This is a genomic window from Undibacterium sp. CY21W, assembly GCF_014284265.1.
In the GTDB taxonomy this organism is placed as follows: Bacteria; Pseudomonadota; Gammaproteobacteria; order Burkholderiales; family Burkholderiaceae_D; genus Undibacterium; species Undibacterium aquatile.
In genome coordinates, this window is sequence record NZ_JACOGE010000004.1 from 1 (window position 1) to 57500 (window position 57500).

The window sequence follows — 57500 nt, forward strand, 5'->3', positions numbered from 1 at the left end:
TAGCGAGTTGGTACCACCCCTTCCCATCCCGAACAGGACCGTGAAACGACTCTGCGCCAATGATAGTGCTGCAACCAGTGTGAAAGTAGGTTATCGTCAGGCTTGTATTCTGCGAACCCCCCGTTACCCAGCGTAACGGGGGGTTTTGCTTTTAGTGAGAGTACTAGTTTTTTAAAGGTTTTTTCGCTGAAATTAAGCGAAAAAACGAATTGAGAGACTAGACAAAAAGCAGATGTTAAACTATAATGTTGCTTCTGTTGACGTTGGTGACACAGCGTTAAATGTTTGTCTGACTAAGCAAGAATATGGGTGCTTAGCTCAGTTGGTAGAGCGGCGCCCTTACAAGGCGTAGGTCGGGAGTTCGAGCCTCTCAGCACCCACCACAGATAAACATAGCAGTACAGGTTAAGTAGTTTCGGAGTGGTAGTTCAGTTGGTTAGAATACCGGCCTGTCACGCCGGGGGTCGCGGGTTCGAGCCCCGTCCGCTCCGCCAGTAATTGAGAAAACGAGTTGCGTAAGCAGCTCGTTTTTTTTATTTGTACGTTCTGAATTCAATTTACCGTGCGCTGTGTCACTTATGCTGCATCACTGTATTTTCCCGGACGTGACGCTAAGTATCAGGTATAAAAAAAGACGAGTGAGATACTCGTCTTTTAAATTCTCCCATCAAACTTGCTTACGCCGTTTTAGAACTTTCGAGTTCTCCATCCAGAGCAAACACGATGTCATCCAGCATTTTTGCTAATTCCGCCGTCATCAGCATAAAGTCTGCATCGAAGCGCTCTTCCTCATTGGTTCCTTTGTCTTTATCTTCATCGAGAATATCCAGTGGCTTAATCCGTTTGATCGTCAGTGTATCTGTCAACACAAAGCTGATGCGGTCATCCCAGGTTAATGCCAGCTTAGTGCACTGCTTACCAGCCGCGATATGTTTCTGGACATCGTCAGGGTCAAGCGTGTGGCGCACATAGCGCACCGTCGCTTTATCTTCGGTCGATGATTTCAGCTCAGTATCCTGGTCTATCGTGAAGCCTTTTGGCGCTTCATTGCCAGCCAGCCAGCCTGTCATTGCAGCCTGAGGTGAGGATTTGACCCGCAAACCTTCGAGCGGAAGCTTGTCACAGCACTTCAATAGCAATTTAATGACTTCATCGGCACGAGACGGGCTTGATGCGTCAATCACCAGCCAACGATTCGCCGGGTCGATCCAGACAAAGGTATTTCGCTTAACGCCAAATGCGCGAGGCAATAATTCATCAGTTACGCGTTCTTTTAAGTCTTTCATCGCCTTTCTGCCGGGCGCAAAACCTTGCTGCTCCTCTAACTCTGCCGCGCGCGCTTTCGTGACCTGATTAATAACGCTGGACGGCAGCAGTTTTTTCTCTGTTGCCAGTGCTATCAGAAACTGATGATTGACACTGTGAACCAGCATATCGTTGTTGCGAGGTGATGCCCAACCTTGGCTTTGCATTTCATTCGATGCACATTGCGCGAAAGAGATTCTGGATAATTGCGCATTCAATTCCTCTGCGCTGATGTTCCAGGGAGAGGCAAGACGAAAAACCTGTAAGTTCTTAAACCACATAGCATATCCAAACGATGAAAACTGACATTCTACACGCCGCCCCATCGCAACTCACGTCGTAAAACGCCAGCTTCACGACATTCAGCGTCCACTGGTCGCATAGGATTGGAACGCAGTTCAATTGCCCACCATACTTCGCTCACAAATACATCAATTCATTACTTACCGAAGGGGGCAATCATGTTGCAACAAATCCTGATCAACACACCAATCTGGGTATGGGCGTTACTGGCGTTTCTCATTTATCGCGGAGTCTTGATGAGCCGTGACCGCCAGGTCACTTTACGTGCAACATTTATTTTGCCTTTGCTTATGTTGGGTCTGTCTTTGCAAGGGCTGATACAGCATTTTGGCATTTGCTTTGAATCAGTAGGGCTGTGGCTGCTTGCCGCCGTTTGCGCCAGTATTTTGTATGCCAGGTTTTTTGGCAAAAGCGGTGTCCATGTGGTGTCTGAACGCTTGATTCAGTTGCAGGGCAGCTGGATGCCACTCATCCTTATGATGTTGATTTTCTTCTTGAAATACTGTGAAAACATTGCTGTTGTAGTACAGCCAGAGCTGCGCTCTGACGCTATGTTCATGAGTGTCTGCAGCATCAGCTTCGGCATCATGAACGGTCTGTTTTTCGGTAAGCTACTGAGAGTGCTGAGTTTGCTGACAAAACATAAACAACCTGCTTTGATGAAAACCGCATCAACGCTTACACTTGCAGACGGACATGGCGCGGGGGAGACAGTATAATGACCGCTGTCCTTATTTAGATTTGTTGCGCGAAACGCGATGAACCCTATGTGCCATGTTAGCTGAACAAAAACAAGAAATTCTCAATTCCTTAAAAAACGCGGTTGCCCCCATTTTGGAAGGCAGCGATCTGCAACCCACGATATTGCTTGAACGCCCACGAGATCCTTCGCATGGCGATATCGCTTGCAATATCGCCATGCAGATCGCCAAACCTTTGCGTAAAAATCCACGTGAAATCGCTCAGGCGGTTGTTGCTAATCTTGAGGCACAAAATAATTCTCTGATCAGCGCGGTAGAAATCGCGGGTCCGGGCTTTATTAATATTCGTATCGCAACGGCTGCCAAACAGTCAGTGGTCAAAACTGTGCTGCAACAAGGCGCGACTTACGGTCAGAGTCAACGCGGAGCCGGGCAAAAAGTTGTTGTCGAATTCGTGTCGGCAAACCCTACCGGTCCTTTGCATGTCGGCCACGGCCGTCAGGGCGCGCTCGGTGATGCACTTGCTGCCTTGCTCGATGTACAAGGTTATAACGTCTCACGCGAGTTTTACTACAACGATGCCGGTGTGCAAATCGGGAATCTGGCTTTATCCGTGCAGGCACGCGCCAAAGGTCATGCGCCGGGTGATGCCGCGTGGCCAGAATCAGCGTATAACGGCGATTACATCGCTGATATTGCCCGCGATTTTCTCGACAAAAAAACCGTTTCTGCCAGCAATGGTCAGCCAGTCACAGCCACGGGTGATGTCGACGATATAAATTCCATCCGTGAATTCAGTGTGACTTATCTGCGCCGCGAACAAGATACCGATTTGCTCGCATTCGGTGTCAAGTTCGATAATTATTACCTTGAAACTTCGCTGTACACCGACGGTAAAGTCGAAGCCACTGTCAATGCGCTCAAAGCTGCGGGTAAAACATACGAACAAGATGGCGCATTGTGGCTGCGCACGACCGAGTATGGTGACGACAAAGACCGTGTGATGAAAAAATCGGATGGTACTTATACCTATTTCGTACCGGACGTTGCCTATCACGTCACCAAGTGGGAACGCGGTTATCGTCAGGCTATTAATGTGCAAGGTAGCGACCATCATGGCACGATAGCCCGCGTCCGCGCTGGTTTGCAGGCTTTGGATATCGGTATTCCACAAGGCTACCCTGACTACATCCTGCACAAAATGGTCACCGTTATGAAGGATGGCGCCGAAGTCAAGATTTCCAAACGGGCTGGATCTTATGTGACCGTGCGTGATCTGATCGAATGGTCGGGTGGCGGTGATGAACAGCGTGGCCGGGATGCCGTGCGTTTCTTCCTGATTTCGCGTAAAGCTGATACCGAATTTGTGTTTGATGTTGACGTTGCCCTGGCTCGTTCAGATGAAAATCCAGTGTATTACGTCCAGTATGCGCATGCGCGTATCTGTTCCGTATTGGCACAATATGCGACTGATGAAGCCGCTTTTGCGCCATTGCTGAATGTTGATCTGTCGCCGCTGACAGCGCCGCGCGAAGCCAGTTTGCTGGCAAAAATTGCGGAATATCCTGAAGCATTGGAAAAAGCACTGGATGAACTCGGCCCGCATCAGGTTGCTTTCTATTTACGCGATTTGGCTGGTGAATTGCATAGTTATTACAATGCCGAACGGGTGTTGGTGGATGATGAGCCGACCAAACTGGCGCGTCTGGCACTGATGCTGGCAACCCGTCAGGTGATCCGTAACGGTCTGGCTTTGATCGGTGTATCTGCACCGAATAAAATGTAATAGTCATTTCCTTTCTGTCGTTCTGGTTGCAACTGTTGTCATGATTTTCAACCAGAATGACAGATTGCCTAAGCAGTACCGGTCAGTATTCACAGAGTACAATTTTTTCGTCGGAGACGCATGAAATCACATCACTCAACGCTGCAGCGTCAGCAAGGTAATACCTTAACAGGCATCATTATTGGACTGGTCATTGGACTGGGCATTGCGGTGGCAGTCGCATTGCTGATCACAAAATCATCGACGCCTTTTACAAACAAAGGTGGCAAATCTGACAAACCCGATCAGCCGGTAACGCAGCTGCAGGATCCGAACCGGCCTATGTATGGCAAGCCTGATGCGGTTAAAGAGGCGGCAAAGGAACAGGCAAAAGACGCCGCAGTGGCCAAACCAGCCGACGCTGCACCAGCGCAGGCGGCTGTCCGCCCACCTGAAGTGAAAACCGAAGCAAAGCCAGCGCAGGAAAAGCCGGCGGCTGATAAAGTGAGCGACAAATCGGAAAAAGCTGCAGATGCGGCGGCGGATGATAAATACATCTATTTCCTGCAGGCTGGCGCTTTCAAAGAGCAGGCCGATGCTGATAGTGCCCGTGCCAAGCTGGCTCTGATCGGCTTTGAAGCCAGAGTGACAGAGAAAAATTCAGATACCGGTACGATGTATCGCGTCCGTGTCGGCCCGATAAATAATGCCGAAACAATGAACCGAATGAAGGCCAAATTGTCTGAGAATGGCGTTGATGTGGCAATTGTCAGAACTGCGAAGTAATCAGATTCAGTAATTCAGATTAATAAAGGAAAAGATATGCGTAGATTTACTCAAGCGATATATGCAGTATTTTTGCTGGGCTTAGGCCTGGTGTCAGCAGGTGCGGGAGCCTCTCCGGCGATGCCGCAATCCGGCGTTGAATACCGCGTACTCGGTCGTCCGCAGCCAACAGAAGCGGGTAAAAAAGTTGAAGTCATCGAATTTTTTGGCTATTTTTGCCCGCACTGCAATGCGCTCGAGCCTTTGATCGCCGAATGGGTCAAAAAGCAGGGCGACAATATCGTGTTCAAACGTGTGCACGTGAATTTTCATAATCTGGTGCAACAGCAAAAACTGTATCTGACACTGGAAGCAATGGGTAAAGCCGACGAGTATCAGATCAAAGCGTTCAACGCTTTGCACGTCGAACGTAACCGTTTGCAATCCGATGCAGAAGTCATGAGTTTCGTTGCCAAGTCTGGTCTCGATAAACAGAAATTTACTGATGTTTATAATTCCTTTGCGATTCAAAGCAAACTGAACCGTACCAATCAATTGCTGGAGTCGTATCAGGTTGATAGCGTTCCTATGGTTGCGGTAGATGGCCGTTTCCTTACTTCACCAGTAGAGTCTGTTCGCACCATGGGTCGCGTTTCTGAAGAAACTCAGAACCGTTCATTGTTGCAGGTACTCGATTTCCTGGTCAGTAAAGCGCAAAAAGAAAAAGCGGGCGCAGCACCTGCTGCTGCGGCTGACAGTGGCAAGAAAAAATAAGCTGAAGTACGATGCAATAAGTCCGCTTCTGGCGGACTTTTTTTTTAATTGGACACTATGAAAAACGTTTTCATTACGGGTGCATCTTCCGGCATAGGCGCTGCGCTTGCGCGTGAATATGCGGCGCAAGGCGCAACGCTGGGCTTGCTGGCTCGCCGCAGCGACAATCTAGAACAATTACGCCACAGCCTGCCAAATCCCGAACTACATCATATTTACGCGCTCGACGTCACCGATCATGCGGCCTTAGCTGCCGCCGCTGCCGATTTCATACAAAAGACCGGCAAAGTCCATGTGGTGATTGCGAATGCAGGTATTTCCGTCGGCACCTTGACCGAATACGCTGGCGACCTCGCTGTTTTTGAACGCGTTGTACAAACCAATCTGACCGCCACCGTGGCGACGTTTGCGCCATTCATCCAGACCATGAAGCGCGATGCGCAACAGGATGCATGCCGGCTCGTCGGTATTGCCAGCGTCGCCGGTATCCGTGGTCTGCCGGGGGCGGAAGCCTACAGCGCATCCAAAGCCGCTGTCATCAGCTATTGCGAATCGCTGCGGGTTGAATTGAAAAAAAGCGGCATCCGTGTCGTGACGATCGCGCCTGGCTACATCGATACGCCGATGACGCAGATCAACACCTATCGCATGCCTTTCCTGATGCCGGTACAAAAATTCGCTGCGAAAGCGGTACAGACGATAGACGCAGGTTGCTCGTATCGTGTTATTCCGTGGCAGATGGGCATAGTCGCCAAGTGTTTAAGGCTGTTGCCGAACGCGCTGTACGACGCCGTATTTTCACACGCCCCGCATAAGGCGCGGGCAGACGATCAGCAATAGATCAAATCAGATACTTGCGATGACTATGGTCAAAAAATGACGAACGATATCTCCCTTACCGATGCCATTGGGCAGCAACATCAGCCCGTGGCCGCAGCGCAAGCCAGAATCGTCAGTCTGGTGCCATCAATAACTGAGCTGATCTGCGATCTCGGTCTGGCATCTTCACTGGTCGGGCGTACCGGGTTTTGTATACATCCAGCCGACGTGGTGCAAGCGATTCCCAAAATCGGCGGTACTAAGGATGTGAATATTGAAAAAATCCGCCGGCTCGCACCAACGCATCTGATTGTCAATATCGATGAAAATGAAAAACCGACGGTGGACTTGCTCGCAGAATTTATTCCGCATGTGATCGTCACCCATCCGAATACCCCGCGCGACAATCTGGCTTTATATCGTCTGCTCGGTGGAATTTTTCAGGTCGAGGCTGCGGCCGAACAACTCTGCTCGGCATTTGACAAGGCTTATGCCGATCTGACCGTGCCTGTCAGTACACAACGCGTTTTGTACTGCATCTGGAAAGACCCGTGGATGACCATTGCGGGCGATACCTATATCGCGAATATGCTGAAGCTGGCGGGTTGCCAGATCTGGACTCCGGAAAACAATACCTTGCGCTATCCGGCTTTCAGTTGGAATGACACGATGGCGTCGCAATTTGACAGCGTCTTATTATCGACCGAACCTTATCGCTTCACGGAAGCCCATGTCGATGCACTGGAACGCCAACTCGGCAAGCCTGTGCAACTGGTCGATGGTGAAATGCTGTCGTGGTACGGCAGCCGGGCGATCAAAGGCTTGATGTATTTAAAAACATTGAGATTTTAAATCTGAAAATATTTTTACAAATTTCAGCTATTCCTCATAAATGTCACACTGAGGACACAAACCAGACACACCAGGATTGACATGTTTTTCTTCAGGAGCTGATACTCAAATGCATAGAAATCTGTCTGAAACCAAGGGCTGGCCTGCACTTCGATTGGGCATGGCCTGACGCTATTGCTGTTTTGCCCGGCTGACAGATTTCTCATCAAATTGAATATCTCCCAATCAACATTGCAATTCTAAGGAATCTTGTCATGACCAAAATGCGTAAGGCCATTTTGCTCGCCCTCTATGGTGCCAGCTCTGCCGCAGCGTTTACTCCGGTTTGCGTGTACGCGCAGACCAGCCCGGAAAAAGTCTCTGATGCGCCGATACAAACGATGACCATCGTCGGTTCCCGCCGTATCAATTCTTCGGCCACGGAAACGCCATTACCAATCGACTTTATTTCTGTTTCCAAATCCGCTGAACAAGGTGGGCAGTTCGATCTTGCTCAGACTCTGGCGAATATCTCGCCTTCGTTCAATTCCACCCGCCAGACTGGTGCCGATGGTGCTGATCTGGTGGATTCCGCGGCATTGCGCGGCCTGGGCTCAGACCAGACGCTGGTGCTGGTGAACGGTAAACGTCGCCACACCGTGTCGCTGGTCAATCTGTTCGGCGCGCGTAACCGTGGCAATACCGGTACCGATCTGAATGCGATTCCGGTCATGGCGATCAGCAATGTACAGGTGTTGCGTGATGGCGCAGCGGCGCAATACGGTTCCGATGCGATTGCCGGTGTGATGGATATCAGCCTGAAAAAAAATCTGGGTTGCGAAGCCAGTTTCGGTTACAGCCAGTATTCTGTCGGCGATGGTAAAAACTATCTGCCGTCTGCCTATTGCGGCATACAGATTGGTGAAAAAGGCGTGCTCGGCGTGACGGTGGAATACACCGATCGCGGCCGTTCAAACCGCGCAGATCCGGGTAATCCGCGCACCATCGGTGACACCAAAGTCACAGGACCCACCGTGTATCTGAACGGTGAAGTGCCGAATGGCGGCAGCGATAAATTCTATTTCACGCTGGGAACGCAGCAACGTAAAGCCTCTTCAGCAGCATGGGCGCGTGGCGGTATCGGCTCTGACGACATTCCTTCGCGCAATTCTGCGGCGATGTACCCGAATGGCTTTGTGCCTTACATTAATGGTGATATCAACGACATCTACGGCATCGCCGGTTACCGCTTCAGCGTAGGCGAATGGCGTGCAGATTTGTCGCAGACTTACGGTTTCAACGAACTCAAGTACAACATCAGCAATACTCTGAATGCATCCATCGCGAATAAAGATTTGCTGAGCGGCGGCAAAGGTATCAGCCCGAGCAGTTTTGATGCGGGTGGTTTCTCGTTCTCTCAGGCCACCACCAATCTGGATTTCAGCCGTTTCTTTGACGGTTTCATGAATGGCGTGAACGTCGCGTTTGGTGGTGAATACCGCCGTGAAAATTACAAAATTTTTGCCGGTGAACCAGGCTCTTACAATGATGTCGATGGCGTCGGCTTCGGCGGCAATGCCGGCAGTCAGGGCTTTCCGGGTTTTCAACCGGGGGATCGTACCGATCGCAGCCGCAACAGTCTGGCAGCGTATGTCGATATCGAAACCGACGTGACGAATCGCTTTAAAGTTCAAACCGCAGTGCGTGGCGAACGTTACAGTGATTTCGGCTCCACGCTCACCGGTAAAGTTGCTGCGAGCTACAAAGCGACCGACGACGTGAATCTGCGTGGCTCGTTGAGCACAGGTTTCCGCGCACCGTCGCTGCAGCAAGTGTATTTTTCTTCGACTTTCACCGACTTCATTTCCGGCGTACCGATGGATGTGGTGCTGGCACCGAATGGCGGCACCATTGCGAACGCCGCAGGCATACCGAAACTGCATGAAGAAAAATCGAAAAACTACACGCTGGGTCTGACGTATAAACCAAGCAATACGTTTTCTATGACAGCCGATTTGTACCGCATCGATATTTCTGATCGCATCGTTTTGTCGGGCCGTTTTGATGCGAATAATTATCCGGCGCTGGGTGCAACGCTGTCTGCGCTGGGTGTTGGTCAGGCACAGTTTTTTGTGAATTCCATCAATACTAAAACGCAAGGTATCGATCTGACCGCATCGCATAAAACCAATCTTGGTGCCGGCAAACTCTCGACCTATCTGGGCCTCAATTACAGCAAAACCGAAGTCACGAAAGTGAATGCGCCGACATCGCTGAAAGGCTATGAAGATGTGTTGCTGTCCGAGCGTGAACGCCTGTTCATTGAGCAAGGCGGCCCGCGCGTGAAAGGCACGCTGGCATTTAACTATGAGCAAGGTCCGTGGTCCAGCGAATTCAAAGTTATCCACTATGGTTCGCAAACACTGGGCACTTTCTCCGGTACGGCAGCAGGTGTGCCGAATGCGTATTACGAACCAAAAACCTCTGCCGATCTGGCAGTGACGTATGCATTCAATGACACCACCAAACTGACGGTCGGCGGCACGAATATTTTCAACGTCAAACCAACGCGTCAGAATCCGAATGAAACCGACAACGGTTTCTATTACGACAGCGTGCAGTTCGGCCTGGGCGGTGCGGCGTATTTCGTCAAACTGTGGAAAAAATTCTGATCAACATTCTGATCTGTCCGCTTATTTTTCTGGCGTAAAAAAAGGAGGCAAATGCCTCCTTTTTTATTCGATCATCGATGCAGAACATGCGCTGATATTATTGCCGGTTGGTCAGCGATACGCCCGCAATCACCAGCAAACCGCCAACGATCATCGACAACAAAATTGGTTCGCCCAGCAACAGCGCGGCGAGCGTGATACCGAATACCGGCACCAGATTATTGAATACCGCGGTTCGCGCCGGGCCGATGGCTTTCACGCCTTCGTAATACCAGACAAAACCGATCACCGTACCGAATGCACCCAGATACACAATCGCAGCCAGTACCGGCCAGGTCAGACGGCTGGTATCGAATTGCGGCCATTCCGTGACCGCGCCGCAGACCAATAGCGACAAGCCCCACAGCGATGCATACGTGGTTGCAGCGATCGGCGACAAACCGCGCAGCGCATGTTTGCCGATGATGGTGTAGGCGGCCCAGCCGCAGACCGCGCACAGCATGAATAATTCACCTTTACCGACTGATTGCGAGACATCACGGATCGCGCTGCCCAGATCGCCGCGCGTGATCACCACCGCTGCGCCGGCAAACGCAATCGCGATGCCCAGCCAGCGCCGCGCGCCCAGACGCTCGCCAAACAGTGCCGCCAGTGTCAGCGCTGTGACAATCGGATTCAACGCGACAAACAAGGCCGTGCGTCCGGCGGGCATCAGTGCCAGTGCTGAAAAAAAACAGATGTTATATAAAAAGATGCCCGTCGCACCGAGCGCAAATGTCGCCTGCATTTGCTGCCGCGTCAGTTTCGGCAAGCCGCCTTCGAGCTTCCACGCCAGCAACCACAGCAGGCCGCTGGCCACCGCAAAACGCAGCGCCGCCGCTGTCATGTGCGGAATTTCACTCGCCACAATACGACCGGCAATAAAAGTGCCGCCCCAGAACAAGGCGACCGCAACCAGTTTCAGATACGTGGTGACAGGAACGGGAGTGTGGGCAGATTTCACGATAGCGCGCTTCAACAGAAAGCGTGAAGGGTACACGAAAATGCCGGTTCGCCGCATCAGCGTCACGCTGAGTTGTGCCGTATCGCGTAAAGCCCGGCACGAAAGGAGCTGAAAATTCCCCGAAAAATCCCATAAAAAGCGAAAAAATGGGGAGTATCAGCCATTTTTGCCTTTATCTCCGTATAAACAAAGGGCGTTAAAAAATACTGGGGGGAGTATATTTTTGACTTCTGAAGGCCGGAATCACCGTTGCCGACGACTTGCAAGCCGATTGCCAATCGATCTGCATACGGTTATTGTGCGGTGATCAGTACACAGATCCGGAGTCCATCCATGCATCCCGACAAAGTTGACCGAAACCGTCTGCGCCAGCTGACGGATTTACCGAATATCGGCAAGGCTGGTGCAGCGGATCTGCGTTTGCTGGGCATCAACGCGCCTGCGGATTTGGTGGGGCAGTGTCCGTGGCAAATGTATGAAAAGCTGTGCCAGCTGACTGGCGTGCGGCATGATCCTTGCGTGATTGATGTGTTCATGTCGGTCACCGCATTCATGAATGGCGAACCTGCGAAACCGTGGTGGGAATTTACCGATGCCCGCAAGCTGGTGCAGGCGGAAAAAGCCGCTTCTTGAAAAAATGGGGGAGTATCCGGCTTTTTCGCATTGATCTCGGCGTCAATAAAGGACTTTGAAAAATACTCTCCCCCAGTATATTTAAGGTCAACACCACAGCATGGAGGCTTTGCTGTGTTGTTTATCATGCTCTTCCGCGTTCGTATTCCTGATTTTTTACCATCGTTTTAATTGTCTTGTTACAAACCCCTTGTATAATTTTTGCAATAACTTCTTTGCTACTGATCGTAGTGATTGATTGCTGAGCAAACCGACAAAATAAGCCGACAAAAAAGGAAGATGGATGAATACCTGTGTGAGCTGCGGTACTGACAACCCGGATGGTGCCAAATTTTGTAAATCGTGTGGCACTGCGTTGTTACCGCCAGCGCCACCGACGCCCGAGTGTCATCAATGCCATGCGCCACTGACCCCGGGCGCGCGTTTCTGCAAAAAATGCGGTGCCAGCGCTGGCGCTGATGCGGCCGCTGCTACGGCAACGGATGTTGTGGCGGCAAATGCCAGCGAGGCACCAGTCAGCGCGACAGAAAAACCGACAGAACAGCCAGCAGATCTGCCAACAGCGCAGGCATTTATCGCCAGCATTGCCAGCGAAGCCGCGACAAATCTGCCTGTACAAAGCGTGAGCGCCGCTGTTGACGATGTTGTGCCATCCGCAAACACGGATGTCCCTGTCACTGCAGCGACGCCAGCCGCAAGCACCGCGAGCGTCATTGAGACGCAGGCCGCCGCTAATGCAGCGGCGCAGCCATCGCAGCCAACTGGCGCTAACGCTTCTCCTTCCTACAATGCGCTGCCGGTCAGCAAGACGGCGACGCCGGTGACGGCCATCGTGCTGGTTGCGGCGGTCGTGGCAATTGCCGCTGGCGCTGGTGCTTACGTCTGGTATGCAAAATCCCATTCGCAGACCGAGCCCGTCGTGACCAGTCCTGAACCCGTCGCCGCCTCATTGCCGAGCAGCCCGCCGGCGGATGTTGCACCGGCTCCAGCTTCCGCCGTTGCAATGCCGGAAGTGACGTCAGCGCCGACGACACCGGCAGCCACGGAAGCGCCTGCGCCCGTGACCGCCAAAAAGAAACGCCGGAATGACGATGATGAATTTGACGAAGACGACGATTTTTACGATGAACCAGTCAACGCTAAACGCCAACAAGGGGCACAGGCGCAGACAGGCGGCGAAATGATGCATGGTAAGGCGACGGCTTTGTTAAACCGTGCCGACAGTTTTATCGCCAGCGGTGATTACGATAATGCACTGGCGACGGCGCAGACGGCGCTGGCGCTGGACCCCGGCAATACCGCGGCTCTCGCAAAAATCAGGAAAATCAAACAACTTCGTTCACGCTATTAAACCAGTTCAGCACATGGGCATACGCATGATTTCGTGTGCCCATGTTCCGGCGTGGCATTGTTAGCCCGCGCCGCACATCTTCCATCACCCATCATTGTTAACCCCGTCCAGAGTGACGACATCCATCGGAGACTACATGAGCAGCAATCCAACGACTTCCGGCAGCCCATTTGTGTTGCTGCGTGCCGCAGAGGCCGCAACGAACTGGCGCGCGCTTGCCATGACTGGCATGGCAGCACTGGCTTTTTTCCTGTCTATGGCGATGACCGCCTGGCTGACACGCCACAGCTTTTTGCTGGGTGGCCTGTTTTCCATCGTGACGTTGATTGTCGGTATCACCGGCTATTCGGCGGTTGGTATTTTGCTGATGCGCCAGTCGCAGGGACGTGAACTCAGTTTCACCGATGCGATTATCCAAGGTGTTTTTACGGTACATCGCATGCTGGGCGTGGCGCTGGTGTTGCTGGTGATTTTTTTGCTGGTGGCGCTGCTTGCGTTTGCCGTGCTGTTTTTGTGTAAGTTGCCCGGGCTTGGTTCCTTGCTGTATGCCGTTATGTTGCCATTGCTGACGGTGATCATCGGCGTCACATTTGCCAGTATATTTTATGTAGCCATGCCACTGGCGGCACCGGCAATCTGGGCCGGTAACTCGGTAATGGAAACGATTGCCCGTTTGTTTGTGATTGTCCGTCAGCGTTTGCTGATGACGATTACTTATATCGTCGTGCTGTCTTTCCTGGTGCTGTTTTTGTCTGGCGTGGTGTCTTTCATTTTATTTTCCGGCTATGTCACGACAATGGGAATTTCTCAGGCCGTCGGCATTAATCCTATGGGAAATGTGATGGGAATGATGTCCGGCATCATGGGAAACCATATGGGAAATCAGATGGGATATGGCGGCGGCTTTGAGGCTCTGGAGAGCGGCATGGCGTACACCGGTGCGTTTGGTTTCGCAACCGGGCTGCTGTTCAGCGTTGGCATGGTCATTCCGTTTCTGACGATGATTAATGGTACCTGCCTGATTTATCTGCAAGTGACGGATGGTCTGAATTTCACCGAAGCGGAAGAACAATTACAGGCGCAGATGCAGGAGGCAAAACGTCGCGCCAACGAAGCCAAAGACCGTGCCGGGGCAAAATTGCAGGAAGCAAAAGACGCCGCAGCTGCATCTGCAGCGGCGGCCAAGAATAATCAGCCAGCGGCGAAAGCCGAAGCAGATATCGCCCCAACAGTGACGCCAGCAGCGCCGCCTGCGCCTGTTGCACCGGTTGCCAGAGTATGTTCTGCCTGCAAAGCACCGTTGGCAGCAGACGACATTTTCTGTGGTGAATGCGGCACAAAAAATCCTCTGTAAAACTCTTATAAATCCGGTGCGATACCAGCTTCAGGCCAGTCGTCAAAGCGAAATTCCAGCGTTGTACGACTGGCCTGACAGATCAGCTCAAACGCCATAGGCGGGTTGTTTTGGACGACAGAAATTTATGCGGAAATGGGCTGCACTCAGTTATATTGTGAATGCTGTTCGTGTTGAAAGCAGTGGATTTTGACTGAGTGACGATAGCCGATTTTCGGGAGCATTTCATGGGCATGAGCTGTTTTTATCTGACGCTGACACAGGAAAAACTGGATGAACTGAAACAGCATCCCGGACAAGTCCGCCAATTTATTTTTGCCAAAAACGGCGGCAATGACGAAGCGGAATTATTTGATCTCGAAAAAGCCTGGCACGGCATACAGTATTTGCTCAATGGTGCGACTTTTGGCGGTGACGAACCTCTGGGGTGGGCGGTGTTTGGCGATCAGGAAGTCAGCGATGATCTTGGTAAAGGCCCCGCCCGTTGTCTGACTGCGCGTCAGGTCGCCGCAGTCAGTGCCGCGTTGCAGGAAATTCCCGCATCCGCGCTGGCGCAGCGCTTTGACGCAGCAAAGATGGAAAAAGCGCAGGTTTATCCTGAAGGGATGTGGATCACCGACGGGGTGCAGGCATTAAATTATTTGCTGGAACATTATTCCCATCTGCAAAATTTTTATGCAAATGCCGCCGCACATGGCAAGGCGGTCATCTGTTTTATCAGTTAGATCGTTGAGGTGTGTGTTATCCAGATTAATTAAGGAGCGGCGTGATGCATACAGCAACAGGATTCAGAAAGCGTTCATACATCGGTATGTTGATCGGTTTGACGGCATTGACGGTCGCGTCGACTCAGGTTGTCGCGGCGGAGCGTATTTCGCTGACGCGTCAGGATAGTCAGAGTGTTCCTGCTATGGTGTATCAGAATGCGGGAGCATGTCAGGGTGTGGCGATTATTTCCCATGGCGCTGGTGGTTCGGAAAAAGGCTATGTCTATCTGGCTGAATTCATGGCGAAAGAAGGTTTTCTGAGCGTTGTGCCGGGACATCTGGAAAGTGGCAGACAATCTTTGCGTGAAGCCAGGCGTGGCGGCAGTTTGCAGGATGGTCTGACAGAATTAGTCACCGATGCACCGGCCTATGCGGCGCGGCTGACGGACATTAATGCAGCGCGTCAATGGGCTGCATCACGTTGCACCGGCAAACGCGCGGTCTTACTCGGTCATTCCATGGGGGCGGCAGTGGCCATGATGGAAGCCGGTGCCGACAATAAAATGGGCGTGACCGGCACCGCCAGTTTCGATGCGTATATTGCCTTGTCGCCGCAAGGTGAAGGATTGATTTTTCCCGCCCATGCCTGGTACAAAATCAGTAAGCCTGTGTTATTGATGACAGGAACCAGAGATGATGATCTGGCACATGCTTCCTGGCGTACCCGTACCGAACCGTTTGCCGACATGTCTCCGGGTTGCAAATGGCTGGGTATCGTGAATGGTGCGTCACATATGAATTTTGGCGGGAATGGTTTATTGCATCGTACAGAAGGACTGACCACGCAAACCATCCATGCGTTTTTGCAAGGTGCGCAAAGCGGAAATTGTGTGGCACCGCCACCGTTGGCGGGCATGGAACTCAGAACAAAATAGCCGCCTGCCATCAGTTCGTGTGAACCGTTGCAGGCAGGTCAGCTCGCTTGTTGCCGCAATGTCAGTGCCTATGTTCTGGCAACAAAACGGATGATGCCGTCATCACCTGTTTGTCGCTGCAAAATGCCGTCAAACCACAGTTTGTGCAGATGCGCGAGTGCTTCGCCGATGGCAAATGTCAGCTGGTGGGCATCGAGCGGGCGGCGGAACATCAGTGGCACGATGTCACAGGCCGATTGCGGCGTCGTACAAGCTGCAACGACCTCGGCCAGGCGTTCAGCGTGATGTTCTTCCAATTGCGTGATGCGCGTGTGCAGCCCCTTGAACGGCTTGCCATGCGAAGGCAGGATCAGCACATCCTCAGGCAGCGGCAGGTATTTTTTGAGGGAGTCGAGATACTGCTGCACCGGATTGGCTTCAGGCTCAATCGCAAAGACGGACACATTCGTAGAAATACGCGGCAACAGCATATCGCCAGAAATCAGGATATTCAGATCGGCACAATACAACGACGCGTGTTCTGGCGAGTGACCAAAACCGGTGATGATCTGCCAGCGCCGCTGATGAATCGTCAGGTCGATGCCTTCTTGCATGCGGCGATACGAAGTCGGCACCGTCGGTACCATGCGGCTGTAATGACTTTTTCTTTCCTGTATCTGTTCTTGCATCGCCGGATCTAGTCCGTGTTTGCGGAAATGCGGAAACATCGCTGTGCCGTCCGCACCCGGTAAGCCAGCCGACATCATGCGGGCAAAGCCATATTCGCCCGCTGTCATCCACAGCGGTACGTTCCACAAGGTACACAACCAGTCTGCCAGACCGATATGATCAGGATGGCAGTGCGTGGCAATCACCCGCACTACCGGCAAGCCGCGCAGATGATTGTGCAGATCGCCGAACAGCACTTCCCAGGCATCACGGGTGGCATCGCTGGCGATGCCACAATCGACAATTGTCCAGCCATGTACCCGTCCCTGCGCAGTCTCGACCTCATCTTCCAGCAGCCACAGATTGATGTGGTTCAGTGCAAACGGCAGGCCCATCCGTATCCATAAAATGCCGGGCGCTATTTCCACCGTCTTGCCAGATTCCGGCAGGGTTTCGCCAAACGGATAATCGAGTTGTTGTTCCAGGTGATTCATTGTTGTCTCTTCTCTTTTTGGTACGTACGTTGTAGCCGGAATAGCCTACAATGCGTTTTTATTCAATTGACGTTAACGTCAATTCGATTTCAGCGATTGTAATCAGAAAAACGATTTTGTGTACTAAAACTATGGCCACCTACACCATTACTGACTTAGCCCGCGAATTTGATATCACGCCACGAGCGATACGTTTTTACGAAGATCAGGGCTTGTTAAGCCCGACCCGCGAAGGTCCCAGCGGTCGCAATCGCGTCTATACCGCGCGCGAACGCACGCAACTGAAGCTGACCCTGCGTGGTAAGCGTCTGGGCCTGAGTCTGTCGGATATCAAGAGCCTGGTGGACATGTACCGCTCACCAAAAGATACCGAAGCGCAATTACAGAGCTTTCTGGTGGTGCTGGCACGGCACCGCGCTTCACTTGAGCAGCAGCGCGAGGATATCGAAGTCATGCTGGCGGAAATCAGCGCCCATGAAGATAAAAGCCGGCGTTTGCTGGCCTTGCATACGAAAGCCGGGCAGACCGCGTAGAAATACCAGTTTGCACAAAACGCAGTCAATTGACGTTTACGTTAACGTCAATTAGTCGTATTATTTCCTACGCTCAGATTTTGTATTCCCGGGGAGACTTTATGTATCAGGACGCCACATCCGCAGCACCCGCCGCGCTTGATCACACGCTGGCGTTGACCTTGCTGCAGAGCTTCAACGGGCAGGGTGCGTTGATGGCGTGGAATGCGAAACTGACCGGAATGACACCCGGCACCTGTGAGATCAGCTTGCCATACAGCGATGCTGTCAGTCAGCAACACGGCTATTTTCATGGCGGCGTGATTGGTACATTGGCGGATGCTGCCGGTGGTTATGCCGCAAATACATTGTTGATGCCTGTAAGTGAGTGCTTAACTGCTGAGTATAAAATTAATATCGTTGCACCCGGCATAGGCGATACCCTGATCGCCCGTGGCAAGGTCTTGAAATCAGGAAAAACTCTGGTCGTTTCAAGCGCCGAGGTGTTTGTCGTCAATCAGGGGCAAGAAAAATTGTGCGCGATCATGCAACAGACTTTGTTTGTGATCGCAAAAAAATAACTGACGGTTCGCCGTGACGGTCAATGTAGTCGCAGCAAAAAATAACAGTATGGATGCAAAATTGGTTTGGCAAGGCTATCGCTGCGAAACCGGGATTGCTCCACTCTGATGAATAAAAACGATTCTGTTCCATCATTACAGTGAGGATGACATGCTCCATTTACCCGGATTAACTTTTGATCATGGCGACGATATCGCCGCTTTGCGTGAAGCCGTTCAACAATTTGCTGCCGCTGAAATCGCGCCACGTGCAGCCGAAATCGACCGCAATGACCAGTTCCCTATGGATCTGTGGCGTAAGATGGGCGATCTCGGCATTCTGGGTGTGACCGTCAGCGAAGAATACGGCGGCGCCAACATGGGCTATCTCGCCCACATCATCGTCATGGAAGAAATCTCACGCGCCTCTGCCTCGGTTGGTCTGTCGTACGGCGCGCACTCGAATCTGTGCGTGAACCAGATCAAACGCAACGGTACCGAAGAGCAAAAACAAAAATACCTGCCGAAACTGATTTCCGGCGAACACATCGGTGCGCTCGCGATGTCCGAGCCGAATGCCGGTTCCGACGTCGTCAGCATGAAATTGCGCGCCGATTTCAAAGGTGACCGCTGGGTGCTGAACGGCACCAAGATGTGGATCACCAATGGCCCTGACGCCGACGTGCTGGTGGTGTATGCAAAAAACGATCTGGAAGCCGGCCCGCGCGGCATGACTGCTTTCCTGATTGAAAAGAATTTCAAAGGTTTCAGCATTGCGCAAAAACTCGACAAGCTCGGCATGCGCGGTTCGCATACCGGTGAACTGGTATTTGAAGATTGCGAAGTACCTGCAGAAAACGTACTCGGTGGCCTCGGCAAGGGCGTTAATGTCCTGATGTCCGGCCTCGATTTCGAGCGCACGGTTTTGTCCGGCGGCCCGCTCGGTATCATGCAAGCGTGTATGGATGTTGTTGTGCCTTACGTGCATGACCGCAAACAGTTTGGTCAGCCGATCGGTGAATTCCAGCTGATGCAAGGCAAGCTGGCGGACATGTATTCCACCATGATGGCCTGCAAAGCCTATGTTTACGCAGTCGGCCAGGCTTGCGACCGCGCCACCAATCCGGAACAAGTCCGCGCTTTGCGCAAAGATGCCGCTGGCGCTATTTTGTACTCGGCAGAAAAAGCGACCTGGATGGCAGGTGAAGCGATCCAGACGCTGGGCGGCAATGGCTATATCAATGAGTACCCGGTCGGTCGCCTGTGGCGCGATGCCAAACTGTATGAAATCGGTGCTGGTACCAGCGAAATCCGCCGCATGCTGATAGGCCGCGAGCTGTTTGCGGAAACGAAGTAAACTGGATTTTTCGTAATGGTGCGCACTCCCTTAAGCCACGCTTACACGTAAGGGATTGCGCGTACACAGCAACTATACTCAGTCATGACCCAATTACACATCACGACACCGGTGCTTGCGCATCGCCCGCTTTCCGCTCAGCTACATAAATCAGTCTGGCTGAAGATGGATAATTTGCAGCCCTCGGGCTCGTTCAAATTACGCGGCATCGGTCTGATGTGTCAGCGCGCCGCTGCGCTGGGGGCACAACATTTTGTTTGCCCTTCAGGCGGCAACGCTGGGTTTGCGGCTGCGGTTGCGGGTGTGGCGCTGGGTCTGCCGACCACGATTTTTGTCCCGGAAACTACTGCTGAAAGTGTGCGTGCCGAAATTCGCGCGATCGGTGCGACCGTGATTGTCACTGGCAAAGTGTGGGACGAAACCAACCAGGCGGCTTTACAAGCCTGCGAACAGCCGGGTGCGGTGTATATCCCGCCATTCGACCATCCTGATATCTGGAATGGCAATGCGACTTTGATCGACGAGCTTGCTGGCACGCTGGATTTTGACGTTGTGCTGTGCTCTGTCGGTGGTGGCGGCTTATTAAGTGGCATTGTGCAGGGCTTACACCGCAATGGTCTGGCGCATATTCCTGTTATTGCTGTAGAAACAGAAGGTGCGGCATCTTTACATGCATCGGTACAAGCGGGTGAACTGGTGACATTGCCTGCGATTACATCAATCGCCACCACATTGGGTGCCCGTCGGGTGGCGCAACAAGCGTTCGACTGGACGCAGAAACATGAGATTCACAGTGTCACCGTCAGCGATGCACAGGCAGTTGCCGCCTGTCTCGCGTTTGCGGATGATATGCGCACACTGGTAGAACCCGCTTGCGGTGCCACGCTGGCGGTGGCGTACCAGAATCTGCCTGTATTAAAAGAATTTAAGCGTCCCTTGATAGTGGTATGCGGTGGTATCGCTGTTGATATGGTAAAACTAGAGGCTTGGAAAACCCAGTTCAACCTGCCCTGAGCCATCGCCATGCCAAACACACATTTTCCTAAGTTATTGTCGTCCCAGATTGCGTTTGATATCGCGCGTACGATACTGGATGGCTTTGACAAGCATTACCATTTATTCCGTATCAGTAGTCAGCAGGCAAAGCAGTTTTTTGAGGCGGGCGACTGGAAAGCGGCGCAAATCGCCGCCCGTGAACGTATTCAGTTTTACGACACCCGTGTGCGGGAATGTGTGCGCGTGCTGGAAGATGACTACGATGAAAACGATCTGACCGATGAGGTCTGGCGTGAAGTCAAACTGCATTACATGGGTTTGCTGATCGACCACTTACGTCCGGAACTGGCTGAGACTTTTTTCAACACCGTCTGCACGAAATTACTTAACAGAAATTATTTTCATAATGATTTCATTTTCGTGCGCCCGGCAACTTCAACTGAATACATAGAACGTGACGATACGCCGCCGACTTATCGTGTGTATTACCCGGCAACCGATGGTCTGAATTACACGATCAAACGCATCGTCACGAATTTTCAACTCAATACTCCTTTTGAAGATCTTGATCGCGATGTCGCCGTCGTCGAGGCACGTTTGCGTGAACATTTCGGGCGTGAAAAGCTGGAACCGAATCACCAGATTCAGGTATTGGCGAATTTGTTTTACCGGAATAAATCTGCCTACATCATTGGTAAAGGGATTAACGGTAATCGCGAATATCCGTTTGTGATTCCGCTGATGCATAAACGGAAAAATGAGCTGGTGCTCGATACGATCTTGTTTGATGTGATGCAGATTACGGTGTTGTTTTCATTCACCCGTGCGTATTTCATGGTCGATATGGAAGTGCCATCGGCGTATGTGCAATTTATCCGCAGCATTTTGCCGAAGAAACCGCGTAGCGAAATCTATACGATGATCGGTTTGCAAAAACATGGCAAAAACCTGTTCTATCGCGATTTTCTGCATCATCTGAAATACTCGTCGGATCGCATCGAAGCGGCGCCCGGTATTCGCGGTCTCGTTATGCTGGTGTTTGCACTGCCTTCTTTCCCGTATGTGTTCAAGCTGATCAAAGACAGTTTCCCACCGCCGAAAGAAACCACCCGGGCGCTGATTAAAGAAAAATACCTGCTGGTGAAAAATCATGACCGTGTTGGGCGCATGGCCGACACGCTGGAATATTCCGATGTCGCTTTTCCGCGTTCACGGTTTTCTGAAGAGTTGCTCGAAGAAATCCGCCAATACGCGCCGTCCATGCTGGAAGTGAATGATGAAGAAGTGGTCATCAAACATCTGTACATAGAACGCCGCATGACACCGCTGAATATCTGGCTGACAGAAGCTGAGCAGCGTGGTGATATGCAGGCGATGGAACAGGGCGTGCTGGAATACGGTAATGCGATTAAAGATCTGGTCTCGGCGAATATTTTCCCGGGTGACATGCTGTACAAAAACTTCGGCGTGACACGTCATGGTCGTGTCGTTTTTTATGACTACGATGAAATTGAATACATTACCGACTGCACTTTCCGCAAGATACCGTTGCCGCGCAATGAAGAAGACGAGATGTCGGCAGAACCCTGGTATCCGATCGCAAAGAATGACGTATTTCCTGAGCAATTCGGCACTTTCCTGCTCGGAAATCAGAAAGTAAAAGAATTTTTTATGAAACACCACGCTGACTTGCTGACCGCCGATTACTGGCAGGGTCGCAAGCTGCGCATCGTGGACGGCAAGGTGGATGATGTCTTCCCGTATCCGCAGGAAGTCAGGTTTATCAATAAAGAGTTAGCACAGCAAAAATAATTTTTTTATCGTCTTATCAGTATCAACAGTCTTAATCGCGCTTGCAGATGTTTTCAGAGAAAAACAGACAAGCAGAAATTTTGTATCACCTCACATTCAATGGAGAAAAACATGACAGATCCTATCGTAATCGTTGGCGCAGCCCGTACCCCTATGGGTGCATTTCAGAGCGATTTCGCTTCCCTGACGGCAACTCAGCTCGGTGCTGTGGCGATCAAGGCCGCGGTTGAACGTGCTGGCGTCAAGCCCGAGCTGATTGAAGAAGTCCTGTTTGGTAACTGCCTGATGGCAGGTCAGGGTCAGGCGCCTGCGCGTCAGGCCTCGCTGGCGGCAGGTTTGCCGATGTCCACTGGCGCGGTGACCTTGTCCAAGATGTGCGGCTCAGCGATGAAGGCAACCATGATGGCATTTGATTCCATCAGCGCAGGCAGCAATGAAGTGATGGTGACCGGTGGTATGGAATCCATGACCAACGCGCCCTACATTATTCCAAAAGCGCGCGGCGGCTATCGTATCGGCCACGGCATGATTTACGATCACATGATGCTGGATGGTCTGGAAGACGCTTACGACAAAGGCCGTTCCATGGGCACTTTTGCCGAAGATTGCTCTGCCAAATACCAGTTCAGCCGCGAAGATCAGGACGCATTTGCGATTGCTTCCGTCAAGCGCGCGCAAGCAGCGACAGCAGACGGCTCGTTTGCGTGGGAAATCGCACCGGTTACCGTTTCCGGTCGCGGTGGTGACGTCGTCATCGATAAAGACGAAGGCCCTCTGAAAGCCAAGCTCGACAAAATCCCGGCTCTGAAACCAGCCTTCAAAAAAGACGGCACGATCACTGCCGCATCTTCTTCCTCCATCAACGATGGCGCTGCAGCGCTGGTGCTGATGCGCGAATCCAAAGCCAAAGAACTCGGCCTGACACCGATCGCAAAAATCGTCGCTCACGCATCGCATGCACAGGAACCAGGTTGGTTCACGACCGCGCCGATCGGTGCGATACAAAAGCTGTACAAAAAAACCGGCTGGACAACGGCAGATGTCGATCTGTTTGAAATCAATGAAGCTTTCGCTGCCGTACCGATGGCCGCGATGAAAGATCTTGGCATCTCCCACGACAAAGTTAACGTCCACGGTGGTGCCTGCGCACTCGGCCATCCTATCGGTGCATCCGGTGCACGCATCATCATCACGCTGATCGGTGCGTTGAAAAAACAAGGTAAGAAGCGCGGTGTGGCATCCCTGTGTATCGGTGGTGGTGAAGGCACAGCGATGGCCATCGAGTTGTTCTAAATAGTGTGCGCTGCGTTCATCCAATATCCGGGCGCATAGCGGCGTTGCAAAGCCTCGCAATACCGACGTATTGCTGCGTTTTGCGCCTTGCTCTGCATCCCGGATATTGAATGAACTTGCGCACTTGAATTGCGGACGTAGCGTGCGCCGCGCGCATCGTTAATCGCGGTAAGCGTGTCGACAATGAGATTGCAGCTACATCGTCGACATGCGGTTGAAAACACGAAAAGGAAGCAAGATGCCCACAGCACTTATCATCGGCGCGTCACGCGGTATCGGTCACGAACTGGCTTTGCAATATAAAGCGACTGGCTGGCGTGTGATTGCCACGGCGCGTAAGGTGGTTGATTTGACAACTTTGCAGACGCAGGGTTGTGAGGTCGTTCCTTTGGATGTCACGAACATCAATGATTGCGGTGGTCTTGGCTGGCGACTCGATGATGAAAAAATCGATGTCGCTATTCTGAATGCCGGCGTGTATGGCCCGCGCACGACGGGGCTGCAGACGCCGCATGACACGCAATTTGACGAAGTGATGCATACCAATGTGTTAGCCGCGATGCGGATTCTCCCGATCATATTGCCGCTGGTCGAAAATGCCGCTGGCCGTCTTGCTGTCATTTCGTCGATGATGGGTTCCATCAGTGAACGTAACGGTAGTCACGGCTGGTTATATCGTGCAAGCAAAGCCGCGTTGAATTCTGTACTGAAGGATGTGTCTTTACAGACGCGACAAGCGATTTGCGTGGCGTTGCATCCGGGTTGGGTTAAAACAGAAATGGGCGGCGTCGGTGCTGAACTTCCGGTGGCAGACAGTGCGCACGGCATACGCAAAACACTGGCGGGTTTGCAGTCAGACGACAACGGCCGGTTTTTCAATTACAACGGTGCCAGCCTGAACTGGTAAGCAGAAAAAACAAAAAAACAGACAGAACAACATCAGAACGAGACCAGGTATGTTACTTACAGCAGAACACGAAATGATCCGCGATGCGATACGCGCATTTGCACAGGAAAAACTGGTGCCGAATGCGGCGCGCTGGGACAAGGAACACCATTTTCCGGCAGCAGAATTAAAAGAACTGGCGCAGATGGGCGCGTATGGCGTTGCGGTGCCGGAAGAGTTGGGTGGCGCCGGGATGGATTACCTGTCGCTGGCGCTGGTGCTGGAAGAAATCGCCGCCGGTGATGGCGGCACCTCAACGGTTGTGTCCGTGAATAACTGCCCGGTCTGCAGCATCGCGATGATGTATGCGAATGATGTGCAGAAACAGCAATGGCTGCGGCCGCTCGCACAAGGTGAGATGCTCGGTGCGTTCTGCCTGACCGAGCCGCATGCAGGCAGCGATGCGTCTGATCTGAAAACCACCGCCCGTCGCGAAGGCAATGACTATGTGCTGAATGGCGTCAAACAATTCATCACCAGCGGAAAGCATGCAGATGTCGCGATTGTTATGGCGGTGACGGATAAAGCTGCGGGTAAAAAAGGCATCAGCGCATTTTGGGTGCCGACCAAAACGCCGGGTTACATCGTCGCCGGGCTCGAAAATAAAATGGGTCAGCATTCTTCCGATACCGCGCAAATCCTGTTTGAGAATTGCCGTATCCCTGCTGAAAATCTGATCGGCGAAGAAGGCATGGGCTACAAAATTGCCTTGTCCGGACTCGAAGGTGGTCGTATCGGCATCGCTTCTCAATCGGTCGGCATGGCACGCGCCGCATTTGAAGCGGCGCTGGCCTATGCCAAAGACCGCACCAGCTTTGGCAAATCAATTTACGAACATCAGACAGTGCAATTCAAACTGGCGGACATGGCAACCCAGATCGAAGCCGCGCGTCAGTTGATCTGGCATGCAGCTAGCATGAAAGATGCAGGCAAACCTTGTCTGAAAGAAGCGGCGATGGCGAAATTGTTTGCGTCTGAAATGGCAGAAAAAGTTTGCTCCGATGCGATACAAATACACGGTGGCTACGGCTACGTCAGTGATTTTCCGGTAGAACGGATTTATCGCGATGTACGCGTGTGCCAGATTTACGAAGGCACCTCAGAAATACAAAAAATCCTGATCAGCCGCGCGCTGGCCTGAGCGTATACCTTGTCAACAGCATCCTGCATTTATAAAAGGACACCGTGATGAAAGCACCTGTCGAATTCTGGTTTGATTTTGTTTCGCCGTATGCATATATCGCTGCGCAATCCATAGAACAACTGGCGGCCAGGCACGGTCGCGAAGTGAGCTGGAAACCGATGTTGCTGGGGGCTGTATTCAAAGTGACCGGATCGAGTCCGCTGACCATGCGGCCACCGCAAATGGCGGATTATTTCAAGCATGATTTTTTACGCTCCGCGCGTTATGCAGGCGTGCCGTTTGTTTTGCCTGAACCGTTTCCTATCGCAACCCAGAATACCGCAAGGGTTTGCCTGTGGCTGCAGGACACTGCGCCGAAGCGTGTCGGTGAATTCGTGCGTCAGGTCACACGTGCATATTTCTCCGGACCGGCAGCATTAAACGACACTGACTGGCTGGCGGCGCAGATAAGCGCGATGGGGCTGGCTGGTGCCGCTGCAGCGGCTGCCTGCGAAGATACTCATTACAAGCAGGCGCTGAAAGAGCAATGCGAACAGGCGATAGAAAAAGGCATCTTTGGCGCACCGTGGATCATCGTCGATAGCGAATCTTTCTGGGGCAATGATCGCCTGCCGCAAGTCGAACACTGGCTGGCGCAAGGTGGTTTTTAATCAGCATCATCCAGATAAAAAATCGGACTCATCAAAACATAACCGGTCAGCAAACGCAGAATTTTTCTGCGTCACGAGGAGAACAGCATGTTGAAAAAGGGCTATCAGCAGTTAGTGGACGAAGCATACGCACAGATCAGGACTTACAGCGTCGCAGAAGCACTGACGAAGCTGGATAAAGGTGACGTGCAATTTATCGATGTGCGCGACATTCGTGAGCTTGAGCGTGAAGGCGTGATTGCGGGAGCATTCCACGCACCGCGCGGCATGATCGAATTCTGGGTTGATCCGGACTCACCTTACTTCCGCCCTGTATTCGGTGAGAATAAAGAATTTATTTTATTTTGCGCTGCAGGCTGGCGTAGTGCCCTGACCACCAAGACGTTGATGGATATGGGCTTGGAAAATGTTGCTCATATCGAAGGTGGTTTTACTGCCTGGAAAGCCGCAGGCGCACCGACTGTTGCTAAGGAAATCAAGAAAGTGGTATGAGTCGTCAAGAGCAAAAAAATGCGAACCTGTGTCCCTGCGGTTCAGCAAAAAAGTATGAACTATGCTGTGGCGTTTATATCAGCGGTGCAGAAGTCGCACCAACAGCAGAAGCGCTGATGCGTTCGCGTTACAGCGCTTATACGCGCAATGATGAAGCCTATCTGCGCGCGACTTGGGATGAGCGCACTTGTCCGTCAGAGCGCATCACACATGATGATCCGACTAACTGGCTGGGGCTGGAAGTCAGGAAACATCAGCAGGACGGCGATCAGGCCATCGTGGAGTTTGTCGCTCGCTACAAAATTGCAGGTAAGGCGCACCGCCTGCACGAAGTCAGCCGTTTTGTAAAATATGACGGCAAATGGTTGTATGTCGACGGCAGCTTTCCTCAAAAATAAATCAATACCGGAATCCAAATAATGACAATCCTAGAATCCAAACTGAACCCACGTTCTGATGATTTCAAAGCCAATGCCGCTGCAATGCAGGCGGTGGTGGATGATCTGAAAGCCAAAATAGAAAAAATTGCGTTGGGTGGCGGAGACGAAGCGCGCAGCAAACATCTGGCGCGCGGTAAATTGTTGCCGCGTGATCGTGTGCAAATGTTGCTGGATGCGGGTACGCCGTTTCTGGAATTTTCCCAGCTTGCGGCCTATGACATGTACAAGGAAAAAAATGGCAATGATGCGGCACCTTCGGCAGGCGTGATTACCGGTATCGGTCGTGTCGCCGGTCAGGAATGCGTGATCGTTTGTAACGATGCGACCGTTAAAGGCGGTACCTATTATCCGATGACCGTCAAAAAACATCTGCGCGCACAGGAGATTGCTGAGCAAAATAATCTGCCCTGCATTTATCTGGTCGATAGCGGTGGTGCGAATCTGCCGAATCAGGACGATGTGTTTCCTGACCGCGATCACTTCGGCCGTATTTTTTACAATCAGGCGACGATGTCAGCCAAAGGCATTCCGCAAATCGCGGTGGTGATGGGTTCCTGCACCGCTGGCGGTGCGTATGTACCAGCGATGAGCGACGAATCCATCATCGTTAAAAATCAGGGCACGATTTTCCTCGGCGGCCCGCCATTGGTAAAAGCCGCAACGGGTGAAGTTGTCAGCGCCGAAGACCTCGGCGGTGGCGATGTGCATACGCGTTTATCCGGCGTGGTCGATCATCTGGCGCAGAACGATACGCATGCGTTGTCGCTGGCGCGCACCATTGTCTCGAATCTGAACCGTCAGAAGCCACAGACCGTGGTGCTGAAAGCAGTCGAAGAACCGAAGTATCCGGCCAGTGAATTGTATGGCGTGATTCCGGTCGATACGCGCAAGCCTTTCGATGTGCGCGAAGTGATTGCGCGGATCGTCGATGGCAGCCATTTCGACGAATTTAAAGCGCGCTATGGCACGACCTTAGTCTGCGGCTTTGCACATATTCACGGCATGCCGGTCGGCATCATTGCAAACAATGGCATTTTGTTTTCTGAGTCTGCATTGAAAGGCACGCACTTCATCGAACTGTGCTGCCAGCGCAAAATTCCGCTGGTGTTTTTGCAGAACATTACTGGCTTTATGGTCGGGCGCAAATATGAAAACGAAGGCATTGCACGTAACGGCGCGAAGATGGTGACGGCCGTAGCGACAGCGAATGTACCGAAGTTTACTGTCATTATCGGCGGTAGTTTTGGTGCCGGTAATTACGGTATGTGCGGCCGCGCTTTCTCGCCGCGCTTCATGTGGATGTGGCCTAACGCACGTATCAGCGTGATGGGCGGCGAACAGGCCGCCAGCGTGTTGGCGACCGTGAAACGCGATGGCATAGAAGGTAAAGGCGGTAGCTGGAGCGCCGACGAAGAAGCCGCATTCAAGCAACCGATCAAAGAGCAATACGAACATCAGGGGCATCCGTATTACGCCTCCGCCCGTTTATGGGATGACGGTGTGATCGACCCTGCCGATACCCGCATGGTGCTTGGTCTGGGGCTGAGCGCCGCGCTGAATGCGCCGATTCCGGATGTGAAGTTTGGTTTGTTCAGGATGTAAGTTATATGAAACGCTATGCGCTGATTAGCGTATTCATGCTGGCTGCAAGTTCGGGAATTGCCCGGGCAGAGGAGCAATTATCCACAGCTTTAAATGAATCGGTGATTAAGCTTCCTATCACCGTTAGTAACATATTTAATCAGGTGATTACTAAGGACATGGTCGTGACCCAGTTTCGGCCGCATGGTGAAGGACCGTTTCCGATCGCAATTTTATTGCATGGACGTAGTTATAAAGATCGCTCTAAACCTGGCCGCGAACGTTTTTTGCAGGCCACGAAATATTTTGTTAACCGTGGTTTTGCCGTTTGGGTACCGACACGTCTTGGATATGGTGAGTCAGGAACTGAGCCTGATCCTGAATACTCGGGCACTTGTTCGGGTAAAAAATATATACCTGCGTATGAGGTTGCGGCAAGCAGTACGCTTGATGTGATCGCCTATGCAAAGCAGCAAAGTTATGTCGATCCGGCGCGCATTATCGTTCTTGGGCAATCCTATGGTGGTACGACCGCTATCACGCTCGCTGCGAAGAATCCCTCAGGTCTGATCGCCGCTATTAATTTTGCTGGCGGTGGTGGCGGCAATCCCGAGACACAGCCAAATGAGCCATGCCGTCCTGATTTATTGAAAGAGATGTTCGGGCTTTACGGCAAAACTGCAAAGGTGCCCAGTCTGTGGATTTATACCGAGAACGATAAATATTTTGGCCCTGTTTATCCTAAGCAATGGTTTGCAGAGTTTCAAAAACAATCTCCTGTCAGTCAGCTTGCCGAATACCGGGCTATGCCTGCGTTTGGCGATAATGGACACTTCTTTTTCTCGCGAGGGTTTTCTATCTGGCGGCCTGTTGTTGACGAATTTTTGCGTCGCCAAGGCGTTCCCATTCCGCACACTCCCGGAAGTTTTCAAGACACAGGTTTTGCAAATATCCATGAGCCTGCCAGCTTACCTGTCAACAAAGCTGAAATACGAGAGCGCTACGTGAAATTTCTAGAATTAGACCTTCCGCGTGCCTTTGTTTTGGATGCTGCCGGTGAATTTGCCGGATATGCAGGAGGAATGCCCGATGCGCTGGAAAAAGCAATGACGATTTGTAAAAAGCGTGCGCAAAAGGAATGCTTGGCTTATGCGGTGGATGATAAGGTTGTCTGGAAAAACCTAATATCAGCGAACACTAAGGAGCAGTTACTCCGGTGATTTTTCAGATCGTCAAAAAACTCAATGAGAAAATCCTCATAACGATGGCCAACTATTCGTAAGGAAGTGCAGTATGCAAACCCTGAGTCTCACTATTCAACACGCGGTTGCCACCGTGACCCTGAATCGTCCCGATGTGCGCAATGCATTCAATGAAACGACGATTGCTGAAATCACGCAGGTGTTTCAGGCACTCGATGCGGACGCGGCTGTGCGTGCGATTGTGCTGGCAGCGAATGGCCCGGCGTTTTGTGCCGGTGCTGATCTGAACTGGATGAAGAAGATGGCGGATTACACGCATGCCGAAAATCTTGCCGATGCTGGGCAACTTGCAGCCATGCTGGCGGCGATTTACCGTTGCAGCAAGCCGGTGGTCGCGAAAGTGCAGGGCGATTGCTATGCGGGTGGCATGGGGCTGGTGGCCGCATGCGATATTGCGGTTAGTGTCGATAGTGCAAATTACTGCCTCAGTGAAGTGAAGCTCGGTCTGATTCCGGCAACGATTTCGCCGTATGTGATCAAGGCCATGGGTGAGAGTGCAGCGCGCCGTTACTTCATCACGGCAGAGCGTTTCAATGCCGCAGAGGCGCAGCGTATCGGCTTCGTGCATGAAGTGGTGAGCACCGACATGCTCGACAGCAAAGTGGCAGAGATCGTCAAGGCGCTGGTATCGAATAGCCCGCATGCCGTGCGTCAGGCCAAGCGTTTGGTACAGGACGTCGCCAGCCGTGAGCTGACACCGGAACTGATCGCGGCGACGGTGGAAGGCATTGCGCAGATACGCGCGTCTGATGAAGGGCGCGAGGGCGTGCGTTCTTTCCTGGAAAAACGCAAACCGGAGTGGTTAGTATGAAAAAGCGCACCTTATTGACGGGGGCCGTCGCAGTGACGGCGCTGGCAGCAGCAGGTCTGGCGACGTACCGCAAATCGACCGTAGAAATCACATCGGTTGAGCGTATGCTGACCCTGTTAGACGGCCTGAAGTCACGGCAGTTAGTCGCCAAAAGCGGCTGGTCGCCGTACAAGGTGTTTGTGCATCTGGCGCAGAGCATACAGTATTCGATGAGCGGCTATCCTGAGTTGAAATCAGAAGTATTTCAGCACACGGCGGGCAGCGCGGCTTTTTACGCATTCTCAGTTGCCGGTGCGATGCGCCACAATCTGACCGAGCCTATTCCCGGCGCCCCGGCTATTGCTGACGAGGGCAATGTGAATCAGGCGATAGATCAGGTGATCGCTGCCCTGCAGCAGTTTCAGGCATATCGTGGTCAGCTGCAACCGCACTTCGCGTATGGCTTGCTGAGTAAGACTGAATTCGCGCATGCGCATGTGATGCATATTGAAAACCATCTGCTGGAAATGCAGACCTGATAAAGCGGCAGATACGGCAAGTGCATCGACTTGCAACAATGGCTGGAATGGCTGCATTCTCCGCTCAACATGTGGCTGTCTGGCGGTAGTAGCATGGTTTTTTTGAAAACTTTCAATACAGATGCCCAGTATTTATGCGGCTTGCGAAATTAAATTAGCTGGAAATGCCCGTAAAATGTGCGGGTTTTAAAAGTAGTCTGGAGCAAGTTTGAATTTCAACACACAAAATGATTGGGTCGCACGCAGCCTGCAACATGTCTGGCATCCGTGTACCCAGATGCAGCACCATGAAACGGTGCCCCTGATTCCTGTCAGTCACGGGCGCGGTGCATGGCTGTACGATATGGATGGCAAGCGGTATCTGGATGCCATCAGCTCATGGTGGGTGAATCTGTTTGGTCACGCCAATCCACGCATCAATGCCGCACTCAAGGATCAGCTCGATCAGCTGGAACACGCGATGCTGGCGGGTTTTACGCACACGCCCGTCATTGAATTATCAGAAAAATTAGCCGCATTGACCAACCACCAGCTTGGTCATTGCTTTTACGCCTCCGATGGTGCATCGGCGGTCGAAATTGCGCTGAAGATGAGTTTTCATTCGTGGCGTAACCGTGGGCAGACCGACAAACAGGAATTCATCTGCATCCAAGGCAGCTATCACGGCGAAACCGTCGGTGCGCTGGCGGTCACTGATGTCAGCCTGTTCCGCGAAGCGTATGGCCCCATGCTGCAACGGGCACACGTGGTTGCTTCGCCTGATGCACGTCTGGCGCAGGAAGGTGAAAGCGCTGCTGATGTAGCTTTGCGTGCCGCCGCCGATCTGGAACGCGTGTTGCAGCAGCGCGAAGGCAAGATTGCCGCAGTGATTATCGAGCCGCTGGTGCAATGTGCGACTGGCATGGCGATGCACGATCCTGTGTATCTGCGCCGTTTGCGCGAGTTGTGCGATCAATACCATGTGCATCTGATCGCCGATGAAATTGCGGTCGGTTGTGGCCGCAGCGGCACTTTCTTTGCCTGTGAATCGGCGCAGATCTGGCCTGATTTTTTATGTCTGTCGAAAGGCATCAGCGGCGGTTATCTGCCCTTGAGTCTGGTGATGACGACCGATGCGGTCTATCAGTCATTTTATGATGCCGATGTGCGGCGCGGCTTTTTGCATTCGCATTCGTACACCGGCAATCCGCTGGCCTGCCGTGCGGCATTGGCGACGCTGGCGATTTTTGAAGAGGACGATGTGCTGGCGCAGAATCGCCGTAAAGCACAGATGTTTGCCGATGCGTTTGCACCATTGCGCGATGATCCGCGTGTGCGGCATGTGCGCCAGCAAGGGATGATTTTTGCGTTTGATGCGATTGTCGATGACGCTGAAAAAGCCGCGACATTTTCGCGCCGTTTTTTCAGCGCCGCCTTGCAGCAGGAATTATTGATGCGCCCGATAGGGCGCAGTGTCTATCTGATGCCGCCGTATATTCTGAGCGATGATGAAATCGCTTTGCTGGCACAGAAGACCATGAAAGTATTTGAAGAGGTTATGGCATGAGTGGCATCAGTAGTAATCAAAGTAATCTAAATAATCAACATCCGGAAAGTAAAAATCCGGTGCATCAGAGTAATGAAAAGAGCGGTAATCTGCGGATTGCTGCTGCCAGAATGCCGCTGTTGCAAACCCTGCGTGACGACCTCGATGTGCTGGAAGCACAGCATCTGATCCGTCGTCGCCGCACCGTAGAAACGCCATGCGCACCGAATGTGCGTGCCGATGGCAAAGACTATGTCGCCTTTTGCAGCAATGATTATCTGGGGTTAGCGGCGCATCCCTTAGTCACACAGGCTTTGCAAAAAGGTGTCAGTCTTTATGGGGCTGGAAGTGGCGCATCCCATCTGATCAGCGGTCACAGTCGCGCTCATGCGAATCTGGAACAGAAGCTCGCAGAGTTCATGGCACCGAATATCGATCAGGCGCGTGCTTTGTATTTCTGCACCGGTTACATGGCGAATCAGGCCGTGATCACCGCTTTGGCAGGCAAAGATGCCGCCGTGTTTTCAGAAGAATTGAACCACGCTTCGCTGATAGACGGCGTGCGTTTGTCGCGTGCCGCCACTCAGGTTTTCGCGCACCGCGATTACGCCGCGCTGGAAACCATGCTGAAAAATTGCACCAGCAAAAAACGTATCGTCGTCACCGACAGCGTTTTCAGTATGGATGGCAATATCGCCGACATACCTGCCTTGCTGGCTTTATGTGAGCAATACGATGCGTGGCTGATTGTCGATGATGCACACGGCTTTGGTGTGCTGGGCGAACATGGACGCGGTGTGTTTGAACATTTCCATCTGCGTTCACCGAATCTGGTGTACATGGGCACACTCGGTAAAGCCGCCGGTGTCGGTGGCGCATTTGTCGCTGCGCATGAAACTGTGATCGAATGGTTGATACAAAAAGCCCGTGCCTATATTTTCACCACCGCTGCCGCGCCCGCGCTGGCGCATGCGCTGCTCACCAGCATCGATATTATTGCCGGTGAAGAAGGGCGGCAAAGACGCGCTCATCTGAACAAACTGATACAGATGTTCCGCCACGGGCAGGATTTAAAAGTCTGGCAAGGTATGCCGTCCGACACCGCGATTCAACCGGTCGTCATCGGCAAAAATGATGCGATGCTGGCCGTTGCAGGCAATCTGCTGGATCAGGGTTATTGGGTCGGGGCGATACGCCCGCCGACTGTGCCTTTGGATACAGCGCGTTTGCGCGTGACCTTATCCGCTGCCCATACGGAAGTGCAGGTGCTGCAACTGGTGCAGGCAATTAACCGTCTGGATCAGATGCATTATGTGGCGCAGTGTTTTGCGGAGGTGGCCTGATGTCTGCGTTGCGTCCGCACGATTATTTTGTGACCGGTACTGACACCGAAATTGGCAAGACGCTGGTCAGCAGTGCTTTGTTGCTGGCCTTGTCACAACGCGGTGTACGCAGTCTGGGGATGAAACCCATCGCGGCTGGTGCAGTATTACAAGATGGCGTCTGGCATAACGAGGATGTCGATAGTCTGGTGCAGGCGTCTGACGTAAAAGCGCCGCAACACATCGTTTGTCCGTATCTGATGCAGACCCCGGCAGCGCCGCACATCGTGGCGCAACGCGAGAAGATCCGTATTTCGTTGCCGCAGATTGTGGATGCGTATCAACAAGCTATGCAGCTCGCTGATGCGGTGATCGTCGAAGGTGTCGGTGGCTTCTGCGTACCGCTGGATGACCGCCACGACACCGCCGACATGGCGCAGGTATTGAATCTGCCGGTGATCATGGTGGTTGGCATACGCCTCGGCTGTATTAACCATGCTTTACTGACGGCGCAGGCGATTACAGCACGCGGGCTGCGACTGGCGGGCTGGGTCGCTAATATCGTCGATACACAAATGCTGTATCCCGACGAAAATATTGCCGCATTACGTGATCGTTTGACAGCGCCGCTGCTGGGATGTATTCCGCGTCTGAACCATGAGGATACTCAGAAGGCAAAAGCTGCCGCCGCGTATCTTGATCTGAATTTTTTGAAGTGAAGGAAGTTTTATGCAAGCCAATGACACTCAGCAACACGCCGTACAGTTTCAAGCTCCCGTCAAAAAAATCGAAGCCGATACCTGGCCGGTTGACGATGTGCTGGCGCTGTTCGACCTGCCATTCAACGATCTGATGTTCAAGGCACAGACCGCGCATCGCGCCAATTTTCCGGATGGCGATGTCGAGCTGGCGACGCTGTTGTCGATCAAGACCGGCGGCTGCGAAGAAGATTGCGGCTACTGCCCGCAGGCAGCGCGTTACGACACTGGTGTTGAAGCCAAAAAAATGCTGGATGTGCGCGAAGTGCTGGACGCTGCCAAAGCCGCGCGTGAAAATGGCGCGACCCGTTTCTGCATGGGCGCCGCATGGCGTTCACCGAAAGACCGCGACATGGAAAAAGTTGAAACCATGGTGCGCGAAGTCAAAGCCATGGGTCTGGAAACCTGCGCCACGCTGGGCATGTTGAAAGAAGAACAGGCACAACGTCTGGCTGACGCTGGTCTCGATTACTACAACCACAATCTCGATACCGCGCCGGAGTTTTACAGCAATGTGATTTCCACCCGCGACTATCAGGATAGACTCGATACGCTCGGTCATGTGCGCACCGCTGGCCTGAAAGTTTGCTGCGGCGGCATCGTCGGTATGGGCGAATCACGCCGTCAGCGTGCGGGCTTAATTGCGCAACTGGCGAATCTGAATCCGTATCCTGAATCAGTGCCGGTCAATCATCTGGTGCAGGTTGAGGGCACGCCATTGCACGGGCTTGATCCGCTGGATCCGCTGGAATTTGTCCGCACGATTGCGGTTGCCCGCATCACCATGCCGAAAGCGCGTGTGCGCTTGTCTGCTGGCCGCCGTCAGATGGGCGAAGCGGTGCAGGCGATGTGTTTCCTCGCTGGCGCGAATTCGATTTTCTACGGCGATAAATTGCTGACGACAGAAAATCCGGAAGCCGCCGATGATCGCGTCTTACTGGATAAATTAGGTTTGAAAACCCGTGGCAAAGTCGAAGCCAAAGCGGGTAGCTGCAGTTAAATCATTTCAAAAAAAGAGCCGATACACGCCGTAAAACATGCTTCCGCCTGTCTGACAGGCTTGTATCTGCTACTCCAAAAAATAAGGACAACGAGACATGTTCACCAAAATCCTGATCGCCAATCGCGGCGAAATCGCCTGCCGTGTCGCTGCTACTGCACGCCGCATGGGTATCAAAACCGTCGCCGTTTATTCGGAAGCGGACGCCAATGCCAAGCATGTGGCTGTCTGCGATGAAGCGGTGCTGATCGGTCCGGCTGCCGCCAAAGAAAGCTATCTGTGCGCTGATAAAATCATCGCGGTGGCTTTAGCAACAGGCGCACAGGCGATACATCCGGGTTATGGTTTCTTGTCTGAAAACAGCGAATTCGCTGAAGCCTGTGCCAAAAACGGCATCGCCTTCATTGGCCCGCCAGCCTCCGCGATTCAAGCGATGGGTAGCAAATCTGCTGCGAAATCGCTGATGGAAAAAGCCAATGTGCCGCTGGTGCCTGGCTATCATGGTGATAATCAGGATGCCGACTTTTTGCAAAACGAAGCTGATCGCATCGGTTATCCGGTGTTGCTGAAAGCCAGCGCTGGCGGTGGTGGCAAGGGCATGCGTGTGATCGAACACAGCAAGGATTTCAAAGAGGCGCTGGCATCGTGCAAACGCGAAGCGATCAATTCTTTTGGCGACGATAAAGTGCTGGCAGAAAAATATCTGCAACGTCCACGGCATATCGAGATTCAGGTGTTTGCCGATACGCATGGCAATTGCGTGTATCTGTTTGAGCGCGATTGCTCGGTACAACGTCGCCATCAAAAAGTATTGGAAGAAGCACCGGCACCCGGCATGACGCCAGAGCGCCGCGCAGCAATGGGCGAAGCGGCGGTTGCCGCCGCGAAAGCGGTGGGCTATGTTGGCGCTGGTACGGTCGAGTTCATCGCGAACCAGGACGGTTCTTTCTATTTCATGGAAATGAATACGCGCTTGCAGGTCGAACATCCGGTCACAGAAATGATCACCGGCACCGATCTGGTGGAGTGGCAATTGCGTGTCGCAGCAGGCGAAGCCTTGCCGCTGCAACAGGAGCAATTGCAGATACACGGCCATGCGATAGAAGCGCGTGTGTATGCTGAAAATCCGGAAAAAGGTTTCCTGCCATCGATAGGAACTTTGCGTCATGCGCGCACCCCGGCGGCGGTGAATTTTGAACTCGGCGGCAGCGCAGAGCCAGCGGCATTCCGCATCGACAGCGGCGTGCGCGAGGGCGATACGATTTCGCCGTTTTACGATCCTATGATCGCCAAAATGATCGTCTGGGGCAAAGACCGCACCGAAGCATTGGCACGCATGGCACAGGCCTTGTCGCAATACCAGATCGTCGGTTTGTCATCGAATATCGCATTCCTGTCGCGCCTGATACACAGCGACGCCTTTGCCAACGCCGATCTCGATACCGGGCTGATTGCGCGTAACGAAGCACAACTGTTCCCACCAGCCCAACCAGCATCTGTGGATGTGGTCGCATTGGCTGTGGTGTCGCTGTTGCTGTCTGAAAAATCCGGCGGCAGTGACCCGTGGCAGAGCAGCCACGGCTGGCGCATGAACAGCCTGATGCAGCGCGCCTTGCAGTTTGCTGAAGAACATCACCAGCACAGCGTACAGGTGACCTATCTGGCCGATGGCTGGACATTACGCACGGATAGTAGCGCGGTAGAGATCAGACTCGCATCGGCGAGTGGTAGCGGCGGCAACGATCTGGTATTGAAAATCGCTGACCGCACCGTCAGCGGCACCGTCGTGCGCGATGGTGAACATTTCCACGTCTTCAGCCAGGGTGTGCATACCGACCTGCATTACAGCGACGCGCTCGCCCACGCCGGTGAAACCGAGGCCGAAGGCGGCCGCCTGACCGCACCGATGCCGGGCAAGATTGTTGCGGTGTTAGTAGCGAAAGCACAGGAAGTCAAAAAAGGCGACGCGCTGCTGATTATGGAAGCCATGAAAATGGAACACACGATCTCCGCCCCGCACGATGGTGTGATCGACGATGTGTTGTACGCGATCGGCGATCAGGTCACCGAAGGCGCACAGTTGCTGGCATTTGCGCAGTAAGAGCGAAGATAGAATAAGCAGTCAGAACCCTTCTCCCGCGTGCGGGAGAAGGGCAGGGATGAGGGCGCTGGATCAGCCGTGTAATGATCAACGGCATTGCCCTCACCCCCAACCCCTCTCCCACCAGTGGGAGAGGGGAGTAAAAAGCAGCCCTCTCCCGAAAGTGGGTGAGGGAAGCACAAAGCAACATAAGCAACCTTTGCCGATCGTAAGCGTTGAGAGTGAACAATATGCCTGACCTCTTTCCTCGTCATCCCAGCGTTGTGCCGGAAAATTTAAAGCGCTATGCCAGGGCAATGCGAACGTCGATGCCGGATGCAGAGGCCTTGTTATGGAGTTTGTTACGCAACCGCCGTCTGGCGAATGCCAAGTTCCGGCGGCAACATGTGATTGCACCTTACATCGTTGAATTTTATTGTGCAGAACACCGACTGGCCATCGAACTCGATGGCGGGCAGCATAGCGAACAGCAAGACTACGATCAACGGCGCGATGCATTTTTAGAACAGAAAAATATCACGGTGCTCCGTTTCTGGAATCATCAGATGCTCAATGAAACAGAAGCCGTGCTGGAAGAAATTTACCGTATTTGTGTCAACCGCGATCACGCCTGCAATGCGCGTATCGCCTAAGGAATAAGCATGACTCTACTCTCTGTCAATATCAACAAAATCGCCTTACTGCGGAATTCGCGCGGTCGCAATTATCCCGATGTCGATGCGTTTGCCGCGCGCTTTCTCGATCTCGGCGCGGCGGGCATCACGCTGCATCCGCGTCAGGATCAACGCCATGCGCGTTATTCTGATGTCGAAAGTCTCGGTCAGTTGTGTCAACAGCGCGGTGCAGAATTGAATGTCGAAGGTTATCCGGCAGCGGAATTCATGGAAATCGTCTATCGCTATCGCCCCGCGCAATGCACGCTGGTGCCGGATGCACCGGATCAGCTGACTTCCGATCACGGTTGGGACATGCGCAAAGATGCCGCCTTGTTGCAGCCAGTGCTGGCAGGCTTGAAAGCCGCTGGCATACGCAGCAGCCTGTTTGTGGATGCCGGTATCAGCGATGCCGATCTGGCGCTGGCAAAACAAATGGGTGCTGACCGCGTTGAGTTATATACCGAGCCGTATGCCGAAACCTATGGCACAGCGCAAAACGATGCCGTGCTGCAGACCTTTGCCGACACCGCCTTGCGTGCGCAACGCGCCGGTATGGGTGTGAATGCCGGGCATGATCTGAACCTGCAAAACCTCGGCAAATTTTTGCAGATCAAAGACATACTCGAAGTCTCTATCGGCCATGCCGTGATCGTTGAAAGCCTGGAACAAGGCATGGACAATGTCACGCGCCAGTATCTCGACATCATCCGCCGCGCAGCACAGGCAGAGGCGCAGGCATAAGCTAGCCGCCGCCATCCGCAGACTACACAGACTATGCAGGCAAAGGAAAACAGATGAACACATCACTACCGCAACAAGTCAAAATCGTTGAAGTCGGCCCGCGTGACGGCTTGCAAAACGAAAAAGAAAGCATCCCCGCCGACATTAAAATCGAACTCGTGAATCGCCTCACTGCTGCCGGTTTTGCGAACATCGAAGCCGCCTCTTTCGTCTCGCCCAAATGGGTGCCGCAGATGGCCACGTCTGCCGAAGTCATGGCTGGCATCAGCCGCAAACCCGGCGTGATTTATTCGGTGCTGACGCCGAACATGAAAGGCTTTGAAGCCGCACTCACTGCCGGTGCCGATGAAGTCGTGATTTTCAGCTCCGCCTCCGAAGCCTTTGCGCAAAAAAATATCAATTGCTCGATAGAAGAATCGATAGAACGTTTCCGCGATGTCGCGCTGGCGGCAAAGCAAAATAACATCCGTTTGCGCGGCTCCATCAGTTGTGCTTTCGGCTGCCCGTATCAGGGCGAAGTCGCGCCAGCCAGCGTCGCCGATGTTGTCCGCCGTCTGCGCGATCTGGGCTGCGATGAAATCGACATCGCCGACACCATCGGCGTCGGCACTGCGCGCCAGGTGCAAAACGTGATGCAACTCGTCGCACAAGAATTCCCGCTGCACAGTTTATCCGGCCATTTTCATGACACCTACGGCCAGGCGCTGGCGAATATTTACGCCAGTCTGGAAGTCGGCATCAGCATCTTCCATTCCAGCGTCGCTGGCCTTGGCGGCTGCCCTTACGCCAAAGGCGCCACCGGCAACGTCGCCACCGAAGACGTGCTGTTCCTGATGCAGGGCTTAGGCATCCACACCGGCATAGATCTGGATGCCGTAGTCGACGCCGGACAATTCATCTCCACCCACCTCGGCCGCAAAGCCGTCAGCCGCGCAGGCAACGCGATTGCAGCGAAACGGGCGGGGTGAAACATAGAGGGTGCTGATGAGGAGTGAGGAAATCAGCGGCGCTCGAACCGCTGGAAAGTGGCAACGGGGAATGGCGTAGTTGTGCAGCCATTTTCCCGCTCCTAACTGTTTGTGTGGAGTTTCAATTGGACACGTCTGAGTAAACGGCGCATGCGTCCGGCGAAACGAAGTGGAACGCATTTGATCCACTTGTTATAAATTTTTCGCCCTATTTTCAAGCGAGTTCTCAACTTGATTAGAGACAAACATCCGCTTAGGCGTGCGCTCGAAAAAGCGCATGTGATAAGTTGACGAGCCCCGTGGTCTAACTCGCACCCAGTGATCACTCAACTCTGAATCATCAAAAAGCGCTGGAAAATTTGGCTTAATTTCAGTTGTATCTATGTTGATATCCGATTCTGCAATTTCCTGCAGCTTGTAGCCATTAGAATAGATATGAATTGCTTTAATTTTCTCGGCGAAGGATCGGTTAACAAACGGAAGAAACATGGCATCGTCAAGATCCTTGAGACTAATTACAGGAAAAAAACGAATGAAACTGCTTTTGCTGTAGCTGATAGGCAGGAACTCAACTTCATCCCTGCCTATCGAAGAGCCCGAACCAACTTGACTCCACTTTTCAGTTTTTTCTTCATGTTCGCTGGATTCATTATCGTTATCTTCAAAGTTTATGTGCTGCTCCCACTGACCACTTCCAATACCGTATTTTATCCCTGATTGCTGTGGGCTGAAATCCGCATCATTGTCATTTCTCATGCGATTAGACTTATCAGATGCTCCGAACAATACTGATAATATTTTGTGCTTCGGCTCTTTTAGCGTGAGATAACAAAATGCCCTGAAGTGACCAATTTCATCTCCTGAGTATTTTTTCTTTAGCTCAAACGAAATCGTTAAACTTGTAATAGGGTCACCGGACTCCTGCAAAAACAAAACTCGATTTAAAGTTCCCTCGATTTTTTGAAATCCCGAGGAAATTACAGATTGGATATCGTCACCCCAACGAGAAAAAAAGCTGGCTTGCTCTTCTTCAGAAAGATGTATATTTAGATACTGAAACCTAATAGAGAAGCCATCAGGACTATCCAGAGCAATTCGCAGGCGTTCACGATCAAAGATGTCGCAATTCAAGACGCCTTCCTTTTTTGCCTGTAAAATCAGCGAGTCTTTTTCACCAATCGTTAAATTAATGTTTGTGAAAAAGACAAACGCCTTCAATTCAGGTTCTGCGGAAATTGCACTTTCAAGATCATCAGAAAACTTCTTCTTTATTTTCTTTTTTTGTTCTTCTGAATCATTTGCTTGGTTCACAAAACCAACGGCACCAAAAGCAGTTAGATCGTCTCGAAAAATTGCTTGGATATCCCGCCCACCGTCTGGGCCGCCACGCGGATGTCTAGGCCTGACGTCCGTAAATCTCTTGTCTGTTGCAAGAACTGCTCTACAAATCTGCTCTCTATGGAGCTGATTTGTATCCAAATAGCTTTTGAGCCTTTCATCCGTTTGATAGGGCAATTTGTTTCTCCATACTCTTTATTGCATAACATGATTTAATTTTCATTTTTGAAAGATAACTGACTGCCAAAATAAAGGCAATTTGTTTCCTTTCTGTAGAAGCCCGCATAACGCTTGATTGTATTTGCTGATACCTGATCAATAGCAGGCATCAGCGAATCGACAAAAAGTGCAGATCGAATCAACTCAGCACGCATCGTGTCAGCACCTGGCAAATAGCAAAAAAAGCAGCCAAAGCCACCGTTTCTTATCAGGCCAAAAATCAGAATCTGACATTGCCCGGCGTAGGCGGAAACAGAGCTACATCGGTCTTCAAATCATGCCGTTTTTGGCAAAAACAGGGGAGTATCTGCCAAAAACGCCTTAATCTCTGAATAAAATAAAGGGGTTTTAAATATACTCCACCCAGTATATTTTCAGCCTCAGCGGGCAAAAGAGACGCATGAAGAGGGGAAATGCCGGTCTCAGTGTTCCGGTGATGCCAGCAGTGTCGGGCGGATTGAGCGTAGGCTAGACTTCTGTCTCCGGGCCATCTGCGCGAATCGATGCCATTAACGTCTGTGGCTCCTCAATGGACACCTTGCCAGGGAGTGCGCGGACTAAGAAATCGGATACCTTGCCGTGCAGAGTTTCGTTCCAATCTGGCTTCACTTCTTCAAACGTTCCACCGACGTTGACAAGGCGATAGATGCGTCTGGCTCTGGAGCCGTAAACGATCACATGGCTTAACTGTTCAAGCGGGATGGCGACGCCGCCGCGACTGTCGTTTGGTCTGTCAATGTACAGCGTTTGGTTTGACACTGAGACGGCAGGTTTTCCATTCGCGCCGTAGCGTTTGTAGTCCCGATACCGCCGCCATGCAAAGGACAGTATCAAGGGAAAAAGAATAATCAAAGCGAATTGGGGGCGATAAACTGCCATCGTCAGCAATGCAGCGAGCGCGATGCCAAACCCGATCAGCTCAAGCTGAACGTCGATGGGTTGGGCGTGAAGGCTGGTGGGCGTTTCGATCATTTTCATCTTAATCGGTGCCTGTTCCAGGAAGCCTGAAGTTTGACATGAGAAGATCAGACGGCGCGCTATCCATTGTGACGGTCTGTGTGATCATGCGTGAGCGACTTGAGCGTTTGTGCCGCAGTGAGTTGAATCGGCAGCGCAGCGAACACGAGCATGGGTGATAGAAATGCGTCCCAGAACAGCGCGCTGGCAATCGCCAGCCCTTGAATCATTCCGACGAAGACCAATGCCGTCATGCACTGAATCAGCACAGCGCCCTTGCGAATGAGCACCAGACCCGCAGACAGAACGACAATCAGGCTCCAACTGATGAAAGGATTATTGACCAAGCGATACGGCGTCGTTTTGGGTCGCCACTCTATCGTGATGCCTGCAACCGGCAACAGAAGAAGCACAGTCAGCAGCACCGTCGCACAGAGCAGGGCGGCAGAACCGAGGTGATTGATGTGTTTCATTGTGGGCATGGTCAACATTGTTTGTGGCTTTTAACGTGGAGCTAAGGGGTTGCGCGTTTTTGCGCAGTCCCCCTTGAGCGTAGGGTTATACGTTTTCACTCGAACTCCGGTGGGTCAATGTGCTTCATAAAAAGACTGACCACATCATTGCTGTTGGTCAGAACTGTTCGAGTAGGCACACCGTTGACAACTCGCCACTCGGCGACAAACGACCCTGCCGCATCCGAGAACAAACCGCGAAACTGGCAGTTCTGTGAATCAAAGCACTTGCCGCCAAAGTAGCGGACAGAGCCGGGGTATTCAAGCGGACGTTTTCCCCATGCGTTGTACATGCCGTCCGAACTAAGCGAATAGGTTTTACCTTGGAACGATACCCTAATGCTTTTGACGTATGACTTTGGCAGATCAAGATCAGTACCGAACGGTATGCGTCCATTAATTAAACATTTTTTTTCCTGCCCGTTGCACCCTTCAACTTTGAATTGAGATTTCACGAATGCTTGCTCGACAAGTTCGACAGCGACACCGCTGGGAAGAGTGAAGTTCACCAAGCCATCGGCGAATGCTCCAGTCATGCAAGCAACTGACAAGAGCACAAAGAGAATAAAGGGACGATAGTTCATCTGGACGTATAACATGATTTAATTTTCATTTTTGAAAGATAACTGACTGCCAAAATAAAGGCAATTTGTTTCCTTTCTGTAGAAACACGCATGGTGCTTGATTGTATTTGCTGATACCTGATCAACAGCAGGCATCAGCGAATCGACAAAAAGTGCAGATCGAATCAACTCAACACGCATCGTGTAAGCACCTGGCAAATAGCAAAAAAAGCAGCCAAAGCCACCGTTTCTTATCAAGCCAAAAATCTGAATCTGACATTGCCCGGCGTAGGCGGAAACAGAGCTACAGCGCTCTTTAAATCATGCCATTTTTTGAAAAAATAGGGGAGTATGTGCCAAAAATGCCTTTATCTCTGAATAAAACAAAGGGGTTTTAAATATACCCCACCCAGTATATTTTCGGCTCAGGCAGGCAAAAAACGGCATGAATGAGCAATGCTGGTTTTAGTGTTCCAGCGATGTCAGCAATTTGGGGACGGCGGAAACGCCGCTGCGGGCGAGTGCGGTGAGTGGGGTGACGCCTGTGTACCACGTTGCGCGTATGACGTCGGCGGCGGTATTTTCTTCCGGCGATAGTCGGGCTTCAACGCTGGTGATTCTTTCTTTTAACTGCGGCGTCACTTGCGGTGTCGCTTCTTTGTAGAGCAGCAACAGCGCGTAGCCGGTCGCCAGATCGGGCGTGTCGTCGCGGCTCAGGTAATGGGCGAGCTGGCTGGTGGCGGGGATATTTTTTTGTCGTGAAGCACGTTCCAACCAGAGCGCGGCATCATTGCCGCCGCGTGAGTGTATCGCGGGCAAAGGTTTTGCGGGTGCCATCTTTGGCGACGGATTGCAGATGGCAGCTCCATGTTTTGGTTTCCGGGTCCCAGGTGAAGGTGTTGAAGAAGGGGCCGTCGGGATATTCAAAGCGGAATTCCACCGAGTTGCCGTTGCGCTTGCCACGCCCAACAGCCGAAAACTGCGCGCCGAAATTATCGATCCAATGCGCGACGTATTCGGCGCGGGCGTGTGAGTAGCCGATGTAGATGTCTGCTTCATAGCGTGAAGGGATGCCGGCATCGCGCATTTTCAGCAGCAGAAACTGATGTTGCAGCACCCATGTTGCAGAGGCGGTGTTGTTAAGTTCTTTGCCGCCGATGCTGCGCGTGAGCGACCAGTCTCCTTCGAGATTACTAAACAAGTCATCATCAAAGCGTCCGCCACGGCCATCCTGTGCGATGGCGAGCGAAGCCAGTGTTGTTAATGCGAGTGCGAGTAGTACGCGACGATACATCAGGGGTCTCCGGGATGATGAAGTGTGAGATTGATCGATTGCTCAACGCAGCGGGATGCGTTCACAGCATAGGATGGCGAATGATGGTTTTCCAATTGGCGGGGTTGGCACGCCGGATATCACTGAGATAAATTTCGTGGTGTTTGCCGGTGCGGCTAGCGCGGGCGTCGATGAAATCATGCAGACGTTGTATCGTTGGCCCTTCTTCAGAAAACGGGCCGATATGCAAAATCTGCGCGCAGCGTCCTTCGCTGAAGGATTCCAGGCGCAGTTGCGATACGGCCAGCAATTTTTTCTTTTTCAACACGTCCGTCATCGCTTGTGCAATCGTTTCTGCATCAACGAATGCCGGTTGCATGATCAACATGGTCCATTTCCACTGTGCTTTGTCGTTGGCAACAAAGGCGGCCATATCGTCGGCCCACCACAACCCTTCCAGCGGCATGACCGCGTAATCGAGCGCCTGCACGCCTTTTTTGAGCATGAACTTTGCCGTGTACGACACCGAAAATAATGCCTCCACAGCTTCAGCATATTCGGGTGACGAATTAGGGTCGCCCTGACCATCGATCATCAGATATCTGAACGTTGGTACATCCACCTCAGTCACTTCTTTTGCAGATGGTTGATAGAGGTAGGAAAGCTCTTTTTTCAAATCAACTTTTGCCATACGTTTCCTGATGAGGTGCGAAGGTTTGTGGTTTGGATGTCGCTGACTTTGAATGATTTTGGTTGGTGGCGGGCGCGATCATCTTCATCGCGTTTGCTAATAGCGCGCGCCATCCTTATGCGCAAACTGCCATGTTCCGTCGTCACCAAACACCGCCTGTAAATCATCATCGGGGTAACTCACGCTATCCCCCGGGCTGCGATCACCGATGTCGAGATACAGCACATCCGCATCGGTGCGGTTGACCAGATGATGGGCGTTTCCCGTACCCGCCTTGAATCCCGAACACATACCCGGCGCCAGAGGTGTTTCGCCATGATCGGTGATGAGTACCGGATAGCCTTCGAGAATGTAGATAAATTCATCCTGCGTCGCATGTGCATGGCGCAGAGCAGAGCCTGCACCGGGAACGAGTCGGGTCAGGTTGACGCCAAAGTTGGCAAGGCCGAAAAAATCACCCAATGCGCGTTTTTCTCTTCCGGTCATGCGTGCCGCAAACGGCTCAGGATAATTGCTCGGCTTTGTTCTTGGTGGAACATCCAGCGCGACGACGGCTATCGATGAATTCGCTTGAGACATAACAGGCTCCGAAGTGTAAGCATGCTGACGCATTGCCTGGCATGAAAAAATGGTGTGCGTTACTTCACGTAGGTGCCATCACCATGCGGTGCTGCACGGAATTCCGGCAATCCTTCAAGCGCTTGTGAATACGCTGCCAGAAGAGGGAAGCTTGCCTCCGGCACGGTTTCCGGAATCATTTGCTGCGTGAAATGCCAGGCTACGCCGATGGTGACGCCAGCCTGACTCAGGCTGGCACTGGTGCGCGCCAGCGGCGTAGCAGCGAACGCTGATTCCAGTTCCGTGTAGGCGGCGAGCACCTGCTCCGAAATCCGGTTCAGCCACGGTTCGTGCAGTTTTTCTGATGGACGGAGATTGCGCTCGTACACGATCTGCACACTTTTCTCAGTGGCGGCCAACGCCAGGCCAATCAGATGCAGTTCGTGCTGCAAGCCTTGCACATCGGCAGGAAGCAGTGTGCGTGGCCGCGCAAGCGCTTCTGCATACTGAAGAATCAGCGTCGAATCCATGATCACGCATCCGTCGTCACACACGAGCGTCGGCGCTTTGACGACAGGATTGATCTGCTGAAATTCAGCGTAACCGCGGAATACTGAGAGTGATTGGTGCTCAAAATCGATGCCCAACAACTGCAGTGAAATCGCCACCCGGCGAACGTAGGGTGAATCAAGCATGCCTATCAGTTTCATGGTTACTCCTGTGATGACGTTGGTATTTCAATGGTATTTCGGCGGTGTTTCGATATGGCTTCTATGCTGCGACCCCGAGGCAAAAGCCATTTGGTTTTCTCATCGTCAGGGGGCAAAGATCATGGCTTTAAACGCTGATATAAATTCTGATGCAAATTCTGACGTATGCAACGGCTGCCGTGTTTAGAATGTGATCACCACAGACGCTGAACTGCGGCTTGCTTCACCGTGAAACACCGCTTCGATATTGTTACCGTCGGGGTCCACGACGAAGGCAGCGTAATAACCAGGATGGTAAGCGCGTTCTCCGGGAGCGCCGTTATCTTTGCCGCCATGCGCGAGTGCGGTTTGGTAAAAGTGATCGACCATGTTTCGGTCCTGCGCCTGAAATGCGAGGTGATGGCGGCCAGTCAGCACACCCAGCGCAGCCGGGCTATCGATGGCGGTCACGAATAATTCGTCTGCCCAGAAGTAGCCGTCACCAGTGCCACCCATCGGTACATTCAGCGCTGCAAAAATGGCGGCATAAAAAGTTTGGCTCGCAGAAATGTCTTGCACGACCAATTGGATGTGATCGATCAACCGACCTCGATGTAATTTTTGCGTTTCCATAAAATCCCCTTAGTGATAAATCCAGCGACTTGCGCAAGGTATGCGCGGCATCCTCAGGATTGAATTGCTTACGGGCTTATTTCGACGCATTGCTTACTGCTTCATCGAGCTCTTTTTTGAGTAGGTCAGATTCAGTGACACGACGCTTTTGAACTATCCCGGCGACACGCGTATGTTGTCGGATGTTTGAAGTGAGCGACCATTTCGCAGCTCCTTTCATCAACAGCATTTTAACGCTACCCTCTGTGCCTTTTTCCGGCGATGGTCTGGCCAGAACATCAATGATTTTATTGACGGCAGTTTCATTTCCTGTCGCGCTGAAAACTGCCCACAACATATCCAGGTCTGCCGGGGTTGACGGCTCTTTTGCCAAAGGATCATAGCGAGTGGCGCTCATGATTTTCTTGACGTCACTGTCAGACAAACCCAGCTGCGTTTGAACGCACTGCTCTGCAGCAGGAATATTGGAATTGTAAAATGACCATCCGACGTATGCTTTGCTGGTCGAGGATATCGTTGCAAGGTCTTTACACCATTGAGCGCCTTTATCCGGATTCATTTTCAAAATTTCTGTCGTGAAGATCATCAGCGGAAAGCGCGCTGATGGCTTTTCGAAGGCTCCCGCCGCCGACGCATCGTTAAGCCATTTTGTGAATTGGTCTGGCGCTGGCTTCTCGTAATAATGCGACATCCATTCCCCAAGTTGCTGCAAGGTTTCCTGTGCGTGTGCGACGCTGCATAAACAGAACAGAGAGATAGAAAAAAATTTGAATAGTCGTGACATTGTGCGAGAACCTTTTGTGTGGCGGACATGGTTTAACTTAACAAAAATGAAGCTTAACTTGTAAGGTCGAAAAGAACAATTTTCTTCAACTGCCTTGAAAGCCGCATATAGCCTCGCTGTATTTGGCTGTGCCGAATAGATGCATGTCAGGTTAACGTGATTATCGCCAGAGGGAGTTTGCGGATGTCGGATGCAATGTGCTAAGCGTGGGCGATAACGCCATCCCGCTAGCGCGTTGGGTTTGCCTCACAACTGATGCCATACCTGGCGCAGACCAACCAGATGTACCAGGCCGATGATGAAACAAATTCCTGATGTGACCAGCCAGAATGTGTTGCTGTTGTCGGGGAAGGCGGGTTTCAGTAATGGGAAAGCGACCGCACGCAGAAGATAGATTCCTGTGATCGCACTCAGGACTAATTGAACAAAGGGCAGCCGGATCAGCAGCCCCGCACCCGACAATGCGTAAGCGGCCCACACAGCGAGGAGTGTGCCGATCGCAAAAGCGATGAAGTTCGCATACCAATGCCCTTTTTCCGCCATTCGCGCAATCGGCTCACCGGCACCTAAAAACCGGAATAGTGGCGCACCCCAAATCATGCAAGCGAAGTGCAACGCTGCGGCCATTGCGCTCAGGGCGGCTCCAAGAATCAGAAAGACATTGTATGAAGATGACACGGTAATACTCCGTTTGATTACCACGCAGCGAGAGCCGCGATGGGTAATTTTGGTCCGTCACTATATGGACGAGTTCGCTGTTGAAAGACTACTTCTGACCTTCAACATGGCGCGTAAAATTATTGAGAATTGCCTGCCACCCGTCTCGCTGCTGTTCATCAGAGTGCGTTGTTTCTGCATCGAATGAAACTCTTACTTTGACGCCCTCCGGGCTTGCGCTGAATTCAACTGTTGCCGTCCGGTCTCCAAACGAATATTCAATGAGATGATTCGGGACTACGTTGGTATAGGTGCCGGCAAAGTCAAATCCAAAGCTGCCGTCTTTCGCTTCCATCCGGGATGAGAAAGTGCCGCCGATTCGAAGATCAACATTGGATCTGGTGGTGTGCCAGTCATCGGACGCAGCATTCCACTGGACGATGTCTTCGGGTGTGGTGTAGGCCTGCCACACTCTTTCAATTGGTGCGCGGACATTGGTCTCGACGATAATTTTCATAATTCTTCCTTCGTTTCAGTGGCCGCGAACGCGATGTAATTTGGCGACGCCATAGCTTAACTTGGAATGTTAAAAATAACAATTTTCTTACTATGCCTTGAAAGCCTCATGCGCTGTGCCTGTGGCACAGGCAACACCGAAAAATGCTGATGACTTCGCGCCGCTTGAAGCGCCTGCCTGCGCACGAAAGTCGCCGTTTAAAAGCGGCGATTTTTATAAAAAAGGGGGAGTATGCTCAAAAAACGCCTGAATCTCTTAATAAAATAAAGGGGATGTAGATATACCCCACCCAGTATATTTTGCCTCTCCAGAGGCAAAAAACACCTCCGGCGCATGTATTGCTGGTGACTGCGCTTGGGTTGACGGTGGGTTTTCTGCTGTAGTGGAGTCACCGTTTGGTCGTTGTCTGGTCGCTGTTTGGTCATTTTTTTATCATTCTTTGATCGCCGTTTTGTGCGTGATTCCTGGCCTTATTCTGCGCTTTACGCTGTGCCCTGGTCTGCGCACTAACGAATACCATTCACGCCATTTTGCTGATCGTTCGCGACAGGAAATTGCCGGTGGTCGCATTCCTGTCGCACGTCTTCATCCCTCTCCTTAAGCTGGCATCTGCTGTCCCCACTTTCATTTTAAGGAGAACACGATGTCCACCAAATATAGCGCTGCCTTGTTGCTCAGTCTGTGCGCATCTATGTTGACGATGCCTGACGCCAATGCGTATTCCGAAGCCGATTTTGAAACAGCGTTTCAATCTTTGCGCGCGGGCTCCGGTAATGAAGAACGTGCCGCTAAAGCGTTTCAGAATTTACTCAATGCCGAACCCGGCCAGCCTTTGCTGATGGCGTATGCGGGTTCTGCGACCAGCCGTCTGGCGGTGACAACAATCTTCCCGTGGAAAAAAATGTCGTATGCGGAAGAGGGGCTGGCGATGATAGATAAGTCGCTGATACTGGCAGAAAAAGAACCCACGCAGTTGCACGGTCATACTTTGCAACTATTGGAAATCAAACTGGTTGCCGCATCGACGTTTCTGGCGGTGCCGGAATTCATGAACCGTCATGCGCGCGGTCAAAAACTGCTGGATGACATATTGGTTCACCCGCAGTTGTCGACGGCTGATCTGGGGTTCCGTGGTGAAGTCTGGATGCGCGCTGCGCGTCTGGCGCAACAGCAAAAGCGGATAGAAGACGCGAAAAAATTGGCAGAAGAAGTGATCCGCAATCAGGCACCGCAGGCAGAAAAAGCTAAACAATTATTGCAGGGCTTAAGCGCATGAGCGCCATCATCGAATTGCAGGGCGTGCATAAATCGTATCGCCTAGGGCAGCATCTGGTGCGTGCTTTGCGTGGCGTCGATCTGCAAGTGCAGGCCGGTGAGTTGCTGGCGCTGACTGGCCCTTCGGGTAGCGGCAAGAGCACGATACTGAATCTGTGCGGGCTGATCGATCAGGCAGATCAGGGCAGCGTTTCGATACTGGGCAGAGACATTGCCAGTTGTTCTGAACGCGAGCTGACGCTGCAACGACGCCAGACTATCGGTTTTATTTTTCAGAGTTTCAATCTGGTGCCGGTGATGACGGTGGCTGAAAACGTTGACTATCCGCTGTTCCTCAACGGGGTACCGGAAGCTGAACGCAAAATCCGCGTGGCGGCACAGCTCAAAGCTGTTGGCCTCGAAGAGCATGCGCAGCATCGGCCAGATGCGCTGTCAGGTGGGCAGCGTCAGCGGGTCGCAATTGCACGTGCACTGATCAAGCGCCCTGCTTTAGTGATCGCCGACGAGCCAACGGCCAGCCTGGATTCTGTCACCGCCGATCAGGTGCTTGATCTGATGCGTGAGCGTGGTCAGGCAGAAGGCGCTGCATTTGTGATCGCCAGCCACGATGATCGTTTAACCCGCCGTGCGGATCGCATCGTGCATTTACTGGATGGGAGGCTGCAATGAGATTCGTGCGCTTTGATATAACCTGGCTGCGCTTTGCTTTTCACAATGCCTTGCGCAACCGCCGCCGTTCGCTGGTAACGGTGAGTGTCGCCGCATTAGGCACGGCGGCGCTGCTGCTGGCAGGCGGCTTTGCGTATTCGACCTATGAAGGTCTGGCGCAAGCGGCAGCACGCACCAGCGGGCATCTGATCGTCGGCACAGCAGCGCATTTCGACAAAGAAGAAGACACGCCGTTGCAATATGGGCTGAGCAATGTATCGCAACTGGAAAAACAACTGCTGAGTGACGCTGCGGTGCGCTATGTATTGCCACGGGTGGAATTCAGCGGGCTGATCAGTAATGGCGATAAATCCACCATCATGCTGGGTGTGGGCATCGATGCGAATGCCGAGTTCGCGGTCAAAGGCCCATTTCTGAAAGTCGTGGCGGGCAAGATATTGGAAGATCAGAAGACCGCAGAAATCGTGCTTGGCGAAGCCCTCGCCCGCAGCCTGAAAGCCGCGCCGGGCAGCAATCTGACGCTGATGGTCAGCACGACTGAAGGGGCGCTCAATGCGATAGATGTGAATGTCAGCGGCATCGTGACAACAGGCATTCCGGATATTGATAAACGTCTGGTGTACACCGATATCCACACAGCACAAAGCCTGTTGCATACCGATAAAGTCAGCAGTCTGGGTGTGTTTCTGAGCGAGATGAATGCGACGCCGATGGCGCAACAACGTCTGCAACAGCAGTTGCCCGAGCTGACCATACAGACTTGGGAAGATCAGGCATTTTTCTATAAATCGGTACGCGATTTGTACAACCGTATTTTTGGTGCACTCGGCCTCATCATCAGTCTGATCGTGGTGTTTGTTGTGGCCAATGCAATGGCGATGGCGATTATTGAACGTACCCGTGAAACCGGCAGTTTGCGGGCGATGGGAACGCTGCCCGCCGAGCTGATCCGCAGCTTTTCATATGAGGGCATGTTCCTCGGTGGCAGTGGTGCGCTGCTGGGCGCGGCGATTGCCTTGACGGTGGCCTTGTTGCTGACTGTTTTTCCGGTACAGATGCCACCGCCACCCGGTCGTTCTACCGGTTACCCGTTAATGATCAGCCTTGATCTGAGCATGTATTTACTGACCATCAGCGGCATGATTTTGCTGTCCATGCTGTCATCCGCGTTGATAGCGCGCCGCACACTGCACCAGTCCGTTGTCGATGCACTGGCCCACACCTGAACCGAAAGACGAGCATGAAAAAATTATTCTATCCAGCCCGCATGAGTCTGCTGAGTCTGTTGAGCCTGCTGAGTCTGAGCTGTCTGTTGAGCATGACCACAGCGCAGGCCGCCTCGCAGTTTGCTGCGCAGTTACCTGATGTGAGTCAGATGTTGAAAGCCACCGACCAGTTGCGTGTGGGTGGCGGCAATATGCAGGTGGAAACTGAAATCACCACGTTTCAACGTGATGGCAGCGTTGAAAAAGAGCGCAAATACCGCGTCTATAGTCAGGCGCAACGGCAGTCATTGGTATTGATGCAGAGCCCGGCTGAGAAAGGCCAGAAAGTGCTGATGTCGGGCGATGATTTCTGGATGCTATTGCCCGGCAGCCAGCGGCCGATGCGCATCACGCCTATGCAGAAATTACTCGGCGATGCTTCGGTCGGTGATATCGCCACCATGAACTGGGCAGAGGATTATCAGGCAAGCCTGGTCGCGGAAGAAAAATGCGACGACAAAGCTTGTCTGCATTTACGACTGGATGCCAGCCGCAAAAGTCTCGCCTATCAACATATCGAACTCTGGATAGGCAAGAAATTTTATGAACCCTTGAAAGCCGATTTGTATGTGCAGTCAGAAAAACTGGCGAAGCAGGCGCGCTTTGTGATGGATAAAGCGCAGGCGCCGACAGCGGTGGTGGAAATGCTGCTGGCAGATCAGCTCAGCAACCATAAAGAAACCCGCATACGCTATCTGCAGCGTCAACCGAAAACCGTCCCGGAACAATGGCTCAATCCCATGTTCCTGGCAAAAAATCCGACGCTGGAGTGAGCAGCATGCGCCACACCCATCACACGCTGGCTTGCCTGATGCCGTTGCTGTTGGCCGCCTTCAATTCAGCAGCGCACGCGGCGGATACCGCAGCGCTTGCCGTCATGGCAGAGGCGACAGAAACGACAGCAACAGCAGCGACAACCACAGCAGCGACAACCACAGCGACAACCGCCGCAGACTTCAGTTACAGCGGCAACTGGCGCACGCTGCTGAACTCCGCACAGATCAACACTGTCGGGCCTGCAGCACTCACCGGGCAACTTCAGCCCGGCATATTAACGCCGGTACAAACGAGTGTGCAAAGTGAGCTGGAAATGAAGGCGCAGTACAAAAACTGGCATACCACGGCCACCCTGCACACAGAAAAATCCGACAGCAACAGCGCCCACAATACAGGCTGGCTCAATGAGTTCTATGGCAATCTGGATCTGGGCGCGTGGCAATTGAGCGCCGGGAAAAAAATCATTGCCTGGGATGTCGGTTATGGCTTTCGTCCGAACGACGTGATTCAGCAGGAAAAACGGCGCAGTCTGATCAGCCAGACGGCGATAGGAAAACCCCTGGCGAGTCTGGACTTTTTTACCGCAGATCAGGCGCTGAGTCTGGTCTGGGTGAATCCTGCGCAGAATGACGCCGTCAACAATATCGAAGAACAAGCCGTCGCAGCGCGTTGGTACCAACGCAGCGGCAATGTTGACTGGCACGGTTTTGCGCGCTATGGCAAACATACGCAAACCAGTCTTGGTGCCGCTTTTTCGTGGGTCGCCAGCGATGCCATTGAGCTGCATGGGTCTTTGCGCGTACAGCAAAAAGCGGCGATATTGCAGCAGACCGCATTCACCGGTTTGGCACGCAGCGCGCCGTGGCAATGGGAAATGCAGAATCAGATCAGCCAGTTGCTGCTCGGTGCGAATCTGACGACAGAAGATCAGCACAGTTTTTTTGTTGAATACTGGTATGACGGCAGCGCCCGCAGTCAGTCTGACTGGCGACAATGGCTGACGCAGAATCAGCAATTACTCAGCATGGGTCAGCAAGCGGCATGGCGCTTGGCGGCCGCAGCCAATCTCGCGTGGCAGAATAATGCTTTTAACGCCAGCAGCAATTTGCGCCGACAGAATGTGTTTGCCCGCTGGAGCTGGCAACGTGACGCGTGGCAAACGGCGGTTGATGTGCTGTGGATGCCGGAAGACGGCGGCAGGATTACAACCTTCAGTCAGGAATGGCAGGGCGACCGTTGGCACTGGCAGACTGGCCTGCGCGTATTCAATGGCCCGCAACAGGCCATCGCGCGGCAATTACCGAATACCCACTCGGCCTATGTATCGGCAACATGGGCGTTCTGAACGAGGTGATTTGTGTGAGAGGAGACGGTGAGATTCGAACTCATCCCTGTTAATGATATATGTTCTGCTTAACTCTGCTTCATCATCAGGCCACGCACGACATCATTGAACGCATTGACCAATTTTGGATCGAACTGCACTTCGATGTTGGCATTGATTTCTGAAATCGCACTCAGCAAACTTTTTTTATAGCTGCGATCTGAGCGTTCGGTGGTGATAGAACAAAAGGTATCGACAATCGCCAGTATGCGTGCCCCCGGATGAATTTGTTCTCCGGATAAACGATTCGGGTAGCCGGTGCCATCGTAGGATTCATGATGATCCAGCACCATGCGTGCGGCCTCATCCCAACCCGAAAAGCGTTGCAACATCTGATGGCCGAGACGCACATGTTCCTGAATGATGCGTTGTTCTTCGCGCGAGAGATGACCTTCTTTGTTAAAAATCGCATGCGGAATAAATGCCATTCCCATGTCATGCATCAGCGCCGCTGCCTGCAACTGTACCGGGTCAACGATCTGCCCAACTGCCTGATTTAACGCCTCGGTGAGCTGGGCTGTCTGCGTGCTGCGGTTCTTACGGAAGATGCTGAGATTATCGATATACGACGACCACTGCTGCATCAGCGCCAAGTCCGGGGGCAGCGGTAATTCCACACGCTCATTTTTTTGTGCATCGCCTTTATCCGTCGCCCTGCCACCCAGCGCTTCAATCGCTGCGCGGAAATGTTCAAGCTTCAGACCGTTGACGGTGCTTTTTTGTAAGTTGTCACAAACCAGCGCAAGGCGGGCACGGCGATGTTCGTCACCGACACCTTCGCTGATAAGCTCAGTAAGCAACTGCTCAATCTCATCGGTGGCCAATAATAGAAATTCGCCAAGCTCAGGAAAATACTGTTCCGGATGCGCACGTAATCTGGAAAAAATTTCTTCGACTCTGTGCATTAATGCATTGAGCGGCGCCAGCCCGACCATCTGGCAATTACCTTTGAGCGAGTGCATAGAACGAAACATGCGATGTATGTATTCCTGCCCGCCTTGCTTGTTCAGGGCTTTGACGCAGGTGTCGACTTCGATGCAGCATTCCCGTGTGCAATCGACAAACTCATCAATAATCGTACGTTCCATCGTGAGGAACTCGGGACAGGTAAAGAAATTGTTTTGGTCGCTGGCGTTCATTGTTTCCTGGCTTTCATAGACTGAGATGGCATGAGTATTTAGGGCACAGCGAGAATGCGAGTGCCAGGCGATGGAGACATGACCAGCGCGGAATACAGCTATTTATTACTATAGGGCAATTTTTGAGCGAATAAAAAAATGCTGTTTGTACCGAAATACAAACAGCATATTTTTTTCAAACATTAACAAATACGTCGGTTTTTCACGTCAGTGGCAAGAGCATATTTTCAACATTTGTCGCGCCAGTGGATACCGCAGAATTTTGTTGATGTCCGCCGGGAGGCAGACGGTGAATAGGGTGGGTAAGGCGTAGGGACTGGTGTTTGAGCGACTTAATAAATTACATGAATAAAATGCCATTAGCGAGAATTATGGCTTAATAAATACAGGTTTACTATTCTTCTTATTTAGTTATTTTGCCGCCACCGCACGCTACATTTTTGCCGTCAGCACTAATTTGGCAGGAGGTAGACATTCCACCACATGCGACATTTTTACCATCTGAGCTAATTTGACAGGAGGTAGACATTCCACCACATGCGACATTTTTACCATCTGAGCTAATTTGACAGGAGGTAGACATTCCACCACATGCGACATTTTTACCATCTGCGCTAATTTGACAGGAGGTAGACATTCCACCGCATGCGACATTTTTACCATCAGCACTAATTTGGCAGGAAGCTGCCCCTGTATGAGAGTTTGCAAATGAGGATATTAGGCACAGCATTAGAAGGCAATATTTAAATTTATTCATATCTTTTGATCTGTGATATTTAACGCCCGCGTAATCGGCGCGAGCTTGCGAGCGTCCTGATTGACGCGATTGTCATGTGATTACAGGCCAACAACTCTGTTCCAATCTGCTATGTACATGTACATTCTTTGAAATTCGCTAGGCAATAACATTCTGTTGTGAGCAATGAAATTGCGCGATTTTTCAAGCTCATCCATTCTCTGTTTGAGCCAGTGTTGTGAAGGAATGATGGATTCAAAATGCTCCCACTTGTTTAAGATCACCTGAGCAAGATGCCCAAAATCTAAAAAGCCAAGAAGATCAGTTTTTTCACCTTCTAGCCATGAATCCTGATGGGC

Annotated in this window: 59 protein-coding genes, 2 tRNA genes and 1 rRNA gene (1 of these 62 running past the window's edge); 43 read left to right on the forward strand and 19 right to left on the reverse strand. The window is 52.2% G+C overall.

Going from position 1 to position 57500, the window contains the following annotated elements; genetic code table 11:
* The 3 genes from rrf to H8K29_RS10300 all read left to right on the forward strand — a co-directional run.
* Window positions 1-102 (forward strand): 5S ribosomal RNA (rrf, locus tag H8K29_RS10290); the annotation flags it as partial.
* 205 nt (window positions 103-307) lie between these two features.
* A tRNA-Val gene (locus H8K29_RS10295) sits at window positions 308-383 on the forward strand.
* 34 nt (window positions 384-417) lie between these two features.
* Window positions 418-494: transfer RNA gene (locus tag H8K29_RS10300), tRNA-Asp, on the forward strand.
* A 183-nt stretch (window positions 495-677) separates the two neighbouring features.
* Here H8K29_RS10300 and H8K29_RS10305 read toward each other — a convergent pair.
* Window positions 678-1586 (reverse strand): recombination-associated protein RdgC, encoded by a 909-nt coding sequence (locus H8K29_RS10305; RefSeq protein ID WP_186897530.1) that lies wholly within the window; start codon window positions 1584-1586, stop codon window positions 678-680.
* A 180-nt stretch (window positions 1587-1766) separates the two neighbouring features.
* On the opposite strand from H8K29_RS10305, the gene H8K29_RS10310 reads away from it, so the two are divergent.
* The 7 genes from H8K29_RS10310 to H8K29_RS10340 all read left to right on the forward strand — a co-directional run bounded on the left by H8K29_RS10310 (window position 1767) and on the right by H8K29_RS10340 (window position 9935).
* Complete coding sequence (locus H8K29_RS10310; protein ID WP_186897531.1) at window positions 1767-2327, forward strand: DUF6622 family protein; 561 nt, start codon at window positions 1767-1769, stop codon at window positions 2325-2327.
* Between the two features lie 55 nt (window positions 2328-2382).
* Window positions 2383-4095, forward strand: coding sequence for an arginine--tRNA ligase (argS, locus tag H8K29_RS10315; protein WP_186897532.1), 1713 nt, complete (start codon window positions 2383-2385; stop codon window positions 4093-4095).
* A 120-nt stretch (window positions 4096-4215) separates the two neighbouring features.
* The gene (locus H8K29_RS10320) at window positions 4216-4860 is read left to right on the forward strand and encodes an SPOR domain-containing protein (RefSeq protein WP_186897533.1); all 645 of its coding nucleotides are present in this window, start codon (window positions 4216-4218) and stop codon (window positions 4858-4860) included.
* A 36-nt stretch (window positions 4861-4896) separates the two neighbouring features.
* Window positions 4897-5613: a thiol:disulfide interchange protein DsbA/DsbL gene (locus H8K29_RS10325; protein WP_186897534.1), complete on the forward strand. Its 717-nt coding sequence runs from the start codon at window positions 4897-4899 to the stop codon at window positions 5611-5613.
* 57 nt (window positions 5614-5670) lie between these two features.
* Window positions 5671-6453: an SDR family oxidoreductase gene (locus tag H8K29_RS10330; RefSeq protein ID WP_186897535.1), complete on the forward strand. Its 783-nt coding sequence runs from the start codon at window positions 5671-5673 to the stop codon at window positions 6451-6453.
* Window positions 6454-6489: 36 nt separating this feature from the next.
* A complete protein-coding gene (locus H8K29_RS10335; RefSeq protein WP_186897536.1) occupies window positions 6490-7284 on the forward strand; it encodes a helical backbone metal receptor in 795 nt (264 codons plus the stop codon).
* 254 nt (window positions 7285-7538) lie between these two features.
* On the forward strand, window positions 7539-9935 hold the full coding sequence (locus H8K29_RS10340; RefSeq protein WP_186897537.1) for a TonB-dependent siderophore receptor: 2397 nt from the start codon (window positions 7539-7541) through the stop codon (window positions 9933-9935).
* Between the two features lie 97 nt (window positions 9936-10032).
* On the opposite strand, the gene H8K29_RS10345 is transcribed toward H8K29_RS10340, so the two are convergent.
* Window positions 10033-10938: a DMT family transporter gene (locus tag H8K29_RS10345; RefSeq protein ID WP_370527167.1), complete on the reverse strand. Its 906-nt coding sequence runs from the start codon at window positions 10936-10938 to the stop codon at window positions 10033-10035.
* A 333-nt stretch (window positions 10939-11271) separates the two neighbouring features.
* On the opposite strand from H8K29_RS10345, the gene H8K29_RS10350 reads away from it, so the two are divergent.
* From H8K29_RS10350 to H8K29_RS10370, 5 genes are all read left to right on the forward strand, one after another.
* Window positions 11272-11571 (forward strand): helix-hairpin-helix domain-containing protein, encoded by a 300-nt coding sequence (locus H8K29_RS10350; protein ID WP_186897539.1) that lies wholly within the window; start codon window positions 11272-11274, stop codon window positions 11569-11571.
* Window positions 11572-11854: 283 nt separating this feature from the next.
* The gene (locus H8K29_RS10355; protein ID WP_186897540.1) at window positions 11855-12922 is read left to right on the forward strand and encodes a zinc ribbon domain-containing protein; all 1068 of its coding nucleotides are present in this window, start codon (window positions 11855-11857) and stop codon (window positions 12920-12922) included.
* 136 nt (window positions 12923-13058) lie between these two features.
* Entirely contained in the window at window positions 13059-14276 is a 1218-nt protein-coding gene (locus H8K29_RS10360) for a zinc ribbon domain-containing protein (RefSeq protein ID WP_186897541.1), read from the forward strand.
* Between the two features lie 227 nt (window positions 14277-14503).
* On the forward strand, window positions 14504-15001 hold the full coding sequence (locus H8K29_RS10365) for a YfbM family protein (protein ID WP_186897542.1): 498 nt from the start codon (window positions 14504-14506) through the stop codon (window positions 14999-15001).
* A 44-nt stretch (window positions 15002-15045) separates the two neighbouring features.
* Window positions 15046-15918 carry an alpha/beta fold hydrolase gene (locus H8K29_RS10370; protein ID WP_186897543.1) on the forward strand — a complete coding sequence of 291 codons (873 nt, stop codon included), beginning with the start codon at window positions 15046-15048 and terminating at the stop codon, window positions 15916-15918.
* Window positions 15919-15986: 68 nt separating this feature from the next.
* Here the strand turns inward: H8K29_RS10370 and H8K29_RS10375 are convergent, their stop codons facing one another.
* On the reverse strand, window positions 15987-17060 hold the full coding sequence (locus H8K29_RS10375; protein ID WP_186897544.1) for an MBL fold metallo-hydrolase: 1074 nt from the start codon (window positions 17058-17060) through the stop codon (window positions 15987-15989).
* 131 nt (window positions 17061-17191) lie between these two features.
* On the opposite strand from H8K29_RS10375, the gene H8K29_RS10380 reads away from it, so the two are divergent.
* The 23 genes from H8K29_RS10380 to H8K29_RS10490 all read left to right on the forward strand — a co-directional run bounded on the left by H8K29_RS10380 (window position 17192) and on the right by H8K29_RS10490 (window position 40505).
* Window positions 17192-17593: a MerR family DNA-binding transcriptional regulator gene (locus tag H8K29_RS10380; protein ID WP_186884590.1), complete on the forward strand. Its 402-nt coding sequence runs from the start codon at window positions 17192-17194 to the stop codon at window positions 17591-17593.
* Between the two features lie 101 nt (window positions 17594-17694).
* Window positions 17695-18153, forward strand: a complete 459-nt coding sequence (locus tag H8K29_RS10385) for a PaaI family thioesterase (RefSeq protein ID WP_186897545.1) — start codon at window positions 17695-17697, stop codon at window positions 18151-18153.
* Between the two features lie 151 nt (window positions 18154-18304).
* Complete coding sequence (locus H8K29_RS10390; protein WP_186897546.1) at window positions 18305-19489, forward strand: isovaleryl-CoA dehydrogenase; 1185 nt, start codon at window positions 18305-18307, stop codon at window positions 19487-19489.
* Between the two features lie 84 nt (window positions 19490-19573).
* On the forward strand, window positions 19574-20503 hold the full coding sequence (locus H8K29_RS10395) for a pyridoxal-phosphate dependent enzyme (RefSeq protein ID WP_186897547.1): 930 nt from the start codon (window positions 19574-19576) through the stop codon (window positions 20501-20503).
* A 9-nt stretch (window positions 20504-20512) separates the two neighbouring features.
* Window positions 20513-22297 (forward strand): bifunctional isocitrate dehydrogenase kinase/phosphatase, encoded by a 1785-nt coding sequence (gene aceK / locus H8K29_RS10400; protein ID WP_186884237.1) that lies wholly within the window; start codon window positions 20513-20515, stop codon window positions 22295-22297.
* Window positions 22298-22408: 111 nt separating this feature from the next.
* Entirely contained in the window at window positions 22409-23590 is a 1182-nt protein-coding gene (locus H8K29_RS10405; protein WP_186897548.1) for an acetyl-CoA C-acetyltransferase, read from the forward strand.
* Between the two features lie 238 nt (window positions 23591-23828).
* Window positions 23829-24497, forward strand: coding sequence for an SDR family oxidoreductase (locus H8K29_RS10410; protein ID WP_186897549.1), 669 nt, complete (start codon window positions 23829-23831; stop codon window positions 24495-24497).
* Between the two features lie 49 nt (window positions 24498-24546).
* Window positions 24547-25677: an acyl-CoA dehydrogenase family protein gene (locus tag H8K29_RS10415; RefSeq protein WP_186897550.1), complete on the forward strand. Its 1131-nt coding sequence runs from the start codon at window positions 24547-24549 to the stop codon at window positions 25675-25677.
* 47 nt (window positions 25678-25724) lie between these two features.
* Window positions 25725-26330 (forward strand): 2-hydroxychromene-2-carboxylate isomerase, encoded by a 606-nt coding sequence (locus H8K29_RS10420; RefSeq protein WP_186897551.1) that lies wholly within the window; start codon window positions 25725-25727, stop codon window positions 26328-26330.
* 87 nt (window positions 26331-26417) lie between these two features.
* On the forward strand, window positions 26418-26822 hold the full coding sequence (locus H8K29_RS10425) for a rhodanese-like domain-containing protein (RefSeq protein ID WP_186863423.1): 405 nt from the start codon (window positions 26418-26420) through the stop codon (window positions 26820-26822).
* Window positions 26819-27220, forward strand: a complete 402-nt coding sequence (locus H8K29_RS10430; protein ID WP_186897552.1) for a YchJ family protein — start codon at window positions 26819-26821, stop codon at window positions 27218-27220. The genes H8K29_RS10425 and H8K29_RS10430 overlap by 4 nt, the downstream gene beginning before the upstream one ends.
* A gap of 21 nt (window positions 27221-27241) precedes the next feature.
* The gene (locus tag H8K29_RS10435) at window positions 27242-28864 is read left to right on the forward strand and encodes a carboxyl transferase domain-containing protein (protein ID WP_186897553.1); all 1623 of its coding nucleotides are present in this window, start codon (window positions 27242-27244) and stop codon (window positions 28862-28864) included.
* 5 nt (window positions 28865-28869) lie between these two features.
* Window positions 28870-30063: a dienelactone hydrolase family protein gene (locus H8K29_RS10440; RefSeq protein WP_255423341.1), complete on the forward strand. Its 1194-nt coding sequence runs from the start codon at window positions 28870-28872 to the stop codon at window positions 30061-30063.
* Window positions 30064-30136: 73 nt separating this feature from the next.
* A complete protein-coding gene (locus H8K29_RS10445; RefSeq protein WP_186897554.1) occupies window positions 30137-30916 on the forward strand; it encodes an enoyl-CoA hydratase/isomerase family protein in 780 nt (259 codons plus the stop codon).
* On the forward strand, window positions 30913-31434 hold the full coding sequence (locus H8K29_RS10450; RefSeq protein ID WP_186897555.1) for a DUF1569 domain-containing protein: 522 nt from the start codon (window positions 30913-30915) through the stop codon (window positions 31432-31434). Before H8K29_RS10445 ends, H8K29_RS10450 begins: the two co-directional genes overlap by 4 nt.
* 208 nt (window positions 31435-31642) lie before the next feature.
* Entirely contained in the window at window positions 31643-32980 is a 1338-nt protein-coding gene (gene bioA / locus H8K29_RS10455) for an adenosylmethionine--8-amino-7-oxononanoate transaminase (protein WP_186897556.1), read from the forward strand.
* A gap of 110 nt (window positions 32981-33090) precedes the next feature.
* Complete coding sequence (gene bioF, locus H8K29_RS10460) at window positions 33091-34302, forward strand: 8-amino-7-oxononanoate synthase (protein ID WP_186897816.1); 1212 nt, start codon at window positions 33091-33093, stop codon at window positions 34300-34302.
* Entirely contained in the window at window positions 34302-35000 is a 699-nt protein-coding gene (gene bioD / locus H8K29_RS10465; protein ID WP_186897557.1) for a dethiobiotin synthase, read from the forward strand. Before bioF ends, bioD begins: the two co-directional genes overlap by 1 nt.
* Before the next feature lie 10 nt (window positions 35001-35010).
* Window positions 35011-36039: a biotin synthase BioB gene (gene bioB, locus H8K29_RS10470; RefSeq protein WP_186897558.1), complete on the forward strand. Its 1029-nt coding sequence runs from the start codon at window positions 35011-35013 to the stop codon at window positions 36037-36039.
* Window positions 36040-36136: 97 nt separating this feature from the next.
* A complete protein-coding gene (locus H8K29_RS10475) occupies window positions 36137-38140 on the forward strand; it encodes an acetyl/propionyl/methylcrotonyl-CoA carboxylase subunit alpha (RefSeq protein WP_186897559.1) in 2004 nt (667 codons plus the stop codon).
* 230 nt (window positions 38141-38370) lie between these two features.
* A complete protein-coding gene (locus H8K29_RS10480) occupies window positions 38371-38772 on the forward strand; it encodes an endonuclease domain-containing protein (protein WP_186897560.1) in 402 nt (133 codons plus the stop codon).
* A gap of 9 nt (window positions 38773-38781) precedes the next feature.
* Window positions 38782-39537, forward strand: a complete 756-nt coding sequence (locus H8K29_RS10485) for a pyridoxine 5'-phosphate synthase (RefSeq protein WP_186897561.1) — start codon at window positions 38782-38784, stop codon at window positions 39535-39537.
* Window positions 39538-39590: 53 nt separating this feature from the next.
* On the forward strand, window positions 39591-40505 hold the full coding sequence (locus H8K29_RS10490; RefSeq protein WP_186897562.1) for a hydroxymethylglutaryl-CoA lyase: 915 nt from the start codon (window positions 39591-39593) through the stop codon (window positions 40503-40505).
* A 192-nt stretch (window positions 40506-40697) separates the two neighbouring features.
* On the opposite strand, the gene H8K29_RS10495 is transcribed toward H8K29_RS10490, so the two are convergent.
* The 13 genes from H8K29_RS10495 to H8K29_RS10555 form a co-directional block, all read right to left on the reverse strand.
* Window positions 40698-42020: a hypothetical protein gene (locus H8K29_RS10495; RefSeq protein WP_186897563.1), complete on the reverse strand. Its 1323-nt coding sequence runs from the start codon at window positions 42018-42020 to the stop codon at window positions 40698-40700.
* Window positions 42021-42530: 510 nt separating this feature from the next.
* On the reverse strand, window positions 42531-43040 hold the full coding sequence (locus H8K29_RS10500; protein ID WP_186897564.1) for a hypothetical protein: 510 nt from the start codon (window positions 43038-43040) through the stop codon (window positions 42531-42533).
* Between the two features lie 59 nt (window positions 43041-43099).
* Window positions 43100-43501: a hypothetical protein gene (locus H8K29_RS10505; RefSeq protein ID WP_186897565.1), complete on the reverse strand. Its 402-nt coding sequence runs from the start codon at window positions 43499-43501 to the stop codon at window positions 43100-43102.
* A gap of 86 nt (window positions 43502-43587) precedes the next feature.
* Window positions 43588-44115 (reverse strand): hypothetical protein, encoded by a 528-nt coding sequence (locus H8K29_RS10510; RefSeq protein WP_186897566.1) that lies wholly within the window; start codon window positions 44113-44115, stop codon window positions 43588-43590.
* A gap of 444 nt (window positions 44116-44559) precedes the next feature.
* On the reverse strand, window positions 44560-44913 hold the full coding sequence (locus tag H8K29_RS10515) for a hypothetical protein (protein WP_186897567.1): 354 nt from the start codon (window positions 44911-44913) through the stop codon (window positions 44560-44562).
* Window positions 44882-45388, reverse strand: a complete 507-nt coding sequence (locus tag H8K29_RS10520; protein ID WP_186897568.1) for a hypothetical protein — start codon at window positions 45386-45388, stop codon at window positions 44882-44884. Before H8K29_RS10520 ends, H8K29_RS10515 begins: the two co-directional genes overlap by 32 nt.
* Before the next feature lie 61 nt (window positions 45389-45449).
* Entirely contained in the window at window positions 45450-46058 is a 609-nt protein-coding gene (locus H8K29_RS10525; protein ID WP_186897569.1) for a GyrI-like domain-containing protein, read from the reverse strand.
* A 96-nt stretch (window positions 46059-46154) separates the two neighbouring features.
* Window positions 46155-46637 carry a cupin domain-containing protein gene (locus H8K29_RS10530; RefSeq protein WP_186897570.1) on the reverse strand — a complete coding sequence of 161 codons (483 nt, stop codon included), beginning with the start codon at window positions 46635-46637 and terminating at the stop codon, window positions 46155-46157.
* 59 nt (window positions 46638-46696) lie between these two features.
* Complete coding sequence (locus H8K29_RS10535; RefSeq protein ID WP_186897571.1) at window positions 46697-47326, reverse strand: glutathione S-transferase; 630 nt, start codon at window positions 47324-47326, stop codon at window positions 46697-46699.
* Between the two features lie 183 nt (window positions 47327-47509).
* Window positions 47510-47938, reverse strand: a complete 429-nt coding sequence (locus H8K29_RS10540; RefSeq protein WP_186897572.1) for a VOC family protein — start codon at window positions 47936-47938, stop codon at window positions 47510-47512.
* Window positions 47939-48014: 76 nt separating this feature from the next.
* Window positions 48015-48722: a hypothetical protein gene (locus H8K29_RS10545; protein ID WP_186897573.1), complete on the reverse strand. Its 708-nt coding sequence runs from the start codon at window positions 48720-48722 to the stop codon at window positions 48015-48017.
* 246 nt (window positions 48723-48968) lie between these two features.
* Window positions 48969-49400, reverse strand: a complete 432-nt coding sequence (locus tag H8K29_RS10550) for a hypothetical protein (RefSeq protein ID WP_370527168.1) — start codon at window positions 49398-49400, stop codon at window positions 48969-48971.
* 88 nt (window positions 49401-49488) lie between these two features.
* Window positions 49489-49896, reverse strand: coding sequence for an SRPBCC family protein (locus H8K29_RS10555; RefSeq protein ID WP_186897574.1), 408 nt, complete (start codon window positions 49894-49896; stop codon window positions 49489-49491).
* A gap of 643 nt (window positions 49897-50539) precedes the next feature.
* Between H8K29_RS10555 and H8K29_RS10560 the strand changes: the two genes are divergently transcribed.
* From H8K29_RS10560 to H8K29_RS10580, 5 genes are read left to right on the forward strand one after another with little or no spacing between them, the layout of a single operon-like run.
* Window positions 50540-51172 (forward strand): hypothetical protein, encoded by a 633-nt coding sequence (locus tag H8K29_RS10560; protein WP_186897575.1) that lies wholly within the window; start codon window positions 50540-50542, stop codon window positions 51170-51172.
* The gene (locus H8K29_RS10565; RefSeq protein WP_222611466.1) at window positions 51169-51840 is read left to right on the forward strand and encodes an ABC transporter ATP-binding protein; all 672 of its coding nucleotides are present in this window, start codon (window positions 51169-51171) and stop codon (window positions 51838-51840) included. Before H8K29_RS10560 ends, H8K29_RS10565 begins: the two co-directional genes overlap by 4 nt.
* Before the next feature lie 5 nt (window positions 51841-51845).
* The gene (locus H8K29_RS18205) at window positions 51846-53066 is read left to right on the forward strand and encodes an FtsX-like permease family protein (protein ID WP_222611467.1); all 1221 of its coding nucleotides are present in this window, start codon (window positions 51846-51848) and stop codon (window positions 53064-53066) included.
* A 14-nt stretch (window positions 53067-53080) separates the two neighbouring features.
* The gene (locus tag H8K29_RS10575; protein ID WP_186897576.1) at window positions 53081-53878 is read left to right on the forward strand and encodes an outer membrane lipoprotein-sorting protein; all 798 of its coding nucleotides are present in this window, start codon (window positions 53081-53083) and stop codon (window positions 53876-53878) included.
* A 5-nt stretch (window positions 53879-53883) separates the two neighbouring features.
* Window positions 53884-55227, forward strand: coding sequence for a hypothetical protein (locus H8K29_RS10580; RefSeq protein ID WP_186897577.1), 1344 nt, complete (start codon window positions 53884-53886; stop codon window positions 55225-55227).
* A 68-nt stretch (window positions 55228-55295) separates the two neighbouring features.
* Here the strand turns inward: H8K29_RS10580 and H8K29_RS10585 are convergent, their stop codons facing one another.
* The 3 genes from H8K29_RS10585 to H8K29_RS10595 all read right to left on the reverse strand — a co-directional run.
* A complete protein-coding gene (locus tag H8K29_RS10585; protein ID WP_186897578.1) occupies window positions 55296-56354 on the reverse strand; it encodes an HD-GYP domain-containing protein in 1059 nt (352 codons plus the stop codon).
* A gap of 454 nt (window positions 56355-56808) precedes the next feature.
* Window positions 56809-57162 carry a hypothetical protein gene (locus tag H8K29_RS10590; RefSeq protein WP_186897579.1) on the reverse strand — a complete coding sequence of 118 codons (354 nt, stop codon included), beginning with the start codon at window positions 57160-57162 and terminating at the stop codon, window positions 56809-56811.
* Window positions 57163-57242: 80 nt separating this feature from the next.
* Window positions 57243-57500, reverse strand: partial view of a Swt1 family HEPN domain-containing protein gene (locus tag H8K29_RS10595; protein WP_222611468.1) — the end only. The gene runs 324 nt beyond the window's last position; the window shows 258 of its 582 coding nt (coding positions 325-582); its start codon lies off the right edge, out of view — the gene reads right to left on this strand; the stop codon is at window positions 57243-57245.

Bases quoted from the DNA above. Each gene is read 5' to 3' on its own strand.
- H8K29_RS10305 (WP_186897530.1), bottom strand. From the start codon at position 1,586: ATGTGGTTTAAGAACTTACAGGTTTTTCGTCTTGCCTCTCCCTGGAAC.
- H8K29_RS10310 (WP_186897531.1), top strand. From the start codon at position 1,767: ATGTTGCAACAAATCCTGATCAACACACCAATCTGGGTATGGGCGTTA.
- argS (WP_186897532.1), top strand. From the start codon at position 2,383: ATGTTAGCTGAACAAAAACAAGAAATTCTCAATTCCTTAAAAAACGCG.
- H8K29_RS10320 (WP_186897533.1), top strand. From the start codon at position 4,216: ATGAAATCACATCACTCAACGCTGCAGCGTCAGCAAGGTAATACCTTA.
- H8K29_RS10325 (WP_186897534.1), top strand. From the start codon at position 4,897: ATGCGTAGATTTACTCAAGCGATATATGCAGTATTTTTGCTGGGCTTA.
- H8K29_RS10330 (WP_186897535.1), top strand. From the start codon at position 5,671: ATGAAAAACGTTTTCATTACGGGTGCATCTTCCGGCATAGGCGCTGCG.
- H8K29_RS10335 (WP_186897536.1), top strand. From the start codon at position 6,490: ATGACGAACGATATCTCCCTTACCGATGCCATTGGGCAGCAACATCAG.
- H8K29_RS10340 (WP_186897537.1), top strand. From the start codon at position 7,539: ATGACCAAAATGCGTAAGGCCATTTTGCTCGCCCTCTATGGTGCCAGC.
- H8K29_RS10350 (WP_186897539.1), top strand. From the start codon at position 11,272: ATGCATCCCGACAAAGTTGACCGAAACCGTCTGCGCCAGCTGACGGAT.
- H8K29_RS10355 (WP_186897540.1), top strand. From the start codon at position 11,855: ATGAATACCTGTGTGAGCTGCGGTACTGACAACCCGGATGGTGCCAAA.
- H8K29_RS10360 (WP_186897541.1), top strand. From the start codon at position 13,059: ATGAGCAGCAATCCAACGACTTCCGGCAGCCCATTTGTGTTGCTGCGT.
- H8K29_RS10365 (WP_186897542.1), top strand. From the start codon at position 14,504: ATGGGCATGAGCTGTTTTTATCTGACGCTGACACAGGAAAAACTGGAT.
- H8K29_RS10370 (WP_186897543.1), top strand. From the start codon at position 15,046: ATGCATACAGCAACAGGATTCAGAAAGCGTTCATACATCGGTATGTTG.
- H8K29_RS10375 (WP_186897544.1), bottom strand. From the start codon at position 17,060: ATGAATCACCTGGAACAACAACTCGATTATCCGTTTGGCGAAACCCTG.
- H8K29_RS10380 (WP_186884590.1), top strand. From the start codon at position 17,192: ATGGCCACCTACACCATTACTGACTTAGCCCGCGAATTTGATATCACG.
- H8K29_RS10385 (WP_186897545.1), top strand. From the start codon at position 17,695: ATGTATCAGGACGCCACATCCGCAGCACCCGCCGCGCTTGATCACACG.
- H8K29_RS10390 (WP_186897546.1), top strand. From the start codon at position 18,305: ATGCTCCATTTACCCGGATTAACTTTTGATCATGGCGACGATATCGCC.
- H8K29_RS10395 (WP_186897547.1), top strand. From the start codon at position 19,574: ATGACCCAATTACACATCACGACACCGGTGCTTGCGCATCGCCCGCTT.
- aceK (WP_186884237.1), top strand. From the start codon at position 20,513: ATGCCAAACACACATTTTCCTAAGTTATTGTCGTCCCAGATTGCGTTT.
- H8K29_RS10405 (WP_186897548.1), top strand. From the start codon at position 22,409: ATGACAGATCCTATCGTAATCGTTGGCGCAGCCCGTACCCCTATGGGT.
- H8K29_RS10410 (WP_186897549.1), top strand. From the start codon at position 23,829: ATGCCCACAGCACTTATCATCGGCGCGTCACGCGGTATCGGTCACGAA.
- H8K29_RS10415 (WP_186897550.1), top strand. From the start codon at position 24,547: ATGTTACTTACAGCAGAACACGAAATGATCCGCGATGCGATACGCGCA.
- H8K29_RS10420 (WP_186897551.1), top strand. From the start codon at position 25,725: ATGAAAGCACCTGTCGAATTCTGGTTTGATTTTGTTTCGCCGTATGCA.
- H8K29_RS10425 (WP_186863423.1), top strand. From the start codon at position 26,418: ATGTTGAAAAAGGGCTATCAGCAGTTAGTGGACGAAGCATACGCACAG.
- H8K29_RS10430 (WP_186897552.1), top strand. From the start codon at position 26,819: ATGAGTCGTCAAGAGCAAAAAAATGCGAACCTGTGTCCCTGCGGTTCA.
- H8K29_RS10435 (WP_186897553.1), top strand. From the start codon at position 27,242: ATGACAATCCTAGAATCCAAACTGAACCCACGTTCTGATGATTTCAAA.
- H8K29_RS10440 (WP_255423341.1), top strand. From the start codon at position 28,870: ATGAAACGCTATGCGCTGATTAGCGTATTCATGCTGGCTGCAAGTTCG.
- H8K29_RS10445 (WP_186897554.1), top strand. From the start codon at position 30,137: ATGCAAACCCTGAGTCTCACTATTCAACACGCGGTTGCCACCGTGACC.
- H8K29_RS10450 (WP_186897555.1), top strand. From the start codon at position 30,913: ATGAAAAAGCGCACCTTATTGACGGGGGCCGTCGCAGTGACGGCGCTG.
- bioF (WP_186897816.1), top strand. From the start codon at position 33,091: ATGCCGCTGTTGCAAACCCTGCGTGACGACCTCGATGTGCTGGAAGCA.
- bioD (WP_186897557.1), top strand. From the start codon at position 34,302: ATGTCTGCGTTGCGTCCGCACGATTATTTTGTGACCGGTACTGACACC.
- bioB (WP_186897558.1), top strand. From the start codon at position 35,011: ATGCAAGCCAATGACACTCAGCAACACGCCGTACAGTTTCAAGCTCCC.
- H8K29_RS10475 (WP_186897559.1), top strand. From the start codon at position 36,137: ATGTTCACCAAAATCCTGATCGCCAATCGCGGCGAAATCGCCTGCCGT.
- H8K29_RS10480 (WP_186897560.1), top strand. From the start codon at position 38,371: ATGCCTGACCTCTTTCCTCGTCATCCCAGCGTTGTGCCGGAAAATTTA.
- H8K29_RS10485 (WP_186897561.1), top strand. From the start codon at position 38,782: ATGACTCTACTCTCTGTCAATATCAACAAAATCGCCTTACTGCGGAAT.
- H8K29_RS10490 (WP_186897562.1), top strand. From the start codon at position 39,591: ATGAACACATCACTACCGCAACAAGTCAAAATCGTTGAAGTCGGCCCG.
- H8K29_RS10500 (WP_186897564.1), bottom strand. From the start codon at position 43,040: ATGAAAATGATCGAAACGCCCACCAGCCTTCACGCCCAACCCATCGAC.
- H8K29_RS10505 (WP_186897565.1), bottom strand. From the start codon at position 43,501: ATGCCCACAATGAAACACATCAATCACCTCGGTTCTGCCGCCCTGCTC.
- H8K29_RS10510 (WP_186897566.1), bottom strand. From the start codon at position 44,115: ATGAACTATCGTCCCTTTATTCTCTTTGTGCTCTTGTCAGTTGCTTGC.
- H8K29_RS10520 (WP_186897568.1), bottom strand. From the start codon at position 45,388: ATGTATCGTCGCGTACTACTCGCACTCGCATTAACAACACTGGCTTCG.
- H8K29_RS10525 (WP_186897569.1), bottom strand. From the start codon at position 46,058: ATGGCAAAAGTTGATTTGAAAAAAGAGCTTTCCTACCTCTATCAACCA.
- H8K29_RS10530 (WP_186897570.1), bottom strand. From the start codon at position 46,637: ATGTCTCAAGCGAATTCATCGATAGCCGTCGTCGCGCTGGATGTTCCA.
- H8K29_RS10535 (WP_186897571.1), bottom strand. From the start codon at position 47,326: ATGAAACTGATAGGCATGCTTGATTCACCCTACGTTCGCCGGGTGGCG.
- H8K29_RS10540 (WP_186897572.1), bottom strand. From the start codon at position 47,938: ATGGAAACGCAAAAATTACATCGAGGTCGGTTGATCGATCACATCCAA.
- H8K29_RS10545 (WP_186897573.1), bottom strand. From the start codon at position 48,722: ATGTCACGACTATTCAAATTTTTTTCTATCTCTCTGTTCTGTTTATGC.
- H8K29_RS10555 (WP_186897574.1), bottom strand. From the start codon at position 49,896: ATGAAAATTATCGTCGAGACCAATGTCCGCGCACCAATTGAAAGAGTG.
- H8K29_RS10560 (WP_186897575.1), top strand. From the start codon at position 50,540: ATGTCCACCAAATATAGCGCTGCCTTGTTGCTCAGTCTGTGCGCATCT.
- H8K29_RS10565 (WP_222611466.1), top strand. From the start codon at position 51,169: ATGAGCGCCATCATCGAATTGCAGGGCGTGCATAAATCGTATCGCCTA.
- H8K29_RS10575 (WP_186897576.1), top strand. From the start codon at position 53,081: ATGAAAAAATTATTCTATCCAGCCCGCATGAGTCTGCTGAGTCTGTTG.
- H8K29_RS10580 (WP_186897577.1), top strand. From the start codon at position 53,884: ATGCGCCACACCCATCACACGCTGGCTTGCCTGATGCCGTTGCTGTTG.
- H8K29_RS10585 (WP_186897578.1), bottom strand. From the start codon at position 56,354: ATGGAACGTACGATTATTGATGAGTTTGTCGATTGCACACGGGAATGC.
- H8K29_RS10590 (WP_186897579.1), bottom strand. From the start codon at position 57,162: ATGAATAAATTTAAATATTGCCTTCTAATGCTGTGCCTAATATCCTCA.